This is a genomic window from Nitrosomonas communis, assembly GCF_900114745.1.
GTDB lineage: Bacteria > Pseudomonadota > Gammaproteobacteria > Burkholderiales > Nitrosomonadaceae > Nitrosomonas > Nitrosomonas communis_A.
In genome coordinates, this window is record NZ_FOUB01000002.1 from 115,344 (window position 1) to 173,014 (window position 57,671).

Sequence of the window (57,671 nt, forward strand, 5' to 3'; positions counted from 1 at the left end):
CAGCTTGCCTTCGCTCATTTCAAAGATCGCACCAGTTGGCGCCAAAGGAACTGCCATTGGAGTCTACAGCAGTACCCAGTTTCTGGGTGCATTTGTTGGCGCAAGCGTAGGTGGTTATTTTTATCAGCATTACGGCATATATGCGATTGCTGCCTTCTGCGCATTGTTGCTGATTACCTGGTTGTATCTGGCAGCTACCATGAAAGCACCTGCAGCAGTGCGCTCCAAAATGTATCATGTTGAACAGATGGATGCGGCTCAAGCCAGTGGACTGTCGCATGAACTGGCAGCATTGCCCGGCGTTTATGAAGCGCTGGTATTGGCCAATGAGCAGGTCGCCTATCTAAAAGTCGACCTCAAAGGGTTTGATGAAGAAAAAGTTGTCCAATTATTAAAGGGGAGTGCATAAATGGCATCAATTAATAAAGTTATCTTAATTGGAAACCTGGGACGGGATCCGGAAGTACGATATATGCCAAGCGGTGACGCCATGGCCAATTTGAATATTGCCACCACCGATACCTGGAAAGATAAAGGTGGAGACAAGCAAGAGCGAACCGAATGGCATCGTGTGGTGATGTTTGGCAAACAAGCTGAGATTGCGGGTGAATATCTCAAAAAGGGCTCTCAGGTTTATATCGAAGGTCGCTTGCAGACACGTAAATGGACGGATAAATCTAATATTGAGCGATATACCACTGAGATCGTCGCTGATCGTATGCAAATGTTGGGTGGTCGCGCAGCAGGTGCCAGCTTCGAATCTGCTGACAGAGAAGGTGAATACAATAACAGTGCGAGCTACGCTAATAAACCTGCCAACTATAATAAGACAGGTAGCGGTTTTGACGACCTGGAAGACGATATTCCGTTTTAGAATACACCAAAAGTATTTTAGTAACCCAAAAACCCAGAGTGTTTCTTATCTGGGTTTTTTTATTGTTGACATTTTATAGAGATAAGTCATTACCCCTCTAATTCCATTTCCAAATCAAAAATGACGCGAAGGCGAACCGCAGACAGTATAAATAATACGGCAAGGTGAAGCCGACAAAGTCAGTTTTGATTTAGAAATGGAATTACATTTAGTTCGTCTGGGTTACCCATACTTGTCGCTTAAAGACCAGCATTGGGACCTGGAAACCAATATATTTTCAGCACTATTCAAAACCGCGATTGGCAAGATCAACCCTGACCTGGAAGAGACCAATATTGACCGCTTGCTGGAAGATGTGAAACTGGCGTTAGATAATGAGGATTTAGGCAGAGCTTTCCACGAGAAACTCACCGCCCGCTCAGGCATCAAGATGATCGACTTTGAGAATTTTAACAACAACAGCTTGCATGTCGTTACCGAACTCACTTACCAAAACGGCGACGAGGAGTTCAGACTCGATATTATCCTGCTCGTCAACGGCATGCCGCTGGTGTTTATCGAGGTTAAAAAGCCCCATAACCGCGAGGGCATGCTGGCGGAGCGCGACCGGATCAATAAACGTTTCCAAAATTCCAAATTCAGGCGTTTTGTAAACATCACCCAGTTCATGATCTTCTCCAACAACATGGAGTACGATGATGGTGAAGTTCAGCCCATTCAAGGCGCATTCTATGCCAGCCCGTCTTACCAAGAACCCAAGCTCAACTATTTCCGCGAAGAAGAAATCTTGAATCTCACGGCCTTACTCAAGCCATTATCAGATGAAACCGAACTGAACGTGCTGAAAGATAACAACCTGGAAGTCATTCGCAGCAATCCCGAGTTCATCACCAATAAAGATCCCCACCGGCCGACCAACCGTATCAGCACCTCATTGTTGAGTCACGAGCGACTGGCTTTCGTTTTGCGTTATGCCTTGGCTTACGTGTTTGAAACCGACGGCTTGCAAAAGCACATCATGCGGTATCCACAGTTATTCGCTACCAAAGCCATTGAACGCAAGCTGAACGACCGAGGCAGAAAAGTTATTATCTGGCCACACGCAGGGCAGCGACAAAACTGCGCTCGCCTACTATAACGTGCGCTTTTTAACCGATTACTTCCAGTACCGGCACATCATCGCCAAATTTTATTTCATCGTTGACCGGCTCGACCTGCTGATTCAGGCGAATCGCGAATTCACCAGCCGCGGCTTGACTGTGTACACGATTGACTCGCGTGAAACACTCAGCCGGAACATCAAAGTCACGCAAGTCATCCACAACCACTCCGGCAAGCCGGAGATCACGGTGGTCAACATCCAAACATTCAAAGACGATCCTGATGTCGTATCTACCAAAGACTACGATATCGCCATTCAGCGCGTTTACTTTCTGGATGAAGTGCACCGCAGCTACAATCCTAAAGGCAGCTTCCTGGCCAATCTGGATCAATCAGATCGCAACGCGATCAAAATTGGCCTGACCGGTACGCCACTCCTAGGTGATGACTACAACTCACGCGTACTATTCGGCGACTATATCCACAAGTATTACTATAACGCGTCTATTGCCGACGGTTACACCTTACGGTTGATCCGGGAACAAATCGCGACCCATTACAAAATCACGCTACAACAGGCACTGGCAGAAGTCGAAGTGCAACAAAGCGGCATCGACAAAAAATTGGTCTATGCTCATCCCACCTTTGTTGAGCCGATGCTTGATTACATCGTCGCTGACTTCGAAAAAAGCCGTGGCGCACTCAATGATGCCAGCATTGGTGGCATGGTAATCTGTGACAGCTCGGAACAAGCTAAACAGATGTTTGAAATTTTCAACGCGAAGTATGCCAAAGGCCCCATGCCGGCAGTAGAACAAGTTAATGACAATGACCTTCCCTATTCGAAAGCAGCCCAACCAGAAAGTGCTTATTGATTCCAGCGCAAACAGAGCAATCGAGTGACATCCGCGGCTTTGATTTTGCACGATGTCGGCGCCAAGGAGGCGCGCAAAGACTGGGTAGAGGAGTTCAAAGCAGGCAAAATCGACTTCCTGTTTGTCTACAATATGCTGCTCACCGGCTTTGATGCCAAGCGCTTGAAAAAGCTTTACCTGGGCCGCGTAATCCGCAAACACAATCTGCTGCAAGCCTTGACGCGGGTCAACAGCACCTATAAAGACTTCCACTATGGCTATGTAGTGGATTTTGCCGACATTCGCCAGGAGTTTGATGCGACCAATAAGGCTTATTTTGACGAACTGCAAGCCGAGCTTGGCGATGAGATGGAGCATTACTCCAAGCTGTTCAAATCGCAGGAGGAAATCTTCACTGAGATTGAACATGTCAAGAACGTGCTGTTCCGTTTTAACATCGAAAACGCCGAAGTGTTTTCGCAGCAGCTCAGCGAACTACAAGACCGAGAGAGCGTACTGGCGCTGAAAAAAGTGTTGGCCGACGCCAAGAATCTGTACAATTTGATCCGCTTGCAGGGGGAATATGCTTATTTGGAACGGCTGGATTTCCAAAAACTCAATCTGCTGTATCGGGAAACCAGTAACCATTTGGACTTGCTCAATCTTAAAGAAACCCTCGAGCAAGGCACCGATACCGCTAACTTATTGAATGTGGCGCTGGAAGAGGTGATCTTCAAGTTCACCAAAATCGGTGAAAAAGAACTGGTGCTGGCCGATAAGCTGAAGAACACCCAGCGCCGTACCCGCGAAACGCTGGCCAGCAATTTTGACCAGCAAGACCCCAAGTTCGTTACGTTGAAGGAAGAACTGGAACGCCTGTTCAAGAAAAAGAATTTGTCCGAAGTCACTCAAGAAGAGATGAATGCCAACATCGATGCCCTGAATAAGATTCATGAGCGCATCAAAGAGCTTAATCGCCAGGACGACCAGCTGCGCCAGAAATATCAGGGCGACGCCAAATATACTCGCATTCATAAACGGCTAATCGAACATGGCAGTATTTCTGACTCGGAGCGCAAAATCTTCGAGGTTCTCAGCGGAGTGAAACAGGATGCTGACGAGCAAGTATCGCAAAACACACAGATTCTCGGCAATGAAAGTTATTTCAAGCGGGTCATGATGCCGCTGGTCATCCACCGCTTTATGAAACACCAACAAATCAAACTCAATCCCGACGCCTCGCGCTATATCAATCATTTGGTCGTCGCGGAATATTTGAAAGAATTTAATATCGGAGCAGGTGCGTGGTAGAACTGTAGTTCCAACAAAAAACCAAAACCCTGATCGACAGCCTGAAAAGTACCTGCGCCAACTATGGCCTGGGCAACGATGGCAACGAATTCAAAATCATCACCCAAACCTTTTTGTACAAGTTTTTAAACGACAAATTCGCGTTTGAAGCCAAGTAAATCGACCCATCCATCGCCACAGCGAAGAAATGGGAAGAAGCCCTGGCTGCGCTGAGCGAGGGTGATCTAACAATGCTGCAATTGCAAATGGGAGCGGATATCGCGCGGTTGAAACCGACCCATTTCATCAGCTACCTGTTCAGCCAGCAGAACGCGCCGGATTTCGCCAAGCTGTTCGATGATACCTTGATGGATATCGCCATCAGTAACAACGACGTGTTCGCGGTCAAGACTGACGGCGGCGCCAAGGTGGTGCTGTTCGACCGGCTGAGCCAATACATCGCCGAGGAATTCAAACGCAATGCCTTCTGCCGCGCGATCATCAACAAACTAGTGGAGTTCAGGTTCGAGCGCATCTTCAACCAAAAATTCGACTTCTACGCCACGATTTTCGAATACCTGATCAAGGACTATAACAGCAACAGCGGCGGCAAATACGTGGAATACTATACGCCGCATGCGGTCGCCCGCATCATGGCGGCAATTCTGGTACCCAAGGAACAGCAAGGCAAAATCAAAAACGTCAGTTGCTATGATCCGTCCGCCGGTTCCGGTACGCTATTGATGAACGTGGCCCATGCCATCGGCGAAAATCGTTGCAGCACATACACTCAGGACATTTCGCAAAAGTTGTCCAACTTGCTGCGCCTCAATCTGGTCCTGAACAACCTGGTGCACTCCATCCCCAACGTGATTCAGGGCAATACCCTGCTGTACCTGTACCATAAGGATGGCAACGAGCTGAAGCGTTTCGATTAAATCGTTTCCAATCCACCATTCAAGATGGATTTCAGCGATTACCGCGATGAACTGGACACCAAGACCAGTAAGGAGCGATTCTTTGCTGGCATTCCGAAGGTCAAAGCCAAGGCCACGGACAAGATGGAAATCTACCAGTTGTTCCTGCAGCACATCATTACTTCGCTCAACGCTCAAGCCCGGCGGCAAGGCGGCGGTGGTGGTACCGACCGGATTTATCACCGCCCAGGCCGACATCGACAAAGGCATCCGCGAACACTTGGTCAAACACAAAATGCTGGCAGGGGTGGTGTCGATGCCGAGCAACATCTTCGCGACCACTGGCACCAATATGTCGATTCTGTTTATCGATGCCAGCAATAAGGCGATGTGGTGCTGATCGATGCATCTAGTCTCGGCGAAAAAATCAAGGACGGTAAAAACCAGAAAACGGTACTGACGATGGCAGAGGAGCAGCGCATTATCGATGTGTTCAACGGCCATCGGCAGGAAGCGGATTTTTCGGTGGTGGTCACTTATGAGCAAATCGCCGCCAAGAATTATTCGCTCAGCGCGGGTCAGTATTTCGATGTCAAGATTGAATATGTGGACATTACGCCGGAGCAGTTTGCCGAGAAAATAAAAATGTTTAATGACAATTTGGAGAGTTTATTTAGCCAGTCGCGGGAACTGGAAGCAAAGATTAAAAAGCAGTTGGCGGGGTTGAGGTATGACTAATTAGAGACGTCAAACCCTGGGTGAATTTCTTTCTCTGCAAAGAGAGTATGATTTAACTTCGGATGAACGTGAAGCAGGAAATGTTCCAGTAATAGGAGCTGCTGAATAGAATGGTTTCCATAATAAAGCGCTAGCTAATGCTCCGGGGATTGTTGTCGGTCGAAGTGGTGGCTCTTTTGGTCAAATTCACCTTGTGATGAAAGATGTCTGGCCACACAACACAGCAATGTTTGTGACGGATTTTAAAGACAATGATGCCTATTTTGCTTATTACCTTCTCGAGAACTTTAATTTTAATCAGTTTAATTCTGGTAGTGCGCAGCCCTCTCTTAACAGAAACTTTATTTATCCAACCAGTATTAATGTTCCCGTACCTAAGGAACAAAAAAATTGCTTCCATACTTCTCGCTCTCGACACCAAAATCGAACTCAACAATCGCATCAACGCTGAACTGGAAGCAATGGTAAAGACCTTATACGACTACTGGTTTGTGCAGTTTGACTTTCCCTTCGACTTCGCTCAGGGCAAGCCCTTCGACTTCGCTTCATGCCCTGAGCAGTGCCGAAGGAAGGGTAAGCCCGATGCCAACGGCAAGCCCTACAAATCCTTTGGCGGCAAAATGGTCTACAACCCAACCCTAAAACGCGAAATACCGGCGGGGTGGTCGGCTAAGCCTTTGTCATCGATTACCAATGTCAGCAATGACTCTCTCAATCCAGCCGATACTCCTGACAAGGCGTTTAAGTACTTTAGCATTCCTGTTTTCGATGAGACGAATATCTATGGCATAGAACAAGGCAGAACGATTGGTAGCAATAAATTCAAAGTGAAAGAAACCGATCTTTTGGTTTCAAAGCTTAATCCGTGGTTTAACCGCGTCATATATGCAATGGATGAAGAAGATCAGATTTGCTCTACAGAATTTGTTGTCTGGAGAAGCCCCAGTACCGGAATAAATAATTTCTTGTATCATATTGCGACGTCCCCACAATTCATTGTGCATTGCACACAATCTGCCACTGGTACATCCAATAGCCACAAGCGCGTGAATCCAAATGTCATGATGCGATTTCTTCAGCCATTTAATAGAGAAATTGTTGAATTATTCGGACAAATAGTAGAGCATGTATTGAAGCAAGTAATCGTAAATCAGCGTGCAAATACCGAATTGACATCTCTACGCGACTGGCTCCTTCCGATGCTTGTGAACGGCTAAGTCACGGTTCAATCAGTAATGGAATGAGCATTAGCTATCAGGCAGAGTTTATCGGCTGGCAAAATCTTACCCTCAAAGACCTAGTGGTGGCCTATCGCAAGCCGAGATTTGTATTGCAAGATTTTGTAACTGTTGTGACTGGATTCCGGCCTACGCCGGAATGACGGATGAGCGAAGAATTGGCGCTATACTGTGAATTCGATCTCGTTATTGATATTCTCCGGGCTGGTGACGCGACGAACCCGCTCACTCAAGAGACAGCCAAGACTGATCGATAGCACCCACTTTTAAGAAGAAGTCTGTATAGCAAGATGACGAGAACGCGTGATATAAAGTCAACCAGCCAGATCAATTATACGATGCACGCTATAGATGCCGCCATTCCGGCGTAAGTCGGAATCCAGCGCAGTGACTGAACTTATGCAGCCTTGTGTTTACCTGTTGGCTATCCGTAGAAACGGCACCTTGTATGTGGGTGTGACATCCAACCTCGTCAAACGCATTTGGGAGCACAAGAATAATGTCGTCCAGGGATTTACCCAGAAATACGGTGTTCATATGCTCGTATGGTTTGAACTGCATGAAACCATGGAGTCGGCAATCCGTCGCGAAAAAGCGATCAAGGAGTGGAAACGTGACTGGAAACTGAAGCTGATCGAACAACAAAACCCTGCATGGCGGGATTTGTATTCCGAGATTTTGTAATTGTTGCGACTGGATTCCAGCCTGCGCCGGAATGACGGATGAGCGAAGAATTGGCGCTATACTGTGAATTCGATCTCATTATTGATCTTCTCCGGGTTGGTGACGCGATCCATCCGATCACTCAAGAGACGCCAAGACTGATCAATAGCACTCACTTTTAAGAAGAAGCCTGTATAGCAAATGACAAGGACACGTGATGTAAAATCAACCAACCGGTATCAATTGCACGATGCGCGCTATAGTGCCGTCATTCCGGCGTATGCCGGAATCCAGCGCAGTGACTGAACTATGCAACCTTGTGTCTACATATTATTCCATTTCCAAATCAAAAACGACGCGAAGGCGAACCGCAGACAGTATAAATAATACGGCAAGGTGAAGCCGACAAAGTCAGTTTTGATTTAGAAATGGAATTAGCTAGCCACAGAAATGGTACTTTGTATACTGATGTGACATCTAACCTCATCAAACGTGTTTGGGAGCATAAGTACAATGTCGTCAAGGGGTTTACCAGAAATAGGGTATCCATACGCTCGTATGGGTTGAGCTACATGAAACCATGGAGTTGGCAATATGCTGGTATCGATTACATAATATGCCATAGTATTGTCATGCCGGCGTAGGTCGGAGGTTCGGGCCTTTATAAATCATGCTGTCGATTACCAGGCACCATGCACCAGGCGGAGGCGCAGCTTGTAATATAATTCTAGCTTGAATAATAAGCTTTCTATAAAATTTCCTGTTAAAGGTAAATTCATATGAATGGTATTCAAAAAATTGCAAATCAAGTGGTAGATCATTTTAAGCAGGAGCTCACTGCTGAGGCTCTGAATTGCTTATCGCCTTCTGATTTCGACAGGCTTACCGTTCTGATCAGAGATGCGCTTTCGCGGGATAGGGAAGAGGTAACTGATCAGCTGAAAGCGTTAGCGCAAGATAAAAGAGGATATAGAGGAGTTTGATTTAGGGCTATAGTATTAGGCAAGCTGATGAAGAAATTTGCTAAGTGAGAAAAAACAGCATGCCTTTTTAACAGGTGTAGGTGCGGTAAAGTGCGCGTAACCGTTTTCATTCATTGAACTTAGCTCATTTGAATGAAGCCAATCGACGGCGTTCTCGTTCGGTTTTATCAAATTTTGTTCAGCTAGCAGTTTTCACAATCAGTTGTCTTCTTTTTAAGCATTTATAGATACATCTTTCGATGTGTTTGTCAAAAGAGCGTGTACAAGAAAATCAGTTAGTCCCAATAAATTAGGTATCTAAAGATATCATTTGCTGATCAATAATAATCCCGGTGTCGTCCTATTCCAAGGAAACCGAGCAAACCGATACCAACAAGAGCGAGCACGCCAGGTTCAGGACTAGTCGCTGCTGGAGTTGGTTTCTCGACTGCTGCGCCACTCGGGTTTAGAGTGAGGTGGTCATCAAAGGAAGAGCGACTAGAGAAAGCGCTAACATTCGCATTTGATAGGTTGAAATGATAAATTGTACTTAATCCCTTCGAACTGGAACTATTGAGGAAAGTAAAGAAATCATTATTATTTCCAGCTTCCAAATGGGCAAATTTAGTTGGATTAGCTGTTGAGATCGAAGTATCGCCACTCTCAGTGATAAGATTCAATTCGATACCTTCTCTCGGATTGGCATCACTCTGCAGTGTGTTGCCAATTGTTACACTTGTGGTGAGCGGGATTGCCTGCACACTAGGACTGGCAAATGTTAAAACCAAGGTGAGTGAAAAAGATTTAAGCAGGGTTTCTAGAGGTGCCATAGCTGAAATACTCCTTTGCGGTTATACGATTAAACAATGGGAGACATTGTGGCTAATTCCTCGTTATGCGACCATCGTACCGACGTACATTGTACTTTGGTCTAAATCTGTCAGAAGAGTAGATGATAGGTAGCTTAACTTAAATCATGAGGTAGAACAAAAAATGAGAAATCTTTGGGATTGCGGATTCATGATTGTTGTTGTGTACGTGATGATAGGTTTAACCAACTCGGCATTTGCTCAAGGCAGTGCGATTAACACGAGGATTGAATTTAAAAACAAGGGCGAGATCGTTCGAATCCTGGATTTGGAAGAATTCACAGCGATTGCATCTGAGCGCTTTCTCAAAATTTATGAGCCACATGAAAAAAGAATGCGTACTTATCAAGTTTATTCAGCACGGTCACTTTTTGATCATGTTTTTGGTAAAAACTGGAGAGAGGCAGAAGAGATTGTTTTTCTCTGTGCAGACGGTTACCAGCCAAGCATTCCCGTAGCAAAGTTTCTTGCATACGATGCCTATTTTGCTTTTGCTAGTGCAGATGATTCACCGTTTATGCTGGAAAACGTCTTGCAGAATAATGGAACGGTTGAATTGGGGCCGCTATACCTGGTATGGGATAATCTGAAGTCAACTGAATTACGCGAAGAAGGGGCAGTCGACATGCCTTACCAGATAAAAGAGGTTGAACTGGCCTCTTTTTCTGACCGTTTTCCAGCGCTTTTTCCGCCAGCCAATGCATCTCAGCAAGTACAGCAAGGCTTTCTCCATTTTCGCAAGTACTGCATTGCCTGTCATACCATCAATGGTCAAGGTGGCGGCAAGGCGCCTGAATTAAATTATCCGCTTAGTGTGACCGAGTACATCAAGCCAGAATATCTGAAACGCTGGATTGATGATCCATCCAGTATTCGCTATAACGCGACCATGCTGCCATTGGCAGCTGAGATTCCAGCACGGGAAAAGGTGATAGAGGAGCTTATCGCTTATCTGAAAGCGATAAGTACGGTAAAACACCTCCCCACCACAATCCCATAACTTGTCACTCCGGAACTCTCCAGTCAGCAGGTTAATCCAGCCGGTCAGTTTCCTTTCTGTGCTGAATTATTGCCAATTTATGTAGGCAGAAATACCGAGGAAATTGACCCACTGGTTTTGATCCTGAATTAAGCGCGTGCCATCGGTATAAGTCCACCCGCTCCAGGTCCACTCGTTCGTTCTAAAATAATCCAGAATATAATCCAGGCGAAGGCCCAGATTCTTTTGTAAGGCATATCTTGCAAATAAATTCCATCTGCCTTGCTTGAATTTAATATCGGGTACAGGTGTATTACCAGGGCAACAATCAACTTCAACGATTGATTGTTTAAACTTGTCAGTAATTTCAGAGTAGGTAATGTTGGTGCCGATATCGAGTTTCTCATGGGGTTTACCATTTATACCAACACCAAATGAAGTACTCAAATTTTCCAGCTTAACAGACCAAGGCACGCGCGGGGCAGGTGTTCTGGAAGCTTGATCAATTTGTGTCTCGTTCCGTGAGAACCATGCATTTGCTTGCAAATTCTCAGAAAATGTGTAAACAGCATCCAGCGAGTAGTTTCGTGCTATACCTTTTTGCATACCAAAGCCTGAGTTATTACGGTCGCCATTATAATCGTCCCATGAGTGGTCTACCGCGGCTTGCACGGATAGAGGCTCAAAAGGCTCCCAATTAAGTAATAACCGCACTTTGTCCCGATTGCGATCAGCGAGATTAATCGGCGCGATCAGGTTAAAGAATGGTTGACCTGTTGCTGTGGTTTGGGTTAAAAAATGTGAACCCCAGCGGTCACTGTGTATATATGAAATAGTTCCTGTCAAAGTTTCTGCCAAGCTACGCCTTAATTCTACGCGACCGGATAGTTCGTCGGTACTATTTCGATGGCCTGTTGTTTGAGGTGTTCCCGTCCGATCCCAGTGCTCATAATCAATACCACCAATCAGGCGCAAATTCATTGGCAATGCGTAGCTCGCCTCAAATTTATTGGTAAAGGTCCTGAAAGAACGTGGGGTGTTAAATCCAGTCCAGCGATTTCCATTTAAATCAACATTAAATGCGTTCGGGTTGTAAAGAAAAACAGGCGTTTTATCCTCACGATCTTCATAGCGGAAATTTGCCAGTAAGTTAAGTTTGGATAACGGTCGAGAAGTAAGGGCCGCTTGCACTAATGTGGTGTCCACCTTGCCATGCAGATTACTGGGAGCGCCAGGAGCTGCAAGCTGGGTTGGAAAAAAGCCATCTGTTTGGCTTGCTATTGTATAGGAAGCTTTGAATGTGCCCCGTGTATGGGGGTTAAACGAATACCCACCAGACAAAAACGCCTGGTGGGCTTGATTGTCGGGTGGCAGTGCGATGGGAGTAAATAAGCCAGGTGCAAAAATTCCGCCTACACTGCTGCCGCCAGTAGTGGTCAAGGCTTTATTTTTGTTTTCAAAAAGTGTTCCATAGTATCCTCCGGATAGCTGGAGATCTTTACCGTTGTAATTGAGGGTTGCTCCAAATATACGCGTAGTGTAATTAATAGGCTCAGGAAGGAATTCATAACCACCTACTGCAGTAGGTCCAGGAGGACCTAGCCGATTGCCTCGTCCGAATATGCGGGCGCCATCTTTATCTTCATTCTTGAAATGGAGTTGCAGTTCCAAATTTGCGGGAAGGAATTTATTGATACCAAACGCAAAGGATTCTCGTTCGGTTTTAAGGTGCTCAGGGCCGCCCGCAGTAGGAGTAGTAGGAACTTGAAGTTCGGAGCTGCCGATGCCTCCAACTGCAGTATTGGCTGTGAAGGGTTCATACCGTGGTGTCTGGCTGAATTCAAAAAAGTAGCCCCAATTACCCTGTCTACTATGTTCAAGCCGGATATCCCGGTTCTTGAAACCCAGGTTACGACCTTGTAGCTTAAACCAAGTGCCGGTATCGTCATTTCTCCTCACTATGTCAAGATTGAAAATACCGTAAAAACCATCGTCACGTAAGCCATTAAATTGACCAAAACGAGCATTATCATTGAATAGATAGCCTGCACCAAAATTAATAGTGCTCTGCGGTTTAGTTAGCCGTTTAATATTCTCATCTTGTTCTGCCCAAACCGAGCTAGCTATGATCAGCAAGGTAGCGGCAACTTTGATCTGAAAAGAAAAAGGTAATTTCATGTTGCTGTTTTTCCTGTTGACTAGCGTTGAAAGAGGCCTTCATTGCGAACATTTTCTGGATTATTGCTGCCATGAATGTTGGTGTGGCAGTTCATGCAACCTCTCGCGAGTGTGTTTCTCGCATAAGCTCCTGTGATCGTTCCGAGGGAACTCTGGTGAGTATTGGGTTCATGACATTCCTGGCACAGGAAAGGGGAACGCACTTTGAGCAAGTTAGGTGCTGTAGTACCGTGCGGGTTATGGCAGATTGCACAATTTTCCTGGGCGGGTGGATGGTTATAAATAAAGGGTCCGCGCTTTTCCATGTGGCAAGTAAAGCAAGTTTCATTCACGCTATCGCGTACTGTCATGCTTGGTCCAGCTGAGCCATGCGGGTTGTGACAGTCTGAGCACACCACTTTTCCTTCGCGAATGGGATGACGGGAAGGACGGTTAATCTGGGCGCGTTGCTCCTTATGGCAGGCAAAACATGTTTCTGATTGAGTCATTTTGTCACGGACTCTATCGCGGTCAGTATGAATCTGATGACAAGAAGTGCAAGCTATATCTCGGTTCGCATGAGCACTGCCTATCCAATTCATGCGCTTACCTCCTTGGTGACAGTCCAAACATGCCTGATTTCTCTCCAAAATAGGAGTTGTCGAATTTTTCCCAAAGGTACGTGATGGCATTGGCGGCATCGTTTCCTCGTTATTTATATGCTGATCACTTTCTCCATGACAGCTTGTACAGGTTGGAGTGCGACTATCAGCTACAGTCCCATGTTTGGTTTTGCCAATGGCAAACACAGGATAATCGCTGGTCTCATCATGGCATTTTGTGCATTTTCCATCACCCCGGAGAACGATGTCTGGTGAGTCTTCCTCAGAATCATCTTCTTCCTGCGCCATTGCATTTGGCATAATGCATAGCAAGAGAACTAACATCAGTAACCGTAACATCATGGAGTTTAATTTCTTTAAATCATTTGACATGAACCAAGCCCTCATTAAATTAAATAAGATTGATATTTCTTGTGTGGGGGTTAAGCACAACCGCTAGAAAAAATTAATTTACTTTTAAAGGCAGTCTTTATCTGTGAGGTTTCTCACCTCAACAGGGTTATAAATTTGTAAAGGTAAAAAAGGTATGCTTTTTAAACCCTGAGGTGGCCAGAAAAGCTTCTAACTACTGAAATAAATATGTGGCAATAACGTTGAGTAGGCGTAATGCTTCAATAGTAGGAGACTTTTGACTGCACTTGAATGAGTTGATAATTAATTGGTATCTGTAAATGCCGGCGTTGCTAGCACCATAGATAAGCTGATACTGCTCGCAATTTGAGAATATTTACTAATGCTTCATACCTAAAATTTAAAAATTAAGATAAAACTTCCAAAAACTTGATTTAGCGAAATCACCATCCAATACCGGAATCAACCCTAGAGGTTATTGATTTTTTTGTTGTTGATACTGATAAGCAGGATTAAAAAATTAAGAAGTAATTATTAATAATTATCAGTTACAGTGCTTTGATATAAATCAAAAAACAATTAATAATAATTATTATTTATGTTTTTATAAGCAATATCCGTGCCATTATATTTTGTATAATATATTCAATTATTTATTAAAAATATGAGTAAAAGATTATTAATAAATTGTCGCCAATTTATTAATATATCTTATATAAACTCTATAACTATCTGTTTTTACGTGAAATAATTTGTCTCTAATTAGAGACGTAAATGAGATGTAAATAGAAATAATGAAAAATTCTTGAGGGGGGAATCTGCTACTGATAAATGAGCCTGGCAATCGCAGTTGATCACTTAAGGGAAAGGCTAATGTCATGACTAGAGAAACACCTTTTCGCAATCATAGTAGGGACAGATCTGTGGCCTCAATGCATATGTACAATCGGATCATTGAACGCTATACCTTGTCCAGTTGCGGTTTTTAGTATAGATATGTTTGTGGGCTGGGAGGCCGGAGTGAAGGTGTTGGCACAAACAATGGTTTATCTTATTCCATTTCCAAATCAAAAATGGCGCGAAGGTGAGCCACAACAGTATAAATAATACGGCAAGGTGAAGCCGACAAAGTCAGTTTTGATTTAGAAATGGAATGAGAACGATACAACGGTAAAACCCACTAACCAGTACAATCCCATCAATTTATTATTCTAAAATTTTTCAGTTAACAGACTCATCTGAGGGAACCAGTTTCCATTGCGTGCTGAATACTCAAGGCAAGCCCTTTGGCTTCCTGGAAACTCGATTGGTGGGTGACAATGATGGTGACGAAACTCTTTTTATCACTTGTTCGCCGGCAATGTACGGCTAGGTTATAATCGTTGTTGATTAGCGCAACATCATCTGCGCGCTGAAGGATTTGTCCTGTTACTTCAGAAGCAATCGTTGTGTATGCACGACTCAGGCAATTTTTTTGCTAATGTTTAAGGGCAGAATAGTGTAAAAGAGGGACGGCGAAGCACTGACTGCCTGTTTGATGGGAGTAATAAACAGCGTTGCACAAATGATCAGTAAGAATCGTATCAAAGTAATGGTTGGTATAGGCATGCCACTTCCTCCAGTGATGTGCTAAAAAGCATTTGAGGCGTTGAATCCCGTCGCTCTCTGTGTGATGTAAGCATTCCTGTCTGGCTGTGATGCCTATATTTATTTCATATCCTGATCATTGCCATTTTTAGAAAATTACGCTTTTATAGTCGCATAGATTGAGCGATTTTCTCCTCGATAGTCTGTTAGTAATCCTACCACAATAATAATAAGCCCCATGGCAATATAAAAATTCCGAGCGATAAACTCGTCAGCAAAACCTAAGATGAAGGGGATAGCCACTAATACCGGGCCAACTATGCACTCGATCCAGCCTTGCAGCATAAAGGGAATTATCTTGATGGCGCCAAAGGGAAAACCGGAAATCAAGGTAACAACAAGATGAACTGCAGCCAACCCATATGCAAGCATTGCGGGTATTTTGCTTAAACCCAATAAAGTAGGTGCCAGTAAAAATATAACCACTGTCAGGAAATCTAAATAGCCATGGTTACGTGGAGAAATTATTTTCATTTGACTGCTCCTTTCATTGATGGTGAGTAACAGTCAGCACTTTAATACAGCGTTACTGCCAATGTCTGTTAGCAAGACAACATCCCTTATAGTAAATATTGCAACAGCTGAGTTTAATCAAACAATTACTCATTGATTAATGCGGCATCATTAATACAAATTTGCTCGCGTGTATAGTCAAGTAATCCTCGATTTCTAAACTCATTCATGATCGTACTGACTACGGAGCGGCTGGCGCCTACTAAATCTGCCAGCTCTTGCTGAGTGAGGAAAATTTCCAGTGAATATCCATGTTTACATCGTGTTCCAAATAATTGAGCAAGATCCAGGAGCGTTGCAATCACACGTTGGTCAACTGGCTGAGTAAGAATAGTGCGGAGTTTGCGTTCAATCTGTTGCTGCCGGTTAGACATTGTCTCGAAAACAGCCCATGACCACTCCGGCCAGCGATATATCAATTTTTTGAAATCTTCATATTCGATCCGATAGAATGAGACTTTTCCCAGAGCCTGTGCGCTTTCTTGCATGACTGGATTAGCACAATCATGCTGCAGTTGTCCGATGACACACCCTGATCTTATTAAAGCAAGCGTCAACTCATTGCCCTGGATCGTGAGATAAGAAAGTTTTACGATACCTTCTTTTATCCAAAAAAGACTTGCGCAACTTTCCCCTTGGCGATAGAGAAAACGTTTATCAGGAATTTCGATTTCCTGAATGGAAGGACATATTTGCTTCCATTGCTGCCAATTTCGCTCTAACAGCGGATTGAGAAATTCAGCTTTTATATGATCGTGTTTTGAGGAGGACATTGACAGTGCTGATTAAAAATAGGCTAGCCTATAGACTCGATACATCAATCATTCTATTGCTAAATCGATCCCGATTTTGTCGACTTCACCTTGCTGTTTTATTGATGATGTCTGCGGTTCGCCTTCTTATCATCTTTGATTTGGAAATAGTATAAGATACTCAAATGGGATTATATAATGCTGAGAGCTGGTTTTGGTTGGCCCAAAATAATCTGTACGACTTCGACGTGGTCAGTTCTGCCTTTGCTGATTGACTCGTAAGTAGCCACTGATGTATCCCGAAATGATTTCGATCATACCATGAGCTTTATCAAGTGTCTGATTTAATAAATGATTTGTCAGCACCGGTCAGATCAATCCGATCCGACTGTTGCCAGCCTGCAAGAGCCGCCAATATTAAGAATAGCCACATGTCAGCCCATCGGCTATTTATTTCATGTAATTTGATTTAATCTTTCAGCCGTTATGTTTTATCCCCTCAGTTCGGGGAGTGCTTCTTCTTTAGGGATAAACCTTAGCGCTAATCCATTATTACACCAGCGCTCTCCGCGTGGCGGTGGACCATCATTGAAGACATGGCCCTGATGGCCCTCACAGCGTGCGCAGTGATACTCGGTGCGAGGCCAGATCAGCATGAAATCACGTTTGGTGCCGATATGGCCAGAAATAGGTTGGGTAAAACTGGGCCATCCGGTACCGCTATCATATTTATGTTTGCTATCGAATAAGGGTAAATAGCAAGCGGCACAAATGTAGATGCCATCACGATATTCTTGGTTAAGAGGATTGCTCTCAGGAGGCTCCGTGTCTTCTCCAAACAATACTTGGTAAGCCTCTGGTGACAATAAAGAACGCCATGCTTCATGCGGTTTATTGAGCGGGGCAACGGTTATCGGATCGATTTTAATTTTTGTGCTCCTCTGTTGTTCGGCACCTAATTCGCGTGGATAGGATGAGATAAAAGGCAGTGTGATCAATGCAGCCAACCCTTTCAGCCAAGTGCGTTTTTTTATGTGGATCCCCATGTTTTCAAATAAGTTCAGCAAAAATTTGATCGCCAGCGTATGGTATGGTTCAGCATAACCGGCTTTTCAGAATAGCTATCTTAGCAGGTGAGATTGCGCGAGAATGAGGGTTAATGCGTTTATATGATGAAGATGAGCGGACAAGTAGTATACAACCCCACCCGTCCATCGGGCGGGGAGCCACCCACAATGAAGCACGATTATTGACCGCCTGGTTCTGCAAAAGTAACTTCTCAGTTCATTTAATTATCGCGTTGATCCATTTCAACTCTATATTCATGACCATCGGCCAGAACGTAAGGTATGGTCATTTTACCTGCAGTAAGATCGACGCAATTCTCGATCCGATTCACTACGCTATTTACGCTATGGGTTTATTTCATGATTCTACTTATTAACGTTTGAAATAGTATCATTAAATAAATTTAGTAGGGAGGGGGCGGCGGAGGGCTGCCTGGAGGGGGAGGTGGATAGCTGCTAGAAGGAGCACGTTGGGGTGCCGGCTTGCTACCGCTGCTTGAGTATCCCTCGTTGACAAAACGCCCGGGAGAGGGGATGCGATGACCATTGGCATACATGCACTGCATATAAGCTGTATCGTAGCGCTGTTGATTGATATTTCCTGAAGATTGTGCAGAACTGCTGCCAGCCAATCCTCCCACCAATAAGCCACTTCCTGCACCAATGGCAGCACCTCGTCCGCCACCAAAAGCAGTGCCTGCGAGGGCGCCTAATGCAGTTGTAAGAGCGGCGGTTTCCATACCGCTGAATATGGATGCACGGCGTGGCGTTTGTTCGCTGACTTGCTCGCTCGCAAATTGTCTACAGAGCAAGTCATCCGATCTAAATTGCTCAAACGTTTTATCTGCTGCGGGTAAAACCATTACGCCTGGTCCCGTCGGTATGTGAACACATGCTGTGAGCAGCGTGAGTGACAGCAGCGTGGATATTTTAGTAATTCTTGGCATAACGAGATTTCCTTTGAAATTTAATTAAGAAGGCTGTGAAGGAATTTTTACCCAACCATCAGGGCACTTCCTAACATAAGGATAGTACCCTTCTGGTTTTCGACAATAGTGCCAATAATTGGTTTTTGGCTCAGGAGCAGGTTGTGAAACATTCTGTTGTTGAATATAAGCCGGTTTGCTGGGCGGCGCGCTGGTCATGGTTACTGGAAATGCCGGATCAGCCATCACCGCGGGGAAGCCACCTAACGGATAGTAACTTTCAAAACGGCCATAGGGACCAAAGCCAGCATAGCCAAAAGGAACATAGCCACTATAAAAACCCATTCCCCCAAAAGAATCAAAACTGCTGTGGAAACCGAAACTATTATAAGGTGCGAAACCACCATATCCATAATAACCAAAGCCGCTGAAAGGGATGAAAGGATAAAAAGGACCAGATCCCAATCCTGGACCGATACCTAATCCAAATCCAATATCAAAATCATGGTGATGTGCGTGATGCTGACCATGCCAAATACCGTGGCTAAGTCCACCGTGGTTGTCATGTGCATTATTGTGAACCGATTGAACGTTCTGGATATTAATGTTCTGGGTCAAGGAATCACTCTGAGTAACATTGGTGTGGATCGATGGGTCTACCTGAACTGATTCACCCTCCTGGATAGACGGGTCATGCTGAGTGGGATCTGCATTAGCAGCTTGATGAACTGGGGCAAATTCCTCATCCTGAACAAGCTCACCTTCCTCAGGAGGGAGAGCGAGTTCGACAGATTGCTTGTCTTGATGAGCGGACCCAATATCATGGTTAGAGTGATCGCTTGCCATAAAATCATTGAGTTGCTCAAAGTCTCGCCCTGGGCTAGGATTATCGGCCTGTTCAAAGTTTTCCGGCTGACTAAAGTTTCTGTTCTGATAAATGATGCTACTCTGATCGAAATCTGCATCTTGATAAAAGTCTTCTCTTTGGTCAAAATTGCTTGCAAAATCTCCGTTCCAGTCAAAGGTTTCTCCGAAACCGGTCTCACCGAAATCATCACCAAAATCAACGTCGGTATCAAGATCGCCTCCAAAATCACCACCATCAAAGTCGGCATGATTTCCATCAGCGGTCCATGCCGAAGCTGACGATACTAAGTAAACCAAGGCGCCAGCCATACAAATCAGTTTGAATCTGTTCATAGCAATCTTTATTGGAGTTTGGTGGAGTTAACCTGGATATTTCGCCAAGCTGACTTGGCGAAATATCCAGGTTAAACAAAATTAATTATCAAATTAATACCATTCAGTGATGCTCATTGTGCTGGTTTCAGCAGCTAACAATTAAGATGGATTCACTATGTGCGATACTGATTGTCATCTTATCCATCAGATCCTGAATGAAAGCTGAATCTACGGGATTTCCCCCAATATAAGATAACTGTAAGTCATCTTGGTGGTATCAGTGCGTTTTATCTGCCATGTTCTTGGAGATGACTACTGCATGTTTCTTAACGAGCTCCAGATAAGTTTTATTCCATTTCTAAATCAAAACTGACTTTGTCGGCTTCACCTTGCCGTATTATTGATACTGTCTGTGGCTCGCCTTCGCATTATTTTTGATTTGGAAATGGAATTAGCCGTTAGCTAGCAATGCATTGATCAGCTTGGCTTCAATAGATTGATATTGTGGATCTTGATTTCGAGCGCTAGAAGGTTTGTCCCATGCGGGATTCTGTTGCAGGGTACTGATTATATCGGGCCAGTTACTGGGTAATTTTTCTGAAGCAGATACAGTGGCAGTATCGATCTGGTCTACCTGGTAAGCAGCATGACCACGATGCATTAGTTTTGATAACAATTGCTGCTGACGGATATAGAGTATCTGCAGTGTGCTTTCATCCGCACACAACCATTGCATGCCTTGAATTTTGGCTTTGATCTCCTTGCCATAGCGTTTAAATGTTGACCAGCCAGTGCCAGCGATCGCACCCAAGGCAGTGGCTGCTCCTAAACTGAGTCCACCCACCATCAGATCAATTCCTGCGCCTGTCGCTGCACCTTTGAGTGCAGCACTGCCAATATCAAGACCATAAGCCTTGAGTACCCCGGGGGCGAATATATCAAGCTGCCATTGGCCATTGCTTACAGGAATTTTTTGGAGAGCAATGTCTTTCTCTGAGAAGTTAAAAATGGTTAGCAAATCTCTTAAACAGCTTTGTTCGGACTTTCTTACGAAATCCTTTAATTTTTGGGCGGCGGTTGAATTTGCATGACTATCGTTCTGGTTCCGTTTGCTTTCGCGATAGCAGGCAACAGATACAATCAACTCAACGATGCGTTTGGCTGCAGACAAGCAGAGCTGATCCCATACCGTGGCGCGATAATTGATGAGTTTTTGCAATTGATCATAGTGTGATTCCACTAGAGTTTGTAGTTTCTGATACAACCGCTTCTCCGCCTCAAAAGAAAAGGCGACTGTATCGAATTCTAATGAAGTGTGAAGATTGAAAGCAGCTAGTTTTTTTCGCCAGATGGCAAGTTCTGCTGTATGGTTGGCAATGAAATTGAAAACAGGGATGATGGGTTTCATAGCCTTGCTGAGTATCTCGATTTCAATCAGATATTTTTCCAATACAGGCTCGCGCACATCGATAATGTACAATAAGACATCACTGCGCAATATTTGCCTGATGACCTTGGCTTCTTGTTCTAATGGATCATCGATAGACGTGGTTGCAATGAACTTTTCTAATATTTCAATGGGTGAAAACGATTTATGGTGCGTGCCAATCGATTTAAGTTGCCTTAACAGCGCATGAGAATCCTCAATACCTGGGGTGTCGTGTAAATTCAATATGGCTTCATTATCAGCAAAAATAGTTGCCCGTTCAACATGGCGAGTCGTTCCTGCACCATCTTCAATTTTACCGAATTGATTGCTCCGCAGCATAGTGCGAATCAGCGAAGTCTTCCCGGTATTAGTGTGGCCTACCACTGCAATATTTATCAATGAGTGAATATCCTGGTGTGATGCTTTGTCTGCTACATTCATGATTATTGAGTGATAACGCATTCGGCGGGAATAGCGCATGCCTCAGCCGTTCTGAACCATGCGAGTTTGCGTGTGTCGGCAACGGGAATGGCTGCGCGGCTGCGCAATAAAATTAACCAGACTTCTCCAGAGGTATAAGTCATCAGATCTCTGATGGTGCGTTGCACGCCTCTGTCTGGCAGGCGATGAGCAGCCACACCAATCAGCAACGGACTATCGGATTTTTGGATGATATTAGCTGCTTCCGAAAACGATGTCTGATCAATGACATTTTTGCTGCAGTTCATGCCATCTGGCCAAACGATATGATCATCAAGTTCAATCCCAATTGCGAGTGCATTTTGCGGTATTCCCTGGCCAATTTGTCTAGGAGTAATCTTTTTTTCTACGACTATATTAGGGTCTGCATCAATGACGCTAGACTCAAATTTATGCGCCATTAAACGTTGTCGTAAAGTAATATAGTAAGGTAAATAAAGATCTATTTTAAAACGATGCTCAGCTAGTTTCTGCATCAACACAGAAACGAGTAGGAATATAAGGCGAGGCACAATACCGTAGAGCAATAAGGCACTCAACAAAAATTTGGCCCAGGCACTTCTGGTTTCTGCATCTTGTTCTTGTATAATCGCGCTTACTCGGCTTGCTGCAATCTGGGAACTGTCGGGAGGAATCAATCCCCAAAATTTCATGGGCTTGCTTAGCCATTGAGTCAGTTCAGGAAGGCTGCTTTCTGGTAGTAATGTCGTTCCCCAAATAAAGTCATATTGCTTTGCCATCATGAGCAGCACGAGTAAGACTATCCCGGTCGCCAGATAAGTCAGCCAAAATTGATGAGTGAGAATACTGATGCGCCATTTGCCAACTGTACCAGTCAAATTGGCTTCCCACCAGCCGCGTGCGGCAAGTAAAGCAATCGTGTCACTTTCTTTTTCCTTGTGACGATAGGGTAACCAGCAAGCCAGCTGAGCGACAACCCCTGCACTCAATCCCTGTAAATTGAATGAAATCCCTATCACCCACAGCATGATGGAAATTAAATTGAAGCCAAGCAAAACCGCTAATAACCAGTATATGTTCAGCGTGGAAGATTCGCCTATTGCATTACCTGCTGCCAATGCGCCCAAAATTGCCGAGATTATTAAACTTATTCGGCCCGCACGGATAAAAAGTTTTTGAGGATATTGTAATGTTGTGGCTAGCGCATTATCCTGAATCAGGCGCCGGGCACGAGTGGTTAGCCGTTTTAGAAAAACAGGGTAATTGAAATCAGAAACAGCGTGGGTTTCCATATCAGCGATGCTTGCGTATGACAGCGCTTCTGCTTTGCCCGTTTCAATGTGACGCAATTGCTCTAAACGAACCAAATCAGAGAACGTAGTGTTGTGTATTGCCATAACTGTTGATTAAAAGAATGGAAAAACAAAGTGTTATTTCTCCTGACCTGTCAATCTGATTGAAAGGTGATTGGCATCGATTAAATTGATCCTGAAAAAAGTGCGTAGGGTTGTTCCAGTACACAAAAGCATTTAGAAATAGAATCAGGAGAAAGAACTCAATGGAAAAAGCTACAATTAGCAATTAAAGATTTGTTATACCCGAAAGGTTATTGCTATGAAACCAATTGCAATTTTTAGATTTTCCCCTATTGAGGGACCTGGCTATTTTGCCACATTTCTCGATAACAATCATATTCCCTGGCAGCTAATCAGCATCGACCAGGGAGAGGGCCTTCCTGGTAATATTCATCTATTTAGTGGTTTGGTTCTGATGGGAGGCCCCATGAGCGTCAACGATAACCTGCCTTGGATTGGCTCATTACTTGCCCTGATCAAGCAAGCGGTAGCTCATGATGTGCCCGTATTGGGGCATTGTTTGGGTGGACAACTTATGTCCAAAGCGTTTGGAGGTATCATTGAGGCGAATCCTATCAAAGAATTGGGCTGGGGAAAAGTCCGCGTGGCGGATAATCCGGTTGCACACGAATGGTTAGGGGATTTAAAGGAATTTGAACCATTTCACTGGCATGGGGAGACCTTTTCTTTACCTGCTGGAAGTGCCTTGCTGCTTTCCAACGCTTATTGCCAAAATCAGGCATTTGCATTAGGAATTCATCTGGGAATGCAGTGTCACGTTGAGATGACCGAAGACATGGTACTTAACTGGAGTAGAGTTAATGCGGCAGAAATTATACAGAATCAGGCCAGTCCTGCAGTGCAACCAGCTGATGCAATGCAAACGAATCTGAAGTCTCGCGTGTCGAAATTGAATATGATTGCCGATCAGTTATACCGCAAATGGATCACGGCATTAAAAACGGGAGAGTAATTGTTTTGAGTAAAGGGTGCCTCTAAAATTTTTGTTTCAGGAGATAGTACAGATTAACTGCCAATATATCTCCTTTGTTTGTGATAGTATGGTGGATGTAAATGATTGTTTGCTGTGCATCGGAAATTCGAGGAAGTGTAAAACTGTTTAAGCATGACTCAGCCCCAAGATAATCCCAGCTAATGGTGGGAGGGTGATCATGAGGGAATCAGCAAAACCTAAACTGGGTTCTCCAGTCGTAGTAATCCAGCCAGCATTTCCTATATTACTCCCGCCATAATAAGCGGAGTCACTATTAAATACTTCTTGGTAGGAGCCGCTAAAAGGCGTGCCGATGCGGTATTTCATGCGCGTTACCGGCGTAAAATTTAATACAATCAGCCTAAACGAACCATCTTGCGCATGACGCAGATAGCTAATTACAGATTGCTCTGCATCATGACAATCGATCCAGCTAAATCCTTCCGCGAAGAAATCAAGCTGATGCAATGCGGGGGTAGTCATATAAAGATGATTCAGGTCGCGTAATGCCATTTGTACGCCACGATGAGACTCATATTCTAGCAAATTCCAATCAAGCTCTTTACTAACTTGCCATTCAGGTCCATGAGCAAACTCGTTACCCATGAAATTAAGTTTTTTGCCGGGACAAGTCAGTTGGTAGGTAAACAACAAACGCAAGTTGGCAAATTTCTGCCAGGCATCTCCTGGCATTTTGGCTAACAAAGAGCCTTTGCCATGCACCACTTCATCGTGTGATAGTGGCAATACAAAGTTTTCGGTGTAGGCGTATAACTGATTAAAAGTTAAATTATTGTGCTGATAGTGACGGTGGATGGGATCAAGCTTCATATAAGCGAGCGTGTCATTCATCCAACCCATGTTCCATTTCATGGAAAACCCTAACCCACCCACATAAGTGGGGCGTGATACTGCTGGCCAGGAGGTAGATTCTTCCGCCAAAGTAATTGCGCCGGGAAACGCTTCATGCACCATAATATTGAGTTCGCGCAGGAAATCTACCGCATCGAGGTTTTCTCGTCCACCGTGTTTATTGGGTAACCATTCTCCTGCTTTGCGTGAGTAATCCAGGTAAAGCATTGAAGCTACTGCATCAACACGTAATCCATCGAGATGGAATACATTTAACCAATAATGCGCGCTTGATAGTAAAAATGATCTCACTTCATTGCGCCCATAATTGAAGATAAATGTCCCCCAGTCTTGATGGAATCCGAGACGAGGATCTTCATGCTCGTAAAGGGCAGTGCCATCGAAGCGGGCTAAGGAAAAGATATCCTGGGGAAAATGGGCTGGTACCCAGTCCAGGATGACTCCAATGTTTGCTTGATGACAAGCGTTCACAAAAAATTTGAAATCTTCGGGCAAACCATAACGACTTGATACCGCGAAATAACCTGTTGTCTGATAACCCCAGGACTCATCAAGCGGATGTTCTGATATCGGCAATAATTCAACATGTGAATAGCCCATTTCGAGTAGATAGGGAATCAAGTGCTGGGCAAGCTCACGATAAGTATAAAAACGTCCATCGGGATGCCGTTTCCATGAGCCTGCATGGATTTCATAGATATTGAGTGGCGCATGTAACCAGTCCCAGTCAGTACGTTTTTGCATCCAATCTGCATCCTGCCAAACAAAGTTTTCTCCCATTGGAGTGCGCCCTGCATTGCTGGGGCGCAGCTCATGATAATTTGCAAAGGGATCTGTCTTGATCAAGATATCGCCAGTATTACGATTGCGAATCTCATATTTGTAAACGGTGCCACTTGGTAAACCAGGAATAAATAATTCCCATACGCCACTATGATGATGAACAGCCATTGGATGTATTCGCCCATCCCAACGATTAAAATCCCCAATGATGCTGACACGTTCAGCATTGGGTGCCCAGACCGCAAAGCGGACACCGGCAATTCCATTTATGGCAGTCAACTGTGCGCCTAAGGTTCGATAAGCTTGACGTAGATTGCCTTCATTATATAAATACAGCTCATAATCGGAAATTTGCACAGGAAAAGCATAGGGATCATACAATTCACGCACAGTTCCCAGTGAAGTGCTTTCCTCGATTCGCAAGAGATAGGGGTGCACTGGCGGGATTTTGCTATGCCATTCAAAGATACCCTCATCATGGATCCGCGTCATTGATTCAAAGCCATTGGCTGTCTGAATCCAGACATTGGCAGCATAAGGCTGGAATACTCTTGTTACCAGCTCATCATCCTGGTCCCTATGCACGCCCAGATAGTCATATGGGTTATGTAATCGTGCAGCTAACAACATTTCTTGCAATGAATTAGTGTTCGTATGTACAAGTTCAGATTTCATAGGCATAGATGGTAACTAACAAGAAAACAAGAGTTGGTTATGTCTGGAAATGATAATTAAGATCCAGTAAGATAAGATGCTATAAATACAATAAATTACATAATACAGCTCATATTCTAAAGTATAAAGTAGCGAGCTTGACCATGGTAATGCTATGGCATCTACTAGATGGGCTTATATTGCTTATATTCTATGCTGGACTGCTTGTGTTGCGATTGATGTATTGATTACCCATATCCATATTCATATTCATATTATCAATTAAATAGATCTTCTCAGATCGGGAGATGTTGAATGCTTACACATAACGCGCTTGCATTAATATTGGCAGGAGGACGTGGCAGCCGTTTGCATCATCTAACAGACTGGCGTGCTAAACCAGCTGTGCCGTTTGGTGGTAAATTCCGTATTATAGATTTTCCCCTGTCGAATTGTGTCAATTCGGGTGTACGGCGTATTGGAGTGGTTACTCAATATAAAGCGCAGAGCCTAATTCGCCATATCCAGCGCGGCTGGAGTTTTCTTGATGGGCGATTCAAAGAATATGTTGAGCTTTTTCCAGCTCAACAGCGAACTGAAGAAACCTGGTATCAAGGTACTGCAGATGCTGTTTTTCAGAATCTTGATATCTTGCGTTATCATGATCCTAGCTATGTTCTGATATTGGGTGGCGATCATGTTTATAAAATGGATTACAGTAGAATGCTTGTCGAGCATGTAAAAAGAGGCGCAGACATCACTGTTGCCTGCTTGGAAGTGCCACTGGAAGAAGCCACTGCTTTTGGGGTGATGGCTGTAAACGATAAATGGCATGTTACTAATTTTACTGAGAAGCCTGATAATCCCGCCTCCATGCCAGGTCAGCCAGATCGTGCATTGGTTAGCATGGGTATTTATCTCTTTAATGCTTCATTTCTGTTTGAACAATTGATTCGCGATCACGATGACACGCATTCTTCGCACGATTTTGGTAAAGATTTGATTCCTCACCTAGTCAGCCATCATCGTGTTTATGCACACAGCTTCCAGAGCAGTTGTGTCAATATGGCAGCAGGCATACCTTATTGGCGCGATGTGGGTACAGTGGATGCTTACTGGGAAGCTAATATCGATCTTACAACCGTGACACCTGATCTTAATCTATATGATGAAGACTGGCCGATCTGGACTTACCAAGAACAATTACCGCCTGCCAAATTTGTTTTTGATGATGACGATCGACGAGGGCATGCGCTTGATTCTATGATTTCGGGGGGGTGTATTATTAGTGGTGCAACCATTCGTCGCTCATTATTGTTTTCCAATGTCCAAGTTCGAAGCTATGGGATCGTCGAGGACTCGGTCGTGCTTCCTAATGTAGATATAGGTCGGCACGTCCATTTGAAGCGCGTGGTCGTTGAAAAAAACTGCGTGATACCGGAAGGATTGAAAGTTGGATTCGATCCAGAAGAAGACAGCAAGCGGTTCTATGTAACGAAAAAAGGGATTACACTTATAACGCCCGAAATGCTGGGTCAAAGCATACATTATGTTCGTTAAGCATCTGAAAAGGGGGGAAGCTGGTAGAGGGTAATACCGTCCTCAATTCATTAGTAAGCCATTCCATTTCCAAATCAAAAATAGCGTGAAAGCGAGCTGCAGACACTATCAATAATACAGCGAGATGAAGCTAACAAAGTCAGGCTTGATTTAGGAATGGATCAGCATAATCGGCATGGTGTTCTTGGGCATGCCCATATGATGGGTCTTAACTAAGAATTCAGATTTTTTTGAGTAATTAGATAGGCAATCTGCTTTTAATTCATGAAACCACTGAATCTCGTTTTACTATGGCATATGCATCAACCCGATTACCGGGACCGTGACACAGGTGAATTCTTGCTGCCGTGGGTATATCTGCATGCCATCAAAGATTATACCGATATGGCACATCACTTAGAACAACATCCATGTGTCAAAGCGATCGTCAATTTTGTGCCCATCTTGTTGGATCAACTTGAAGATTATGCACAGCAGTTTACACAGAAAAAAATACGTGATCCATTATTACGCCTGCTTGCTACGCCCGATCTGAATATGATCACGGTAAATGAACGTGTATCTATACTGAATAGCTGCTTTCAGAGCAATCATGCCACCATGTTAAAACCTTACCCTGCCTATCAACATTTGCGCGACGTGTACGATATGCTGGAAGGGCAAGGGGATGAGGATTTAATCTATGTTTCCGGTCAGTATCTGGCTGATTTGTTAACGTGGTATCACCTTGCGTGGACTGGGGAAAGTGTACGGCGAAACCATGAGATTGTGGTAAAGCTCATGACGCAAGGTAAAAATTTTAGTTATACAGATAGGTTGCAGCTATTCAATCTCATTGGAAAGCTTATCCAGGAATTGATTCCACATTACCGTGAACTTGCTGCCAGAGGTCAAATTGAGCTGTCCACTACGCCTCATTTTCATCCGTTGGCCCCCTTGTTGATCGATTTCTCGTCAGCGCGTGATAGTCTTCCCGAGGTTACTTTGCCTTCGAATGCAATTTACCCAGGAGGATGTGAACGCGTTACCTTTCATGTGAAGTCAGCTATCAATCGTCACAGACAACACTTTGATACGCAGCCTGCGGGCTTCTGGCCTGCTGAAGGAGGTATATCAAAAGATTTGCTGAATATCTTCATGGAATTGGGCTGCCAATGGAGTGCCAGTGGTGAGGGTGTATTGGTTAACAGCTTGCATAAATCGTATCCAGATCAATCTTTACCGAATCGGAATCACTATCTTTACCGTCCCTACCAGGTATCTGATGAAAAAAACAGGATGTTTTGTTTTTTTCGTGATGACAAATTATCCGATATGATCGGATTCGAATATTCAAAATGGTTTGGGCGTGACGCAGCAGAAAATTTTGTTTATACGCTTGAGAAAATTCATCATGAGGTGCAGTCAATTGTTACGTATCCCATTGTAAGTGTCATTCTGGATGGTGAAAATGCCTGGGAATCCTATCCTTATAATGGTTACTATTTTCTCAATGATCTTTACGATCTACTTGAAAACCACCCATTCATTCAAACCACGACTTATCGTGACTATATTGTGGATTTAATTGATACGCAGGCTGAAACCAAAATTTTACCTGTGCTAGCTGCAGGGAGCTGGGTTTATGGCACTTTTTCCACTTGGATAGGTAATCATGACAAAAATTTAGCCTGGGATCTATTATGTGCAGCTAAACAGAGTTATGATCTTGTAATGAAGAGCGAACGTCTGACGGATGAGGAAAAATCACTGGTAGAACAGCAGCTTGCATCATGTGAAAGTTCGGACTGGTTCTGGTGGTTTGGTGATTATAACTCTGCGCAGGCAGTTGCTAGTTTTGATCAATTGTTTCGGAAAAATCTTGCCAACCTCTATCGTTTGCTGAAATTACCAGCGCCCGCAATCGTGCTTGAGCCAATCAGTCAGGGTGGACGATATACTGGCGTGATTGAAACGATGCGGCGTTCATCGTAAAGCGGGTCCAAGTAAAAGAATAGACGCCTGGTATGAAATTGTTTTCATAAAATAAAAAATGTATTAGTTTAGGAGCTTCAAATTGTCCATAACATAAAATGAGTGAAACTTAGTGACATCTCAATCTATCTCTTTACTATTTGGTGTTCATGCGCATCAGCCGGTTGGAAACTTTGCAGAAGTTTTAGTCGATGCGCATTTGCGTTGTTATAGACCTTTTTTACAGGTTTTATATCGTTATCCAGATTTTAAGTTTGCTCTTCATTTTTCTGGATGGCTACTTGATTTCTTATTTGAGCATTATCCCACAGATATGGCTTTATTGCGTGAGATGGTCATGCGAGGACAAGTAGAGCTTTTCGGTGCGGGAGAAACAGAGCCAGTACTAGCTGTTATTCCCAATCGGGACCGTATCGGACAAATTGAAACTTTTTCCAGGAAATTAGAGGAAAGATTCGGGCAGCGACCTCAAGGCGCTTGGCTCACTGAGCGAGTATGGGAATCAACCGTGGTGCCCGCGTTGGTAGACTGCGGTATTCGCTACGTCATCGTAGATGATTATCATTTTATGTGTGCGGGTAAAACCAAAGCAGAACTCAATGGTTTTTTTACCACCGAGGAAGATGATCGTGCCTTGGATCTTTTTCCTATTTCTGAAATGCTTCGTTATAAATTGCCTTTTTCTCCAGCACATGAAGCAGTGGCCTATATCGAGTCTCTAGTTGAAAACTCAACGATAAACAAGGGTGTTGCCGCTATTTATTTTGATGACATCGAGAAATTTGGCATTTGGCCTGAGACCTATCAGTGGGTATATGAGAAGGGCTGGCTTGAGCAATTTATTCAAGGCGTACTTGCTTCTCCCAAAATTTCTCCTCGACATTACCATGATTATCATGCTTTGGAAAAATCTCATGGAATAATTTATCTGCCGACTACCTCCTACATTGAGATGAATGAATGGACGTTACCTGCTGGACCAGCTAATGCTTATGCTGATCTAATGCACCAAGCAAAAGCAAGTGGCTGGTATGAACATAATAAATCCTTTTTACGAGGAGGTATTTGGAAAAATTTTTTTTCTCGCTATCCTGAATCGAATTGGATGCACAAGCGTATGCTATCCCTTTCTGCCCGTTTTGCTGCGCTGCCGGTAATGCAATGCTCTGATGTGATGCGACAAAAACTGTATGCAACACAAGCCAATGATGCGTATTGGCATGGCTTGTTTGGTGGCCTGTATCTCCCACATCTACGACGAGCTATATACAATAATATTGTCGAATTAGAAGGTTTGCTAGATGACTGTGCACCACGTCCTGCTTTTATTATCGAGGATACCGATCTGGACGGTGTGGAGGAGGCTTATTTGCATAACGGAATACTCCAGGCTGTAGTTAAACTTGATGGCAGTGCGAGCCTATGTGAATTTGATGCCTATCAGCTTAAGCATAATTTTGGTGACACGTTGCGCCGCCAAATAGAGCATTACTACTGCAAAATACAATCAAATGCACTTGAAATACCACAACATAGCGGGGCAGGCATTGCGTCTGCGCATGATCGGATCAGTTTTAAGGATCAAATTACCCTTTCTGACTTAGAGGTTGACGTTCATCCGCAAAGCCTGTTTTTTGACAGCCTAAATAGAGTATCGCTGATTTATCATCTCGAATCACAAGATGAGTATTGTGTGCGTTTCTTGTCCAAAACTGATCAATGGGAAGTCGTTAAAGTATTAAAACTTTCTGGCAACCGCATTTTAGTTTCATATAACCTGTCGGGGAATTTAGAGGGCCATCTGGAAACTGAAATTAATTTAGCTATGCCCAGTTGTGATGGTCCAGGCGGCCGTTATGTTAAAGATGAATCGACGGTGTTGGGCGGTTTTGGACAATATATGGATTTAGCGGATACCACTAACATCGCCATGGAAGATGTTGTTCTGCAGGGTGTGCTGTTAATTAATACTTCTGCTCCAATCAGATTATATGCACAACCTCACTTTTCTGTATCTCAATCGGAAGGAGGCTATGAAAAGATTATGCAGGCTGTCAAATTAAAATTGATCTGGCCAGTTACTGAGCGCGAATTAAGGATTACTCTGGAAGTTAAGGCAAAAGAGTATTCGGAGTAACAGAGAGCGATTCAGGGTTTGCCCTGTTTGTGTTTGTAGCAACTCTCAAATAATAAATCGTAATCTGCTGTCACTCATTGTCAGGTGGTGAGCATTGCTTTATAGCGCAACCAATTGATCCTGGAAAAGCGCAGTAACATGCAAAGTTGAAACATATCGCTTGGATCAATAGAGAGTAACAAGATATTAATATTTTATATTCTTCCTGTAAGATGCTGAAATAATAAGCAAATAATCGATGTGAGCTTATTATGTTCGTTGGTTGAGAAAATTTTTTTTAAAAAAAATGTTGAAAAGCTTGACGGAGAAAATATGGTCTGTATAATGCACATCTCTGTTGCTTGAGACGAAAAAAAAGCAACCAGCTCTTTAAAAATTAACAGCCAATAGATGTAGGCGCTTAGTAAATATAATTAATTTGATTGATATCAAATTAATAACTAAGAGTATACAAGGTAAATAGTGTATAGATTTAATATATGCTAAATGCTGAGCAAATAGAATTAAATTAAACTGAAGAGTTTGATCCTGGCTCAGATTGAACGCTGGCGGCATGCTTTACACATGCAAGTCGAACGGCAGCACGGGGGCAACCCTGGTGGCGAGTGGCGAACGGGTGAGTAATACATCGGAACGTGTCTTAAAGTGGGGGATAACGCATCGAAAGATGTGCTAATACCGCATAATCTCTAAGGAGGAAAGCAGGGGATCGAAAGACCTTGTGCTTTTAGAGCGGCCGATGCCTGATTAGCTAGTTGGTAAGGTAAAGGCTTACCAAGGCAACGATCAGTAGTTGGTCTGAGAGGACGACCAGCCACACTGGGACTGAGACACGGCCCAGACTCCTACGGGAGGCAGCAGTGGGGAATTTTGGACAATGGGCGCAAGCCTGATCCAGCCATGCCGCGTGAGTGAAGAAGGCCTTCGGGTTGTAAAGCTCTTTCGGTCGGGAAGAAATAGTTATGGCTAATATCCATAATGAATGACGGTACCGACATAAGAAGCACCGGCTAACTACGTGCCAGCAGCCGCGGTAATACGTAGGGTGCAAGCGTTAATCGGAATTATTGGGCGTAAAGGGTGCGCAGGCGGATGTATAAGTCAGATGTGAAATCCCCGGGCTTAACCTGGGAATTGCGTTTGAAACTATATGACTAGAGTGTGATAGAGGGGAGTGGAATTCCATGTGTAGCAGTGAAATGCGTAGAGATGTGGAAGAACACCGATGGCGAAGGCAGCTCCCTGGATTAACACTGACGCTCATGCACGAAAGCGTGGGGAGCAAACAGGATTAGATACCCTGGTAGTCCACGCCCTAAACGATGTCAACTAGTTGTCGGATCTGTTAAAAGATTTGGTAACGTAGCTAACGCGTGAAGTTGACCGCCTGGGAAGTACGGTCGCAAGATTAAAACTCAAAGGAATTGACGGGGACCCGCACAAGCGGTGGATTATGTGGATTAATTCGATGCAACGCGAAAAACCTTACCTACCCTTGACATGCTCGAAATTCCACAGAGATGTGGAAGTGCCCGAAAGGGAATCGAGGCACAGGTGCTGCATGGCTGTCGTCAGCTCGTGTCGTGAGATGTTGGGTTAAGTCCCGCAACGAGCGCAACCCTTGTCACTAATTGCCATCATTTAGTTGGGCACTTTAGTGAGACTGCCGGTGACAAACCGGAGGAAGGTGGGGATGACGTCAAGTCCTCATGGCCCTTATGGGTAGGGCTTCACACGTAATACAATGGCGCGTACAGAGGGTTGCCAACCCGCGAGGGGGAGCTAATCTCAGAAAGCGCGTCGTAGTCCGGATCGGAGTCTGCAACTCGACTCCGTGAAGTCGGAATCGCTAGTAATCGCGGATCAGCATGTCGCGGTGAATACGTTCCCGGGTCTTGTACACACCGCCCGTCACACCATGGGAGTAGTTTTCACCAGAAGCAGATAGTCTAACCGCAAGGAGGGCGTTTGCCACGGTGAGAGTTATGACTGGGGTGAAGTCGTAACAAGGTAGCCGTAGGGGAACCTGCGGCTGGATCACCTCCTTTCTAATGAAATATTGCTAAGCGCCTACAGTCTATTGGTTGTTTTAAAAGTTAAATAGCAAATGAGATATGAGGCAAAAGGTTGTGCTAATATAGGATCCTTTATGGGTCTGTAGCTCAGTTGGTTAGAGCACACGCTTGATAAGCGTGGGGTCGGTGGTTCAAGTCCACCCAGACCCACCAGATAGGGGGTGTAGCTCAGCTGGGAGAGCACCTGCTTTGCAAGCAGGGGGTCATCGGTTCGATCCCGTTCACCTCCACCATATTATGTCCAATCTTGATGGTTCGAGAAAAATATCTCTCGGTAATCATGAAAAATAAGATTATATTTTATTGCTAGTTTGGCTTTGTTCTTTAAAAAAATAGAAAAAGTAGATTGTAAATTAAACAAATTCAGAAACATAAAAGCTGATATATGAATATTAATTAAATCAATTGATTAATATTTGTTGGAGCATAAAATATTATCTGGAAAGATAGATAGTATTTTAAAAATCTGGAGTTGTGTATCAAGAAAAGAAGTTCTCAAAATTATAGGGTCAAGCAAATAAGTGCATGTGGTGGATGCCTTGGCGATTACAGGCGATGAAGGACGTGGAAATCTGCGATAAGCTTCGGGGAGCTGATAAACAAGCTTTGATCCGGAGATGTCCGAATGGGGAAACCCGATCCGCAAGGATCATCCTCATCTGAATATATAGGATGAGTGAAGCGAACCTAACGAACTGAAACATCTAAGTAGTTAGAGGAAAAGAAATCAACCGAGATTCCCAAAGTAGTGGCGAGCGAAATGGGATCAGCCATCAATCTTTAGCATCGGAATTAGTCAAATCTTCTGGAAAGTTGAACCATAGAGAGTGATAGTCTCGTAGGCGAAAATTCTGATGTGGAACTAGGATTGAAAAAAGTAGGGCGGAACACGTGAAATTCTGTCTGAAGATGGGGGGACCATCCTCCAAGGCTAAATACTCGTAATCGACCGATAGTGAACTAGTACCGTGAGGGAAAGGTGAAAAGAACCCCGGGAGGGGAGTGAAATAGATCCTGAAACCGCATGCATACAAACAGTGGGAGCCCTGTATAGGGTGACTGCGTACCTTTTGTATAATGGGTCAGCGACTTACATTCAGTAGCAAGCTTAACCGATTAGGGGAGGCGTAGCGAAAGCGAGTCTTAATAGGGCGACTAAGTTGCTGGGTGTAGACCCGAAACCAGATGATCTACTCATGGCCAGGATGAAAGGGAGGTAACACTTCGTGGAGGTCCGAACCCACTAATGTTGAAAAATTAGGGGATGAGCTGTGGGTAGGGGTGAAAGGCTAAACAAATCTGGAAATAGCTGGTTCTCTCCGAAAACTATTTAGGTAGTGCCTCATGTATAACCTTTGGGGGTAGAGCACTGTTATGGCTAGGGGGTCATTGAGACTTACCAAACCATTGCAAACTCCGAATACCAAAGAGTTTTAGCATGGGAGACAGACATCGGGTGCTAACGTTCGGTGTCAAGAGGGAAACAACCCAGACCCTCAGCTAAGGTCCCAAAGATATAGTTAAGTGGTAAACGAGGTGGGAAGGCATAGACAGTCAGGAGGTTGGCTTAGAAGCAGCCATCCTTTAAAGAAAGCGTAATAGCTCACTGATCGAGTCGTCCTGCGCGGAAGATGTAACGGGGCTTAAACTATACACCGAAGCTAGGGATTCGCACGTAAGTGCGAATGGTAGGAGAGCGTTCCGTAGGCCTGTGAAGGTGATTTGTAAAAATTGCTGGAGGTATCGGAAGTGCGAATGCTGACATGAGTAGCGATAAAGGAAGTGAAAAGCTTCCTCGCCGAAAACCCAAGGTTTCCTGTGCAACGTTAATCGACGCAGGGTGAGTCGGCCCCTAAGGTGAGGCAGAAATGCGTAACTGATGGGAAACTGGTTAATATTCCAGTACCTTTACATAATGCGATGCGGGGACGGAGAAGGTTAGCTCAGCCAGGTGTTGGATGTCCTGGTTGAAGCGTGTAGACATGCTGCTTAGGCAAATCCGGGCGGCTAAGTTGAGACGTGATAACGAAACACTCTTCGGAGTGCCAAGTGAGTAATACCATGCTTCCAGGAAAAGCCGCTAAGCTTCAGTTATGTAAGGACCGTACCGTAAACCGACACAGGTGGGAAGGATGAGAATTCTAAGGCGCTTGAGAGAACCCAGGAGAAGGAACTCGGCAAATTGACACCGTAACTTCGGGAGAAGGTGTGCCTTTAGTAAGTGAATCGCCTTGCGCGAGGAGCTGAGAAAGGTTGCAATAAAAAGATGGCTGCGACTGTTTAATAAAAACACAGCACTCTGCAAACACGAAAGTGGACGTATAGGGTGTGACGCCTGCCCGGTGCCGGAAGGTTAAATGATGGGGTGCAAGCTCTTGATTGAAGCCCCGGTAAACGGCGGCCGTAACTATAACGGTCCTAAGGTAGCGAAATTCCTTGTCGGGTAAGTTCCGACCTGCACGAATGGCGTAACGATGGCCATACTGTCTCCTCCTGGGACTCAGCGAAATTGAAATGTTTGTGAAGATGCAATCTACCCGCGGCTAGACGGAAAGACCCCGTGCACCTTTACTGTAGCTTTACATTGGATTTTGACAATGCTTGTGTAGGATAGGTGGGAGGCTGTGAAGTATACTCGCCAGAGTATATGGAGCCGTCCTTGAAATACCACCCTGGTGTTGTTGAGATTCTAACCTAGATCCATAAGCTGGATTGGGGACCGTGTATGGTAGGCAGTTTGACTGGGGCGGTCTCCTCCCAAAGTGTAACGGAGGAGTACGAAGGTACGCTAGGTACGGTCGGAAATCGTGCTGATAGTGCAATGGCATAAGCGTGCTTAACTGCGAGACTGACAAGTCGAGCAGATGCGAAAGCAGGTCATAGTGATCCGGTGGTTCTGTATGGAAGGGCCATCGCTCAACGGATAAAAGGTACGCCGGGGATAACAGGCTGATTCCTCCCAAGAGTTCATATCGACGGGGGAGTTTGGCACCTCGATGTCGGCTCATCACATCCTGGGGCTGTAGCCGGTCCCAAGGGTATGGCTGTTCGCCATTTAAAGTGGTACGTGAGCTGGGTTTAAAACGTCGTGAGACAGTTTGGTCCCTATCTGCCGTGGGCGCTGGAAATTTGAGTGGGGCTGCTCCTAGTACGAGAGGACCGGAGTGGACATACCTCTGGTGTACCGGTTATGACGCCAGTCGTATTGCCGGGTAGCTAAGTATGGAAAAGATAACCGCTGAAAGCATCTAAGCGGGAAACTTGCCACAAGATTAGATTTCCCGGGGAGTAAATCCCCCTAAAGGCTCGTTGAAGACTACAACGTTGATAGGTCGGATGTGGAAGCATAGTAATATGTTAAGCTAACCGATACTAATTGGCCGTGCGGCTTGATCCTATAATTTTGAGAATAAATTAACATCTCTTGACAGAAAAATTAATTTAAAAGTTTATTTGTTTTAATCTACTTTAAAACAACAAAGGTTACGCTTGGCGGCTATAGCGCTTTGGAACCACCTCTTCCCATTCCGAACAGAACCGTGAAACGAAGTTGCGCCGATGATAGTGTGTTTTCACATGTGAAAGTAGGTCACCGCCAAGCTTATTATTTTCTTGATTAATAAAGCTATTAAACATTATATAAATATAATTTATAGCTTAATTAATTTATCGAAAACATTGTTCATTCAATTGTTTCATCTCAATCCATCTTCACCTAGATCTATAAAACAGATATCAATTAAAGAAAATCCTGTGAATTATTTCATCTTGGTAGGGAAATGATTCTACGTTTATCTGTTTTTTTATTCTATTGGGGTCAGTTATCCAATTATTTTACTAAGTGACGCGCAGATACTAGCCTCGCTTAAAATCCTATATTATCTCCAGTTTAATCCTTGGTGCGTAGGAATGCGTGCCATGACCATGAGAATCGCAACAACTTGTTTCCTGATATTGTTCCTTAAGAGGATAGAGCGAGCGTGCAAGGATGTATGAAAAGAAGCACAGGAAACTTGTCAACTAATCAACAATCGCAATTTTTTGTCAGTATGCTTGCGATTAACATCCCTCACACTCACAGCAGGTTAGTATGAATCATTTCAAGAACAGCGTAGCTGATGCATTTTTTACAGATTCCATTCTACGCCTGCATACAGTTATTTCACACAGATGCCTGCACAATCGGCCCCACCGTTAGCAGGATCGCAATTATCCGAAGGATCATCTACACACTTCATTCCTTCAGGGCAAGGTAATGTGGCAATGCCGCCACACATTTGTTTGGGTTTCTGATCATGGTAAGCAGAACTGTCTTTGGGCGGATAATCCATACGTTTTCCCTCCCCTGGTTTGGTGGGCTTTGTTGGCCCAAGCTTAATACTTTCTTCAACCTTCCGTGGTTGAATTGTTTCAACCTCAATGGATTCAACCTCTCCTGCGTTATGCCGAGCGGTATATACGCTCACAACATCCAATGGAACAGGGCTTTTAATAACCAGGAATCCCTCCAGAAAGGCAAAATCCACACAAATACCATCTATTGGACAAAAGTAGCCTGCAATATCAAAGCAATTTATGCCAACTGCTCCGTCTGGCTGGAGAACTATTCCTTTAAAAGGTGTGACATCGAAGGAGCCTGGCTCAGAACCAAACTGTGTTGCAAGTGCCACCTTGGCTACAAGAGTGATTTTTTTATTAGTAGGGTTGTGGATATTGACGGCTGTACGGTAAGTGCCCTTCGCCAAACTCCCATCCTGGTGGGGTAACAATAGCGAACAGGTAACTTTAGCTGCATATTGATACTCAGTTTTGACTGTCTCTAAGTATTGCGTTGTTTCTGCCTGAGCGATTGGTTGAGTGCCGATGAAACCAGACCAGCACACTGATCCGAGCAGAAAAGAGAAAAGTTTGATCATATTGTGTTGTTTCATGATAGTCACCTCATTTGGTTTAATGCTCTGAATGGAGAACATCTTTTTAGCCCGCAATGGTTCCACCTGGGCTGATGGCAGGCCACCAGATCTAGTTCAACATGGAAGAAAAAGTGGCCTAACATTACTTACTACTAAAAACATTGGTAGCACTTGGTTTTTCCAGCTGAATTTGTATGGCCTGTTTTCATAGAATACCTCTTGGCTCTATAGTTAATATGATGTCTTTTTATTAGCGCTACCTTGTCTTTTTATGCCAGCTTAAAACTAAGCAATCAACACAAACCTCGCCTCTGATGGCACTCCCTGATCATTGACGATAAACAACATGTAGTATCCTGGCGGCGCGATATTGCCATGGGCTGGCGCTTCAGTTTCTACATTGGTGGCAGTCTGTGAATGGACAGGCAATTTAATGTAACGCTGGCCGGCATCGGTATGATGCGTTACCGCAATTGGTGCGATCAGCACCACTGCATTGATAGCAGTAGCCTGCGGCGTCTCGATCACAAAAATGCTTGCATAGCTGATCAAAGGCGGCGAATTTGTAATAATTGGCCGTGTACCCAAACTAAGATAATTCGGTGAATAAAGCTCCATAGAATACTGATCCTGTTCCATTGTGCCTGGTGCAACTCCGCCTGCTGCGAGCACTTTTCCGTCCGGCAGCAGAATACATACCGAGTGATACTGGCGTGGGAAATTTAATGGTGCGCCCACTGTCCAGTTATCTGTGGCCGGATCATAGGTTTCCGTTTCCAGCACCGGCGTGGGTGACCACTTCTGGCCGTTGCTGTGGCCGCCTATGATAAGCACCTTACCGTTGGGTAATATCACAGCATTCACATTGGTGCGGCCAAAATTCATGTCGGCGATACGCGCCCATGCCGAACCAGTAATGTTCCCGTTGAATTCGATTACTTCAGCAGTTGCATTGTTGCGAGCAGTGGCAGGGCCTGCGACCCCACCGCCAAATACATACAGAAGGGTACGTTCAGGGCTTACGGTCGTATCGATCATGAGAAGGCTCATGCCCTCTTGGCGGTCGTAAATCTGCTGCTGTCCAAAATCGGTCCAGCTGCCACTGTTTGGTCCGCTCATAGCCAAATAAGCGGTTTGGGTTCCTGTTGCGCCGGCCCAGCCAGCACGCGTATAGAAAATTTCTCCTGAAGGCAGGAGATGCATGCCAGGATACAGTTCATCAAACGAGCGATTTGCACCGACGATTGGTGTCCACGCACCGCCATCAAATACCTCAACTTCTGCCGCAACGGGATGACCGCCAGAAAATGCGAGGATACGTCCGTCGCTCAGGCCCAACACCGTCGGATACCAGCGTGCATGCGCCATGCTGGCGGCTGGGCTAAACGTGCCGTTAGTGGGATTCGTCACATTAAGCGTAAAGATAAAGCAGCGATTATTGGTGTGTCCTGCACCATTGGTGTCGCCACCGACGATCAGCAAGCGGCCATCTGCCAGAAAAGAATGGCCGCAACAGAAAAAATCTTCCGGTAACGTAATGACATCTGGCATGATCTGTTTGGTTGTCGGATCCCAAATACGCGCCTCGAGAGGATAATTCCTTTCTGCTGCACCAGAAAAGAGCAACACATGACCTGTGCTCAATAGGGCTCCGTGAACCACGAAGATTGGTGATGAATCCAGTAGCTCCCAACTGTCTTGGCCATGTGCGCCGCATGGATGAGGATCCACTTCTGGGCATTGGTGTACATGCACTGTCGGCAACTGGTAACAGATCCTGTCAAGTTCTTCATCGCTCAGCTCGACTTCCTGGGTAGCGCGAAGCACTGCCGCCATGCCTTCCATCATGTGCATCTCCACGTGGCAGTGAATCAGGAAATCACCCTGTAACTGATATTTTTTACGCTTTTTCCCATATTGCTCAGCGTAAGTATCTTTCGATGCGTATTCAGGCTGATCCATATCTTGTAAAAAGTGTGCTGGTTTCTCATGTTCACTTGCTGTTGGAGAAGTATGGTGACCTTCTTGGTCCTCGTGAGGTTTGCACTCGCATTCAAGGGGCACAGGCTGGAGGATTACCGGAGGCACGATGGTATCGGCTACAAACGATTCGGCTGGTCCGAGCGAGCGTGTATCGACCCATTCATTGCCCCATCGCCACCGCTGTCCATGCAAATGGAAATTGTGCCACACCATGCTCAAATCTAGATTAAATACATACCAACGCACGCGCGTGCCGTATTCAGCCACAATAGTAGGTGTATTTCCCACAAAGGTGCGCCCATTGATGGCAAATGACTCCAGCCCGGCACCGCTGCGCTCGGTGACAGTATGAGGTTGATTACCCGCATGATACCAAGTGACTACTGCACCTACGCCTACTGTTATATCATCAAGTTCGAAGCGTGCCGGTGTATCCAGGATATTGATGGTTGCTGTCAGAGGACCTGTCATTGTGACGCGCACACGCCCTTGCATCGGGTGGAAACGGCAATAGTATTCGAAAGTACCTTCCTGACCGAAAGTAAAAGTGAATAGATCACCCGCATTAAGCGAACCACTATCGAAAAGTGCGTTTCCAACCTTTGCCGTGAGACGGTGGAAAAAGATAGGTACTTCAAGGTCTGCTTTCTCACAATGGGGATCCCGAACCACAATACCACCGAAGAGTCCACGCTTTACGGCTTCCTCGATGTGCATATGATGATCATGGAAAGGCCATGCACCAATGGTGTCTTCTTTCACATCAAAGATGTAGCACCATTGGCCGCCAGGACAAATCGCATCGCTGCGATTAAATCCAGCCTCGTCCTGTACGCCGAAAGGCCAAGAACCATCCGAGTCTATGCCATAATGCAGGCCGTGCACATGAAGGCTATGCGGTTCGCTATCACCGTTCAGCACATGGACATAAAGTCTCTCACCCGGCTGCGTATAGATGACTGTTCCGGGAATTCTTCGCTCGACACGGGGTTCATTGGTATCCGCAGTAATAAGCGGCGTATTTTTTATTATGGTATAGGCGTCATCGAGGTATTCGCGGTAGACCAGGGCATCCAGTGAACGACGGTCTACTTCAGATTGTGGAATGGTAGCGTCGAGGTGCTCTATGTTTCTCATGCAATCAAATCGGTGCTTATGATGCTCGGCGTCGTCAGGAGCAACGGGACTGTAGCTCGGTATTGCCTCGATTTTGAGGTAGATATGTTTTATATTCATGACCTTATTGCCTTTTTAGAGGGGAAATGCATAAACATAAAAAAGTACGCTCAGTCAGTCGCCATAATCACAATGTCTTTAAATCACCCTCATGCTATTGCAATGTATATTTGATTATGCTGTCAGATCAAACTAAACAGTCATTCCTCGGCGTACATTTTTCCAGAGTCCAAAAGCTATCTATTTAGCCTTGCATATTCCTGGACAATCCGCTCCACCTTGAGCAGGGTCGCAGTCATCACTTGGATCATCCATACAGATCTGGTTTCCTGGACATTTGATGCCTGCAATGCCACCACATGCCTGGGGCTCCGCTGGCTTGCATTCACCCGCATGATCAATGGAAACACCCGCTACTGCCGCCTCACATGCATTACCATAGGTTTTGCCGTCACAACCACAAACAGGCACGAATTCCCTTGTGCAATTCTCTGGTTTAGTCTTGCAGACTCCTTGCGCATCTGCAACTTTGCATTGGCCGGTGCCAAGATCACAGTACTGCTGATCAGGGCATGTTAATCCTTGGATAGTGCCACAGATTATTTCAGGAGGTTGTGGCGGCTTGGAATCCTTGCAACCTACCAGCATAGAGGAAATCGTAAAAGCAGCTAACAAAGCGATGAGTGCATTCATAATGCTTAACCTCCTTCTTAAGAAATTAGATCAAAAAGTATGCTTCCTTGATAAAAATTAAAATAAGCAGAAACCTTAATTTGATCTAAAGAAAATGCTAAAAAACAAGAAAAGGAAGTTTTGCAAAATGATGGGTTAGCGGATTTTGCGGTATTTCCCGCATTAATTTTTGTCTGGTATGCACGGAAGCAGCTAGCGCGGCGTTATATGATGGGTTTCCATAGCCGCGTAATGCTGTAATTCGTGCAAAGATCGGCCAGGTGTTTTATGACCGACCCATTGTGGCAGCAGTGAACCGGCAATCATCCCTACTGCCGAAATACTAAGACCAACCAGTTGTGGAGGTATCAGACTTTCTTCCCCGATCAGGATTTCAATCATGAGCCATGACAACAAGCCCCCGAAAATTGCCGCTAATGCACCCTGAGTAGTGGCGCGCTTCCAAAATATTCCGCTGAGTAATGGTACAAATGCGCCAGCAAGCGTGACCTTGTAGGCACTTTCTACCATTTCGAAAATAGAGGAATCAGAATTTAATGCGAACGCGAGTACAATACCCCCGAAACTAACCAACGTTGCTCGCATGATCCAAAGAAACTGGTGATCACCTATTTTCGGCCAAAAGCCCCGGATTACATTTTCAGCAAAAGTGACAGATGGAGCAAGCAGAGTGGCTGAGGAACAACTCATGATTGCGGAGATGACTGCACCGAAGAACAGCACTTGGGCAACCAATGGCGTGTGCTGCAATACGAGTGTCGGCAGTAACAATTGAGGATCCTCTGCTAACAATTTCGAGAATAGCATTGGGTCGATCAAAGTAGCAGAATAAGCAATGAACATTGGTACAAAGGCAAAACAGAAATAAATAGTAGCACCAATGACCGAGCCCCAAAGCGCGACAGTAGCGCTTTTTGCTGAGGTAATGCGTTGAAATACGTCTTGCTGCGGGATGGAACCGAGCATCATGGTGACCCAGGCGCCGAGAAAGGCAATCCATTTTAATGGATCCATTTCAGGGAAAAAATCAAGTTTACCTGCCAAGCTGGCATGATCAATAACCGCCATCACACCACCGCTGACTTTGTCGCTGACAATCCAGGCAATAAAAAACAGGCCACTCATCGACACGAACATCTGCACAAAATCCAGGATCGCTACAGAAAACATACCACCGAAAGTCGTATAGGTGAGTACAATAGCGGTGCCAAGAATCATGCCTGTTTCCTGACTTACCGTACCGTCGGTAACGACGTAAAAAATCAAACCGAGTGCCTTGATCTGAGCTGCCACCCAGCCTAAATAGGCCGCAACAATACAGAGTGAGGTGAGCACTTCGACTGGTCGGCTATAACGCATGCGGTAGAAGTCTCCCAGCGTGATGATATTGAGCCGGTAGAGGTAGCGTGAAAAAAGAATGCCAGCGATGACTAGGCACATCGAGGAACCAAAGGGGTCGGCGGCTACGCCGGTCAAGCCATCTTCCACGAAAGTGGCCGGCACGCCAAATACAGCCTCAGCCCCAAACCAAGTAGCGAATACCGTTGCGGTGACTACATGCACGGGTAGTGAGCGTCCTGCAACAGCAAAGTCTTTTGCATTGTGTACTCGTGTGGCAGCATAGAGGCCAATGCCCACAGAAATCATCAAGTAGAAAATAACGAACCATAGCAGCATGACCGCCTCAGCAAAAAATAATAAATTTAATATTTGATCAGAGCGGGATTATACTGATGGAAATAAGGAAAATAAACGCTGATCTCTGTTACAAAGGACTGCAAGAAAAGCAAGTGCAATTCCTTTGCGCAATGGATAGCTACAGCTGTGCATAGCACATACTATCCACTTAAGCACTTTATTTGTTTAAATAAAAAAGCTGGCTTTGATGATAGGAGCTTACACGTCGATTATTCCCCAAATGAATCAATTAGCGTTTATTTCTCTCGTAGCTCCTGTCATCTTATTAAAAACAAGTTATAGAGAAAAAAATGGCGAGAATCAATCTGGAAATTGAAAACACGAATGACCTGGAAGTCAGTGATATCTTCAGTGAACTGAGAGAAAAAGTAGGAGAAATTCCTGCAGCTTATCGGGCATTTGCGCTACATCCCCATATTTTGCAGGCGAATTGGAATCGCACAAAGAATATCCTGGGAAAAGGTAGCCTACCCATAGAGGTAAAAGAAGCGATAGCAACACGAGTATCAAAAGTAAATGGTTGCGATTTTTGCTTAAAAATACATAAAGAAAATCTTGTAAAGCTTGGATTTAAATCAGCCACTGTCGAGTCTATAGCCAATGGCGAATCAAGTGATCAGCGTCTTGATCTTGTACTTAAATTCGTGAGCACAGCAACAAAAGATCCTCACCATCTCAATGACTCTGATTTTAATGCATTAAAAAAATTGGATTTCTCAGAACGTGATATTTTAGAAATACTTACAGTGATGGAAATGTATACTGGCTATAACAAAATAATTGTTGCCCTTGATTTGCAGCCAGATGATTGAATCTTACAACGGTAATTCACTACTTGAGCGGAAAACTGAAAGTCATTAACATCTAGCAGATTGTTGAGGTAACTATGATACTTAAGAGTCAGCGTCCGCGCAGTATGATTTTCTCGCCGAAGATAATCTCGAACTGAAGACCGACTATCCAGGAAGATTCGCGCTTCTGGTCAAATTCATCCTGCGGCCAGTGCATGCCCACCCATGACTCAATAAAAAACCATTCGCGCAGATAGCGCTGGCGATAGATGCCGCGAAAGCCATAGTCTCTCAGAGGCACCGGATGAGCGGTTTCACCCTGGATCCAAGTCTCGCCGGCATAGGCTCGATTCTCAGAATACAAATAAAACAGGGAGGCCGATGTCCGCCAACGCACGCCTTCAGAACGTTGGGAAAAGGTACCGCGGCCGGACCAGCGCCCCAGCCAGCGCTCCCCCATGCCGATCTCGTAGTCAAGGCGTTGCGATCCACCAAAGCCATCACTGTTGCGCCAGAAGCCCACTGATTGCCAGCGTAGCTGACTGCGGCTGCTTATTTGCCTATTCTCCAGATAACGTACGCGCCCATAAGGATCAAAGCTTAGCCCTTCCCCAATGCCAGCTCCTAGGGAAAGCCTACGCCGATTCTGAATGATCGGATCATAACCAAACCCGATCAGCCATTCATTGTCGGCATTGGGACTGCGCAGCAGTACCGGCCGGATAATTTCGTCTCCGCTTATAAATTCGTCGAAGCTCAGTCTACCTATCACTGCCGAGAAACGGTTCGCCATGTGGGGCAGATAAAGTCGCGTCCGCATACTTGCTATCGTGCCCCAGCCGTCATCCTGATCCCATCTTGGGCCGAGTACAAGACGGCCTTCTGTTATTGCTAATCTTGGCTTAGCGGTGGGTTGGTCATCAAACCAGCGTGGGTCGCCGAAAAAGCGATCGACCCAACGTGCCGTAGTATCCACAGTGGAGGTCATGGTACGCTGCATAATGTCAAGCAAGTGTTCGTCTTTATTTTTCTCCTCGCGCTTGTGTTCGTTGTTGCCACTAACTGAACGCGATTCGCTCTTATCTTTGTAATTGCTCACTTTATCTTGTGCCAGCGCCGCTATGCTGTTTGCCAGGTACAGGCTACCGCTAAGTATCAAGGCAAGCGAATAATTCTGAACAAGATTCGCCATAACTATAAAAAACGCTTTTTGCGACCCATAAATGCAAGTGGAAACATTGATCACAAAGGTTTAATCAAGCAGGGTCTTACCGCAAATAACTCAACCAAGATTGGTAGTATAAGACTCATTTTTTTAATGTTTCTTTAGATAAAGAAAGTTCCAGAATATAAAATTTAAAATCTGGGGTGCTAGGCTGTAGTACTACAAATTTTTACTCATTGTCGCCAGCTTTGATTATGGAGCTTAAAAGTGCTATCTGATATTAAGCAAAAACCAGCTTGTGTAGTGGCATGCGAAAGGCGCTAGTGATATTTCAATGACAAAATGCTGCCTTGATAATTCCTGAGAGATGTTTTATCAGCAAAGAAAAGCGTATTAAAAGTCGTGCAAAGCAAGTTCAATTAAAACTCTGTTGTTCCTGGTGGAGGCCTCAATGTCGAAACACATTCAGCAATCAGATGTAGCCAAAATTGCGACGCTCTGTACACTGATCGATGTGTGTGTAGAGCGGAAGCCACAGCTATCTATTCACTCCAGAAGCACGGAGTTCAAATCTGGAGCTATCGAGAACTTTCCGTTAATGTCTTAGCGCTTGCGCGCAGATTAGTAAAACTCGGTGTGAGAAAAGGTGATGGGGTTGCCTTGCTTGCATTCAATCGCTCCGAAACCATTGTGGCTGCGCTTTGCGATCCTAAAAGCGGGTGCGGCAGTCGTACCGATCGATGCACAGCTTGGCACACAAACGCTCGAATTTATCTCATTGACAGCCAGGTGCGCATAGCCTTTGTGACTGAAGACCATCTGGCGCGGTTCGAAGCCCTGGCCAGCACCCAGAGTCTGCAGCTTATTGTATACGATGGAGATGAAGCTAATCCACACCACTGGCGTCAACTGGTAGTAGGTGAGGAAGTGGTTCTGCCTGAAGTCTATCCCGCTAATGCAGCGGCCCTGTTTTATACCTCGGGTACCACTGGGCAGCCCAAAGGCGTGCCGCTTACCCATGCTAACATCATTTTTTCGTTCCATAGTCTATTCCAAACCCGCGTCACGCTGACGGACGACAGACTGCTGCTGTTGTTGCTCTTACACCATGTGTTTCCTTTCGTCTGCGGCATGCTGTTGCCACTTGCATTAGGGCTAACGATTGTATTACCCCATGCTCTGACAGGACCACAAATCGTGTGAGCCATGCAGCAAGGTGAGGCTACCATTATCGTCAGTGTTCCTCGTCTCTATGACGCCTCTACAGTGTGATCGCTGCGCGTATGTGCGCCCAGGGTAAAGCTGCTTATTCCTTTTTTTACTACATGCTTCGTTATCCCTGTACTTGCGTGGTGTATTTGGCTGGCGCGTGGGGCAATGGCTGTTCCGGTCGCTGCATCAGCGCTTTGCACCCTCGTTGCGGCTAACCGTTTGCGGCGGTGCCGCACTTAATCCCGAGCTTGCTTGGAAGCTTGAGGGATTAGGCTGCCAACTGATAGTTGGTTATGGTATGACTGGGAGAGCCCCTAACATTAGCTACGACCATCCCGATAGTCTTCGCATCGCTAGTGCCGGCAAACCGTTTCCCAGTGTGCAAGTCCGTCTGATGCTTTTCGCTGAATGGAGTGGAAGAGATCAAGCATATGGTGAAGTGCAGGTACGCGCCCCAATGTCTTCACTGGTTATCATCATCTGCCTGAAGAAACAGCCAAGGCGTTTACTGCTGATGGCTGGTTCCGTACTGGCGATCTCGGCCGTTTCGATACAGAGGGCTATCTTTTCCTATTTGGTCGGGCTTCGACATTGATGGTGACGGAAGGCGATGAAAACGTTCAACCGGAAGATGTCGAGGAGGTTTATCAACAATATCCAGTCATTCGCGAGTTGGGGATCCTGGCAGAGAAGGGGCGACTCGTTGCCGTTATTGTTCCAGAGATGCGTGAAGTTCGGCGTCGGAACAGCGATATCGAAAGCGCCGTACGCGAAGCGCTCATGTCAGCCGCGCATACCCTTCCCTCTTATCAGCGTATCTCGGACTATGGCATCATGCGCGATTCCTTGCCACGCACACGCCTGGGCAAGCTACAATGGCATCGTTTGAAGGAGCAGTATTTAGACGTGAAAAGGTCCGTAGCAACCAGTGAGACAGCGAGTGGACCTATGGCATTGGAAGAACTCATCGAACGGATCGGGCGCTGTTCGATGATCCTGTTGCTCGCAGCGTGTGGGAATGGCTAACGACACGCTACGCACCCAAGCGACTGACACTCAATACCAGCCCACAACTCGATCTCGGTATGGATTCGATCAAATGGTTGAATGTGACGCTCGAAATCGGTAAGCGCACCGGTGTAGACTTGAGTGAAGAAGCTATCAGCCGTATCGATACGGTACGCGATCTGCTGTGAGAGGTGATCGAGGCTTCTGCAGCCAGATCGGCTGCGACGCCGATTGAGCAACCAGAAGAATTTCTATCGTTACAGCAAAACATTGGTTGAGACTACACGAGCCGTTTTTATCAGCGGTAGTACGGAGGCTCCATGCGCTTAAACGTCAGCTGATGCGAGTTTTTTTGTGTACGTGCGCAGGATTGGAACATGTGCCTGCCGACAACCAGTTCGTACTGGTCAGCAACCATGTCAATTTCCTTGATCCTTTTGTGCTTGCTGCCGTGCTCGATTATCGGTGCTTGCAACGTACTTACTGGACTGGATTTACCGGTGCAGCATTCCGCAATATAATGTTTCGTGCGCTGAGCAGAATCGCGCAGGTGGTGCCAATTGACCAGGAGAGTAAGGCTATTTCCAATCTAGCTTTCGGTTCAGCCGTTCTGCGCAGGGAAGGTAACCGGGTCTGGTTTCCCGAAGGCCGTCGATCGGTTACCGGGTAGTTACAACCCTTCCGGCCAGGAACTGGGATGATTCTCTCGCGTTATCCAGTCACGGTAGTACCTGCTGCTATTAGGGGGGTTTATGAATCACTTTCAGTAGGGACACTGTGGCCACATTTCTGGCCTATTGCCGTAATTTTTGGGCCACCCCTCCAACTGCAAGAACTGGCATCAGGTGGAAAAGAATGAAGCGCAGAAGCACGCATCGTGCACGAACTCGAAGATGCAGTGGCTAAATTGCTGGCAGAAGCTGAGCGACAAAAAATACAGAAGTGAATGAATGGTATCTTTGCACATGCATTTGTCTGATTCCATTTCTAAACCAAAACTGACTTTGTCGGCTTCATCTTGCCGTATTATTGATGCTGTCTGCGGCTCGCCTTCGCCGCATTTTTGATTTGGAAATGGAATGAGATGCTCAAGATTGATCAATACTTATTTGTTATTATCGTTATCATTTCCGTACCCATCGACCATTCTCTTTTTGGAACCAAGTGCCGGTAGGGAGTTTCTTAAATATTTCGATAGCATAAACTTTACCAACCTGGTCAACACCTACCCGTTGGGCAGTAGCCTTTTCCTGATAAATTGCTTTACGTTGAGTATTAATGGCATTAGCCTGAGCCTGAGCGTTGGGGTTTCTGGCAATGACATATCCACTATAACTTTCACCTATTGCTCCTGAGGCACGCAGCTGTTCCAGGTTATCGGCCCGGACAGGTGCACCGTAAAGTGATAATGTCAAAAAGATAGCACTAAAGATTTCCAGTAAAGGTTTTGTTTTTAGAAAGTATGGAATATGGAGCATGATATTTTCCTTATTGATTTCATTTGATACTAGAAGACATTTGGATTGGCCTCAATGTCTTTTTTCGCCTCTTCTTCAAGCTGTACGCGTATATCGGCATCCAGCTTGACATTAACGTTAATAGTGATAGGTTCTTGTGGTGCTTCGACTTTGACTGTGGGGGCGCAGGCGGTGATTAACAGACAGCAAAGCATCAATGATCCCAGGCTAAATGGGATATTTCTTATTTGATAAGTTTCGTACATGATTGCAATTCCTTTACTGATTGATCCCTAGAGCCGGATGTTGCCACGATCGTATAATAATCATAACAACCCATATACTAATACAATTTATTTGAGAAATAATTAATGTAGCCTGAATAGATCGTGCAGTACTTCGTTAGATAACCTGTAGCCCTGATTAATGGCTTCTAGAATCTCACCAATATTACTTTCAAGATTAATATTCAAACGAAACATCCGGCCCTTTTTAACATTTGGATTATTCCCCAGCAGAGAGAGTGTAGCTATCAGGTCATGAGTAGCGGATTTGTTCAGCTTTAATGATAGTTCGGTATAGTGAAAATCCTGCAGCACTTGAAGTAATAGTTCCATTTCTTTGCCTGTGTTTGCCAGCATCTGCGCGGCTTTTTCAGATTGGAATTGCAATATGCCTGGCATTTCTGCCTCAAGGTGGCTGTTTCGAATGATGATATGATCGTCTTCGAGCATGATGGGAATGCTGCCGTCGAGACGGCCGTTCCCCGCCAATCCTTCTACTTTAATCAGATCAAAAAGAGCCTTGAGTTCGATATTATTTACGAGTATTAAGATGTCATTGCGAACAGAAGTTGGATCGATGAGTGTGGGCCCTAAAGACACGATGCCGCCGAGCAAGAAAAGGTTTGCTTTTTCGAGAATAATTCGAGGGGGTGAATCTTTAATTTGATAGGAAACCATCAGATTTTCCATGGCAATACCCGAATCAATATGTCGAATAGTCAAGTTTTGCTGGGGTGGGCTGCGCGGCGACAATAAGTCAATTAAATCCAGTGTTGCATTCAGCCCGCTGATTTTGACGGCCTGATGGATAAACGATACATTATTTAAATCAAGTATGCTGCTGCTGCGTATGCCATTCTTGGACCATTTAAACTTAACCCTAGCGCTGACCATGCCACTTACATCCTCCAACTGGGCAAGAGCGGGAAAAAGTGTTTTAGGTTGCAGGCCATCAGCTGCAAAAGTTAAAGGGGCAATCATTATCTTCAGCATGCCTTCCTTGCCATCAAGCGCCTGCTCCCCTATGATTCTCAAATAGCGTGTGCCGGGTAGCCCACCGACAGCATCGATCGTATATGCCTGAGGTTGTCCATGAACAGACTTGCTTTTAATCTTGCCAGAAAGGGAGAATGGGGCGAAGTAAGGTGTAGATACTTGATGAGATAGCTGACCAATCGTGAAGTCAGCAATCTTGTCATTCTCGGTAGTACCAAAGTTTAGGGTGGCTGCTATATCATTCAGTCGGATTTGTGATTGTAGTAGAGTCAGACTTGCATGACGCATCATACCTAGACCTTGATATTTTTCACCTGAGCCAAGTTTTCCGCTTAAGGATATTTTTCCTGGATAAATTTGTGCCTCTACCGCTGCCGCTTGTTTCTGTTTAACCAGTAATGTAATGGGACTAGGTAGTAGTACAAGGTGATGATTAAGTGCCGTTCCCCGCGAACTTTTTACCCGCTCGATATCCATCTTCTGGATAGACAGGCCTAAAGAGCTCTTGAGAGTGATAGCATCAATCGGGTCAATTTTTTTAATGGTGACCTGCCCCGGTTTTTGCAGTCCCATTCGCCAAGTGTCATGCTCAAAACGAATCTGCAGCGGCAAGACAGCAGAGGTAGCGCGGGCAACTATCGGCCCGATAACGAGCCGGTCTGTTTCGGCATGCAGCTCAAGTTTTCCTGAACCCTTGGTTAACGCAGCATCTAGCCTGAGCAGACCATTCAGATTTGATAACTTTTGCGCATGGCTGAGGCTTTGCAGTTCCAGCCGGGCTTGACCGGCCAGCGTAAGATGCTGCAGCCAGCCGAGACCATCCAAATCATGCAGCGCATTATGGTAGAGCTCTTGAAAAGGAGGAGTCTGTCCTGTAACTTTCATTTGTAATGTGACCATTCCACTATCTGGCTTTGCAAGACCAAGCAATTGCCATGGATAATGGTTGGCTGCATCGCTTGCGTTTAGAACCAGTTCAATGTCAGGTGTATTATCATAATGACGTACCGTGGCATCAAGATGTGCCACGAGAGAGTCATCGGAAGCCATGAGTTTTCCCGTTAGGTGTGCGTTATTTTCATTCATTTGCAAGTTGAATCTGGCTTGCTCAAAAACTTTTTCCTCCTGTTCGCTATTAGGCAGATGAATATCGGATAGCACGAATTCAGCTTTGATGTGTTGTGGCTGCATTGCTGATAATACGAAAGCAGCCTGGCCAGAGAGGTTAAAAATTTCTATCTGGGGAAAATTCAGTTTCCCTTCTGAGACAGTGATCTCGCCTTGGAGATGTCCCTGAGTACCCATGGCGATAGCAAGCGAGCTTTTTACTTGAACGAGTGAATCTTTAATTTCAGCGTCGAGATGAACAGTCGGAATGCCTGAATCAGCTTGAATAAAGTTACCTTCCAGCGTGATGGCAAAGTTACCCTGTACCGAACGCAAATGAATAATTGAATCCCATAATGAAATAGCAGGTAGCCAAATCGCACCGGTATCTTCTCCAGTCGATGGAATGACCGATTGAAGTGAACCCAAAAGAGGTTGATCACTGCTCAAATCAAGCGCCGCTTGCAGCCCACTTATTTCAACTGAGCCTACTCTACCCGCCAGCAGGTCGCGCAAACGCCAGGTGATATGAATTTTGCTGATTTGCAGCTCATTATCCTTCCCTATAGACAAATTACGCAAAAGCAGGCTATTGAACGAAACATGCGTAACCGCAAGCGAATGAAGCAGGATCCCCTGTTTGCGTAGCTGATCGCTGATGAATGACGCTAGCAGAGGAAGAGAAACTATGTAGAAGCTAAACACAGTTATACTGAAGCCGGCAATGAAAAGTAACCAAGTAGCTAGATGCTTGTTCATCTTACAAATGGAGATTATTTGCAATCGTTAATAGAACTATTGTAGCAACTGGCCGGAGCCTCTCAGTGATAGTTTCTGCAAAAATACAGAGAAGAGTAGAACGAGTAATAGAAAATCATCCTTTTGTTACAATAAAAGCCAACCATGGCGTTATGGTCGCGATTACTCCTGAAAAACTCATCCAGTATGAATCAAGCATGAAGCGTGTTATCCCGTTTTTTGTCCTCCTTGTATTGATCATTTTAAGTATGACTCCTTGTTATGCAGTGAACGTGAGCTTTAAAGGAGGCCCAAGAATCAAGAGCGATGAGGGTAATTTTGAGATAGGACTCAACGGTCGCGCGCATCTGGATGTTCATTCATTTTATCCAGACCAAGCTGATCCCAATTATCCTCCATTCGGTAGTCAACTTCTCAGCAGTAATGATCGCGATGGGTTTAACTGGCGCCGTACCTACGCTACGCTCACAGGCAAAATCTACAGCTTGAATTTCAAATTTGAAAATGACTTTGCTGTCAATGCTAATAGTGCTTTCCCGCATAGCCTGCGTGAAGCCTGGCTTTCAACCAAACTAGGCCCAGGCCAGATTACACTGGGGCAATTCAAACCGTATCGTGGTATGGAAGAATTAACCAGCTCCAACGAAATTACTCTGATGGAACGTCCATCCACTTCCTCTACCGGCATATATAGCGGACGACAGTTTTTAACTGGCATCGGTTATAAAGCAATGATCAGGGACAATATGGGCTTCGGTATCGATGTCATGAGTCTTTCCCATTTTGGTTTACCTATTGAAGGGATAACTTATGGTGGCCGCATGGTGTGGTTGCCGCTGGATAAAGAAGGCAACATTCTTCATCTTGGCTTCTCTCTCAGCAGAGATACGGCTAGTAAAGATTCGTTACCTGCCAAGATAGTCGATATCTACGGGGGGCGTGAGGGGATAAGCCAATCTTTAGGGATGGCAGGGACAAGTCCAGGCGCACCGAAGAGTAATAGCCAATCGACTTTCTCTGCTGAAGCAGCGTATGCTTTCAAGGCGTTAACGCTACAAGGTGAATATGCGATATCGCATCTTGATAATACCCACCAAGTAAATGGAAACACAAAAGATTCCACTATCCATGCCTTCTATATCCAGGCAAGCTGGTTTGTAACTGGAGAGAATGCAGTTTATAAGAAGGATCGTGGTACTTTTGGCAAGCCAAAACCGATCAGGAAATTGGGCGCACTGGAGCTTGCCGCCCGCTATGATCTCGCTGAGAACGTCAATCAAAGCCTTGGCGCGGATCCCTGCAAGACAGGGACTTCGAAATGCCAGGTTCAAGTCATCACGCTGGGTATTAATTGGTATCCTTACCAAAATATCCGTTTTATGCTGAATTATTACCTGACTGAAGCTAATATCGGTCATACAGGTTCTGAAACACTAACGCGCAAAGATAATCCTTCAGTACTTTCTTTCCGCACTCAGTTAAGTTTCTAATTCTATTTCTAAATCAAAATTGACTTTGTCGGCTTCACCTTGCCGTATTATTCATACTGTCTACGGCTCGCTTTCGCGTCATGTTTGATTTGGAAATGGAATAATCTGAAATTTAGCAAATTTGCTGCTAACTTAAAGAAAAGTTGAAGAAATATTTTCAATGAATAAAATGAGTTTTTAACAATAACCAAAGCTAGAGGAAGCATTATTTCTGATCAGCGTGATTATTATGAGGTATTGGGTGTCGCCAAGGATGCCGATCAAAAGGCCATCAAGGATGCTTTTCGTACTCTTGCGCTGAAGTATCATCCAGACCGTAACAAAGATCCTGGGGCTGAGGAGCGTTTTAAGGAAATTGCTGAAGCTTATGCGATTCTCTCTGATCCGCAGAAGCGGGCAGAATATGATGCGCGCGGGTTTGCGGGAGTGGCAGGAACCAGCCGTGAGGATTTATTCAGCGGTATCAATTTTGAGGATATTTTTGGTGGACTCAATTTTGATTTCGGCATGGGTAATCTGTTTGATAGTTTCTTTCGTCGAGGGAGGCAAGGTAGGGAACGAGAAAGAGCAGTTCGTGGCGCAAATATCGAGGTAGAACTTTACGTCACACTGGAACGGGTGGCAGCAGGTGGGGAAGAAGTTGTGCATGTGCTGCGTCCTGCGGCTTGTCCAGCCTGTCATGGTACAGGAGGTGAAGGAGGTGTTGCGCCACGTAAATGTGAAACATGTGGTGGCACTGGGCGCATCACACATAGTCGTCGTGAGGAAAAAGAACACCTGTTGATTCAGCAGATTATTCTCTGCTCTGCTTGCCATGGGCGTGGGAGCATCATCGACCATCCTTGCCGGGAATGTAATGGCAGCGGTGAGGTCGAACAAGAGGAAGTATTGACGGTAAAAATCCCGGTGGGGATTGAGGAGGGCATGGCATTGCGCATTCCTGGCAAAGGAATGTCAAGTCCTTCGCCTGATGGTGTCGCAGGCGATCTATATGTGGTGGTACGCACACGGCAAGACGCGCGCTTTGAGCGAGCGGGCGCTGATTTGTGGCACACCGTATTGCTACCGCTTACTGATGCTGTGCTGGGAACCCGACTCAATATGCAGACATTGCACGGCTCGATCGACGTGACCGTGCCCCCAGGCACACAGCCTGATGCGGTATTGCGTCTGAAAGGAAAAGGATTGCCCGCATTTAGAGGCGCACGAACTGGCGATCTCTATTTGCGGGTTCGATTGAATGTGCCGGAGCATCCCTGCCGGGAAGAGCGGGAATTATATGAGCAATTGCGTGTGATTAGTCGCAAAGTGCATGAAGAAAAACCTGAATAAGTCATTCCATTTCCAGATTAAACATGACTCGAATGCCATGACGCGAAGGCGAGCCGCAGACAGTATAAATAATACGACAAGATGAAGCCGACAAAGTCAGTTTTGATTTAGAAATGGAATAATAAATATGCTACTGTAACTTCTGACTAGGTTTTCCTTAACATGATGAATATATTATCCATGATTTAGGAGGCGGATGAGAATGGCTGCCAAGCTGAGACCCATACATCATTTACCTGTCAAAATACTGCCCCAGCCGGATGAGACGACCTGTGGCCCGACTTGCTTGCATGCTGTGTATGACTACTGGGGCAGGAACGAGTCGCTGGAAGATCTCATTGCCCGCATCCGCAAAGTGGAAAGCGGCAGGGGCACATTTGATGTTTTTCTGGCTTGCGATGCTTTACGCAATGGTTTTCAGGCCACTATCTATACCTACAATCTGAAGGTATTCGATCCAACCTGGTTTGTGACAGGGGTGGATATTGCTGAGCGACTGCGCCAGCAGCGGGAGGCCAAGATGGATCACAGACTGCGTTACGTTACGGAAGGCTATCTTGAATTCCTGAGTCTGGGTGGGCGACTACGCTTGGCCGATCTTTCTTATGCATTGATTCATGGCTTATTGCGTCGTGGTCTTCCGATTCTGACTGGATTGAGTGCGACGTTTTTGTATCGTGCCGCGCGCGAGCATGGACCGGATGATATACCGGATGATATATGCGGTTTCCCTGCGGGCCATTTCGTGGTTATCGCAGGTTATAATCGCACTAGGCGTATGCTGTTAATAGCTGATCCTTATGGGCCGACCCAGGAATACTGGAGTAATATTGACCGGGTGATCGGAGCGATTTTGTTGGGAATTGTGACGTATGATTCCAACTTGTTAGTCATCCATCCTCCACGAACACTCGAACAACAGACGATTGAGCTATCATGAGCAACCTCATTGTTGTCAGCAATCCTCATGATTGGCCACTGAATATTCCTGATATAACGGTGGTGCCTGCCAGAGTGTATTTGACTGAGCCGACCTATGGCAGCCAGCTCAGCAGAGTGCGTGTCTTCAATCTATGTAAATCCTATCGCTACCAAAGCCTAGGCTATTATGTTTCACTACTGGCTGAAGCTCGCGGGCATAAGCCTTTTCCTCGGGTGAACGTTATCGAGGATCTGCTATCCCCAGGTTTGGTGCGATTGATTACTGAGAATCTGGATAAACAGATACAAAAATCACTGGCTTTAATCAAATCAGAGCAATTCGAGCTTAGCATTTATTTTGGCCGTAATGTGGCCAAACATTACGATCAGCTCAGTCGCCAGTTGTTTAATTTGTTGCCGGCGCCATTGCTGCGTGCTTATTTCGATCGTCAGGGGGATCAGTGGCGCATTCGCAACATCAAGGCTATCGCTGCGAGCGATATTCCATTGCAACACCAGGGCTTTGTCATGCAGGCTGCCACAGATTATTTTTCCGGACGCAAGCCATGGATACAGAAGCAAATTGTACCTCGTTATGATTTAGCTATTCTGCGTGACCCAAACGATCCTGAGCCGCCCTCCAATGCCAAGGCAATGAAACAATTCGAGAAGGCAGCAGAAAATCTTGGCATGCATGTCGAATTTATT

At 45.2% G+C, this 57,671-nt stretch carries 48 protein-coding genes, 2 tRNA genes and 3 rRNA genes (2 of these 53 cut by a window edge); 34 read left to right on the forward strand and 19 right to left on the reverse strand.

Translation table 11 applies throughout. From position 1 onward, the window contains the following. The 12 genes from BM122_RS01505 to BM122_RS01545 form a co-directional block, all read left to right on the forward strand. Positions 1–409 carry the final stretch of an MFS transporter gene (locus tag BM122_RS01505; RefSeq protein ID WP_074903025.1) on the forward strand. 950 nt of this gene lie to the left of the window's left edge, so the window shows 409 of its 1,359 coding nt (coding positions 951–1,359); its start codon lies off the left edge, out of view; its stop codon occupies positions 407–409. Beyond that, complete coding sequence (gene ssb, locus BM122_RS01510) at positions 410–874, forward strand: single-stranded DNA-binding protein (RefSeq protein WP_074903026.1); 465 nt, start codon at positions 410–412, stop codon at positions 872–874. Positions 875–1,070: 196 nt separating this feature from the next. Next, positions 1,071–2,012 carry a type I restriction endonuclease gene (locus BM122_RS23915; protein ID WP_218151955.1) on the forward strand — a complete coding sequence of 314 codons (942 nt, stop codon included), beginning with the start codon at positions 1,071–1,073 and terminating at the stop codon, positions 2,010–2,012. A 1-nt stretch (position 2,013) separates the two neighbouring features. After that, positions 2,014–2,850, forward strand: coding sequence for a DEAD/DEAH box helicase family protein (locus tag BM122_RS23920; RefSeq protein ID WP_256211823.1), 837 nt, complete (start codon positions 2,014–2,016; stop codon positions 2,848–2,850). A 24-nt stretch (positions 2,851–2,874) separates the two neighbouring features. Then, positions 2,875–4,140: a type I restriction enzyme subunit R domain-containing protein gene (locus tag BM122_RS23925; RefSeq protein WP_218151956.1), complete on the forward strand. Its 1,266-nt coding sequence runs from the start codon at positions 2,875–2,877 to the stop codon at positions 4,138–4,140. A 230-nt stretch (positions 4,141–4,370) separates the two neighbouring features. Continuing rightward, positions 4,371–5,057: an N-6 DNA methylase gene (locus BM122_RS23930; protein ID WP_218151957.1), complete on the forward strand. Its 687-nt coding sequence runs from the start codon at positions 4,371–4,373 to the stop codon at positions 5,055–5,057. Between the two features lie 46 nt (positions 5,058–5,103). After that, positions 5,104–5,436 carry an N-6 DNA methylase gene (locus BM122_RS24725; protein WP_371264876.1) on the forward strand — a complete coding sequence of 111 codons (333 nt, stop codon included), beginning with the start codon at positions 5,104–5,106 and terminating at the stop codon, positions 5,434–5,436. Then, entirely contained in the window at positions 5,430–5,774 is a 345-nt protein-coding gene (locus tag BM122_RS23940) for an N-6 DNA methylase (RefSeq protein WP_218151959.1), read from the forward strand. Before BM122_RS24725 ends, BM122_RS23940 begins: the two co-directional genes overlap by 7 nt. Before the next feature lie 148 nt (positions 5,775–5,922). Next, positions 5,923–6,225, forward strand: coding sequence for a restriction endonuclease subunit S (locus BM122_RS25785; protein WP_083398272.1), 303 nt, complete (start codon positions 5,923–5,925; stop codon positions 6,223–6,225). 1,174 nt (positions 6,226–7,399) lie between these two features. Continuing rightward, entirely contained in the window at positions 7,400–7,696 is a 297-nt protein-coding gene (locus tag BM122_RS01535) for a GIY-YIG nuclease family protein (RefSeq protein ID WP_074903109.1), read from the forward strand. A gap of 38 nt (positions 7,697–7,734) precedes the next feature. Then, positions 7,735–7,857, forward strand: a complete 123-nt coding sequence (locus BM122_RS24735) for a hypothetical protein (RefSeq protein ID WP_256211826.1) — start codon at positions 7,735–7,737, stop codon at positions 7,855–7,857. A gap of 597 nt (positions 7,858–8,454) precedes the next feature. After that, positions 8,455–8,658, forward strand: a complete 204-nt coding sequence (locus tag BM122_RS01545) for a hypothetical protein (protein ID WP_074903032.1) — start codon at positions 8,455–8,457, stop codon at positions 8,656–8,658. 317 nt (positions 8,659–8,975) lie between these two features. On the opposite strand, the gene BM122_RS01550 is transcribed toward BM122_RS01545, so the two are convergent. Then, positions 8,976–9,467 (reverse strand): PEP-CTERM sorting domain-containing protein, encoded by a 492-nt coding sequence (locus tag BM122_RS01550; protein ID WP_074903034.1) that lies wholly within the window; start codon positions 9,465–9,467, stop codon positions 8,976–8,978. Positions 9,468–9,657: 190 nt separating this feature from the next. Between BM122_RS01550 and BM122_RS01555 the strand changes: the two genes are divergently transcribed. Beyond that, a complete protein-coding gene (locus tag BM122_RS01555; protein ID WP_256211827.1) occupies positions 9,658–10,506 on the forward strand; it encodes a c-type cytochrome in 849 nt (282 codons plus the stop codon). A 66-nt stretch (positions 10,507–10,572) separates the two neighbouring features. Here the strand turns inward: BM122_RS01555 and BM122_RS01560 are convergent, their stop codons facing one another. From BM122_RS01560 to msrB, 5 genes are all read right to left on the reverse strand, one after another. Then, positions 10,573–12,663 carry an MtrB/PioB family decaheme-associated outer membrane protein gene (locus BM122_RS01560; RefSeq protein WP_074903038.1) on the reverse strand — a complete coding sequence of 697 codons (2,091 nt, stop codon included), beginning with the start codon at positions 12,661–12,663 and terminating at the stop codon, positions 10,573–10,575. 20 nt (positions 12,664–12,683) lie between these two features. Further along, positions 12,684–13,637 (reverse strand): DmsE family decaheme c-type cytochrome, encoded by a 954-nt coding sequence (locus BM122_RS01565; protein ID WP_218151960.1) that lies wholly within the window; start codon positions 13,635–13,637, stop codon positions 12,684–12,686. 1,722 nt (positions 13,638–15,359) lie between these two features. After that, the gene (locus BM122_RS01570; protein ID WP_074903039.1) at positions 15,360–15,737 is read right to left on the reverse strand and encodes an SPW repeat domain-containing protein; all 378 of its coding nucleotides are present in this window, start codon (positions 15,735–15,737) and stop codon (positions 15,360–15,362) included. Positions 15,738–15,862: 125 nt separating this feature from the next. After that, a complete protein-coding gene (locus BM122_RS01575) occupies positions 15,863–16,549 on the reverse strand; it encodes a Crp/Fnr family transcriptional regulator (RefSeq protein WP_074903040.1) in 687 nt (228 codons plus the stop codon). 470 nt (positions 16,550–17,019) lie between these two features. Beyond that, on the reverse strand, positions 17,020–17,595 hold the full coding sequence (gene msrB / locus BM122_RS01580) for a peptide-methionine (R)-S-oxide reductase MsrB (RefSeq protein WP_256211828.1): 576 nt from the start codon (positions 17,593–17,595) through the stop codon (positions 17,020–17,022). A 92-nt stretch (positions 17,596–17,687) separates the two neighbouring features. On the opposite strand from msrB, the gene BM122_RS01585 reads away from it, so the two are divergent. Next, a complete protein-coding gene (locus BM122_RS01585; protein WP_074903041.1) occupies positions 17,688–17,972 on the forward strand; it encodes a hypothetical protein in 285 nt (94 codons plus the stop codon). Between the two features lie 27 nt (positions 17,973–17,999). On the opposite strand, the gene BM122_RS01590 is transcribed toward BM122_RS01585, so the two are convergent. The 4 genes from BM122_RS01590 to BM122_RS01605 form a co-directional block, all read right to left on the reverse strand. Beyond that, a complete protein-coding gene (locus BM122_RS01590) occupies positions 18,000–18,542 on the reverse strand; it encodes a YMGG-like glycine zipper-containing protein (RefSeq protein ID WP_074903042.1) in 543 nt (180 codons plus the stop codon). A 24-nt stretch (positions 18,543–18,566) separates the two neighbouring features. Continuing rightward, a complete protein-coding gene (locus BM122_RS01595; protein ID WP_143083267.1) occupies positions 18,567–19,721 on the reverse strand; it encodes a hypothetical protein in 1,155 nt (384 codons plus the stop codon). Between the two features lie 433 nt (positions 19,722–20,154). Then, a complete protein-coding gene (locus tag BM122_RS01600; protein WP_256211829.1) occupies positions 20,155–21,612 on the reverse strand; it encodes a DUF3482 domain-containing protein in 1,458 nt (485 codons plus the stop codon). Continuing rightward, positions 21,576–22,970 carry a DUF2868 domain-containing protein gene (locus tag BM122_RS01605; RefSeq protein WP_074903045.1) on the reverse strand — a complete coding sequence of 465 codons (1,395 nt, stop codon included), beginning with the start codon at positions 22,968–22,970 and terminating at the stop codon, positions 21,576–21,578. Before BM122_RS01605 ends, BM122_RS01600 begins: the two co-directional genes overlap by 37 nt. A 217-nt stretch (positions 22,971–23,187) precedes the next feature. On the opposite strand from BM122_RS01605, the gene BM122_RS01610 reads away from it, so the two are divergent. Next, positions 23,188–23,901 (forward strand): type 1 glutamine amidotransferase, encoded by a 714-nt coding sequence (locus BM122_RS01610; protein ID WP_074903046.1) that lies wholly within the window; start codon positions 23,188–23,190, stop codon positions 23,899–23,901. Between the two features lie 147 nt (positions 23,902–24,048). Here the strand turns inward: BM122_RS01610 and glgB are convergent, their stop codons facing one another. Continuing rightward, positions 24,049–26,253: a 1,4-alpha-glucan branching protein GlgB gene (gene glgB / locus BM122_RS01615; protein WP_177198014.1), complete on the reverse strand. Its 2,205-nt coding sequence runs from the start codon at positions 26,251–26,253 to the stop codon at positions 24,049–24,051. A 294-nt stretch (positions 26,254–26,547) separates the two neighbouring features. Here glgB and glgC point away from each other — a divergent pair, with 294 nt between their 5' ends. From glgC to rrf, 8 genes are all read left to right on the forward strand, one after another. Next, positions 26,548–27,792 (forward strand): glucose-1-phosphate adenylyltransferase, encoded by a 1,245-nt coding sequence (gene glgC, locus BM122_RS01620; RefSeq protein WP_074903048.1) that lies wholly within the window; start codon positions 26,548–26,550, stop codon positions 27,790–27,792. Between the two features lie 264 nt (positions 27,793–28,056). Then, positions 28,057–29,766: a glycoside hydrolase family 57 protein gene (locus BM122_RS01625; RefSeq protein ID WP_074903049.1), complete on the forward strand. Its 1,710-nt coding sequence runs from the start codon at positions 28,057–28,059 to the stop codon at positions 29,764–29,766. Positions 29,767–29,878: 112 nt separating this feature from the next. Beyond that, positions 29,879–31,903 carry an alpha-amylase/4-alpha-glucanotransferase domain-containing protein gene (locus BM122_RS01630; protein ID WP_074903052.1) on the forward strand — a complete coding sequence of 675 codons (2,025 nt, stop codon included), beginning with the start codon at positions 29,879–29,881 and terminating at the stop codon, positions 31,901–31,903. 510 nt (positions 31,904–32,413) lie between these two features. After that, positions 32,414–33,951: ribosomal RNA gene (locus BM122_RS01635) — 16S ribosomal RNA — on the forward strand. Between the two features lie 103 nt (positions 33,952–34,054). Further along, a tRNA-Ile gene (locus BM122_RS01640) sits at positions 34,055–34,131 on the forward strand. Between the two features lie 4 nt (positions 34,132–34,135). After that, positions 34,136–34,211: transfer RNA gene (locus BM122_RS01645), tRNA-Ala, on the forward strand. Positions 34,212–34,485: 274 nt separating this feature from the next. Then, positions 34,486–37,375: ribosomal RNA gene (locus BM122_RS01650) — 23S ribosomal RNA — on the forward strand. A gap of 91 nt (positions 37,376–37,466) precedes the next feature. Next, positions 37,467–37,579 (forward strand): 5S ribosomal RNA (gene rrf, locus BM122_RS01655). Together the 16S, 23S and 5S rRNA genes with 2 tRNA genes alongside form the textbook arrangement of a ribosomal RNA operon. Before the next feature lie 556 nt (positions 37,580–38,135). Here the strand turns inward: rrf and BM122_RS01660 are convergent. The 4 genes from BM122_RS01660 to BM122_RS01675 form a co-directional block, all read right to left on the reverse strand. Then, positions 38,136–38,909, reverse strand: coding sequence for a Kazal-type serine protease inhibitor domain protein (locus BM122_RS01660; RefSeq protein ID WP_083398274.1), 774 nt, complete (start codon positions 38,907–38,909; stop codon positions 38,136–38,138). 267 nt (positions 38,910–39,176) lie between these two features. Then, positions 39,177–42,110 (reverse strand): galactose oxidase-like domain-containing protein, encoded by a 2,934-nt coding sequence (locus tag BM122_RS01665; protein WP_074903055.1) that lies wholly within the window; start codon positions 42,108–42,110, stop codon positions 39,177–39,179. Positions 42,111–42,290: 180 nt separating this feature from the next. Continuing rightward, positions 42,291–42,743: a Kazal-type serine protease inhibitor family protein gene (locus tag BM122_RS01670; protein WP_083398275.1), complete on the reverse strand. Its 453-nt coding sequence runs from the start codon at positions 42,741–42,743 to the stop codon at positions 42,291–42,293. Between the two features lie 192 nt (positions 42,744–42,935). Then, positions 42,936–44,420, reverse strand: a complete 1,485-nt coding sequence (locus BM122_RS01675; protein WP_074903056.1) for a high affinity choline transporter 1 — start codon at positions 44,418–44,420, stop codon at positions 42,936–42,938. Positions 44,421–44,731: 311 nt separating this feature from the next. Here BM122_RS01675 and BM122_RS01680 point away from each other — a divergent pair, with 311 nt between their 5' ends. Continuing rightward, positions 44,732–45,253 carry a carboxymuconolactone decarboxylase family protein gene (locus tag BM122_RS01680; protein ID WP_074903058.1) on the forward strand — a complete coding sequence of 174 codons (522 nt, stop codon included), beginning with the start codon at positions 44,732–44,734 and terminating at the stop codon, positions 45,251–45,253. Between the two features lie 88 nt (positions 45,254–45,341). Here BM122_RS01680 and BM122_RS01685 read toward each other — a convergent pair whose 3' ends face one another. Further along, a complete protein-coding gene (locus BM122_RS01685) occupies positions 45,342–46,424 on the reverse strand; it encodes a hypothetical protein (protein WP_074903060.1) in 1,083 nt (360 codons plus the stop codon). Between the two features lie 489 nt (positions 46,425–46,913). On the opposite strand from BM122_RS01685, the gene BM122_RS01690 reads away from it, so the two are divergent. The 6 genes from BM122_RS01690 (at position 46,914) to BM122_RS23055 (ending at position 49,476) form a co-directional block, all read left to right on the forward strand. After that, the gene (locus BM122_RS01690) at positions 46,914–47,600 is read left to right on the forward strand and encodes an AMP-binding protein (protein ID WP_074903062.1); all 687 of its coding nucleotides are present in this window, start codon (positions 46,914–46,916) and stop codon (positions 47,598–47,600) included. A 166-nt stretch (positions 47,601–47,766) separates the two neighbouring features. After that, a complete protein-coding gene (locus BM122_RS22125) occupies positions 47,767–48,204 on the forward strand; it encodes an AMP-binding protein (RefSeq protein WP_177198015.1) in 438 nt (145 codons plus the stop codon). Continuing rightward, positions 48,204–48,635, forward strand: a complete 432-nt coding sequence (locus BM122_RS01700; RefSeq protein ID WP_442753403.1) for a hypothetical protein — start codon at positions 48,204–48,206, stop codon at positions 48,633–48,635. Before BM122_RS22125 ends, BM122_RS01700 begins: the two co-directional genes overlap by 1 nt. Next, complete coding sequence (locus tag BM122_RS01705; protein WP_074903068.1) at positions 48,620–48,805, forward strand: acyl carrier protein; 186 nt, start codon at positions 48,620–48,622, stop codon at positions 48,803–48,805. The genes BM122_RS01700 and BM122_RS01705 overlap by 16 nt, the downstream gene beginning before the upstream one ends. An 86-nt stretch (positions 48,806–48,891) precedes the next feature. After that, on the forward strand, positions 48,892–49,287 hold the full coding sequence (locus BM122_RS01710; protein ID WP_143083269.1) for a lysophospholipid acyltransferase family protein: 396 nt from the start codon (positions 48,892–48,894) through the stop codon (positions 49,285–49,287). 27 nt (positions 49,288–49,314) lie between these two features. Beyond that, positions 49,315–49,476: a lysophospholipid acyltransferase family protein gene (locus BM122_RS23055; protein ID WP_177198016.1), complete on the forward strand. Its 162-nt coding sequence runs from the start codon at positions 49,315–49,317 to the stop codon at positions 49,474–49,476. 265 nt (positions 49,477–49,741) lie between these two features. On the opposite strand, the gene BM122_RS01715 is transcribed toward BM122_RS23055, so the two are convergent. The 3 genes from BM122_RS01715 to BM122_RS01725 all read right to left on the reverse strand — a co-directional run bounded on the left by BM122_RS01715 (position 49,742) and on the right by BM122_RS01725 (position 53,220). Next, positions 49,742–50,095: a YdbL family probable chaperone protein gene (locus BM122_RS01715; RefSeq protein WP_074903073.1), complete on the reverse strand. Its 354-nt coding sequence runs from the start codon at positions 50,093–50,095 to the stop codon at positions 49,742–49,744. Positions 50,096–50,124: 29 nt separating this feature from the next. Further along, a complete protein-coding gene (locus tag BM122_RS01720) occupies positions 50,125–50,340 on the reverse strand; it encodes a YnbE family lipoprotein (RefSeq protein ID WP_074903075.1) in 216 nt (71 codons plus the stop codon). A 102-nt stretch (positions 50,341–50,442) separates the two neighbouring features. Continuing rightward, positions 50,443–53,220: an intermembrane phospholipid transport YdbH family protein gene (locus BM122_RS01725; protein WP_074903077.1), complete on the reverse strand. Its 2,778-nt coding sequence runs from the start codon at positions 53,218–53,220 to the stop codon at positions 50,443–50,445. A gap of 65 nt (positions 53,221–53,285) precedes the next feature. On the opposite strand from BM122_RS01725, the gene BM122_RS01730 reads away from it, so the two are divergent. From BM122_RS01730 to BM122_RS01745, 4 genes are all read left to right on the forward strand, one after another. Beyond that, the gene (locus tag BM122_RS01730; protein WP_256211830.1) at positions 53,286–54,710 is read left to right on the forward strand and encodes an OprO/OprP family phosphate-selective porin; all 1,425 of its coding nucleotides are present in this window, start codon (positions 53,286–53,288) and stop codon (positions 54,708–54,710) included. 207 nt (positions 54,711–54,917) lie between these two features. Continuing rightward, positions 54,918–56,042: a molecular chaperone DnaJ gene (gene dnaJ / locus BM122_RS01735; protein ID WP_074903079.1), complete on the forward strand. Its 1,125-nt coding sequence runs from the start codon at positions 54,918–54,920 to the stop codon at positions 56,040–56,042. A 202-nt stretch (positions 56,043–56,244) separates the two neighbouring features. Continuing rightward, complete coding sequence (locus BM122_RS01740; protein ID WP_143083270.1) at positions 56,245–56,982, forward strand: C39 family peptidase; 738 nt, start codon at positions 56,245–56,247, stop codon at positions 56,980–56,982. Continuing rightward, positions 56,979–57,671 carry the start of a RimK family protein gene (locus BM122_RS01745; protein ID WP_074903082.1) on the forward strand. Its footprint extends 783 nt past the window's final position, so only the first 693 of its 1,476 coding nucleotides appear in the window; it begins with the start codon at positions 56,979–56,981; the stop codon falls past the right edge of the window. The genes BM122_RS01740 and BM122_RS01745 overlap by 4 nt, the downstream gene beginning before the upstream one ends.

Coding starts and splice junctions, on each gene's coding strand:
- BM122_RS01550 (WP_074903034.1), bottom strand. CDS start 9,467: ATGGCACCTCTAGAAACCCTGCTTAAATCTTTTTCACTCACCTTGGTT.
- BM122_RS01680 (WP_074903058.1), top strand. CDS start 44,732: ATGGCGAGAATCAATCTGGAAATTGAAAACACGAATGACCTGGAAGTC.
- BM122_RS01675 (WP_074903056.1), bottom strand. CDS start 44,420: ATGCTGCTATGGTTCGTTATTTTCTACTTGATGATTTCTGTGGGCATT.
- BM122_RS01685 (WP_074903060.1), bottom strand. CDS start 46,424: ATGGCGAATCTTGTTCAGAATTATTCGCTTGCCTTGATACTTAGCGGT.
- BM122_RS01555 (WP_256211827.1), top strand. CDS start 9,658: ATGATTGTTGTTGTGTACGTGATGATAGGTTTAACCAACTCGGCATTT.
- BM122_RS01545 (WP_074903032.1), top strand. CDS start 8,455: ATGAATGGTATTCAAAAAATTGCAAATCAAGTGGTAGATCATTTTAAG.
- BM122_RS01565 (WP_218151960.1), bottom strand. CDS start 13,637: ATGTCAAATGATTTAAAGAAATTAAACTCCATGATGTTACGGTTACTG.
- BM122_RS01595 (WP_143083267.1), bottom strand. CDS start 19,721: ATGAACAGATTCAAACTGATTTGTATGGCTGGCGCCTTGGTTTACTTA.
- BM122_RS01720 (WP_074903075.1), bottom strand. CDS start 50,340: ATGTACGAAACTTATCAAATAAGAAATATCCCATTTAGCCTGGGATCA.
- BM122_RS01660 (WP_083398274.1), bottom strand. CDS start 38,909: ATGAAACAACACAATATGATCAAACTTTTCTCTTTTCTGCTCGGATCA.
- BM122_RS24735 (WP_256211826.1), top strand. CDS start 7,735: ATGAGCGAAGAATTGGCGCTATACTGTGAATTCGATCTCATTATTGAT.
- BM122_RS01665 (WP_074903055.1), bottom strand. CDS start 42,110: ATGAATATAAAACATATCTACCTCAAAATCGAGGCAATACCGAGCTAC.
- glgC (WP_074903048.1), top strand. CDS start 26,548: ATGCTTACACATAACGCGCTTGCATTAATATTGGCAGGAGGACGTGGC.
- BM122_RS01725 (WP_074903077.1), bottom strand. CDS start 53,220: ATGAACAAGCATCTAGCTACTTGGTTACTTTTCATTGCCGGCTTCAGT.
- BM122_RS01715 (WP_074903073.1), bottom strand. CDS start 50,095: ATGCTCCATATTCCATACTTTCTAAAAACAAAACCTTTACTGGAAATC.
- BM122_RS01610 (WP_074903046.1), top strand. CDS start 23,188: ATGAAACCAATTGCAATTTTTAGATTTTCCCCTATTGAGGGACCTGGC.
- BM122_RS01600 (WP_256211829.1), bottom strand. CDS start 21,612: ATGCGCTATTCCCGCCGAATGCGTTATCACTCAATAATCATGAATGTA.
- BM122_RS01740 (WP_143083270.1), top strand. CDS start 56,245: ATGGCTGCCAAGCTGAGACCCATACATCATTTACCTGTCAAAATACTG.
- BM122_RS01570 (WP_074903039.1), bottom strand. CDS start 15,737: ATGAAAATAATTTCTCCACGTAACCATGGCTATTTAGATTTCCTGACA.
- BM122_RS01605 (WP_074903045.1), bottom strand. CDS start 22,970: ATGGCAATACACAACACTACGTTCTCTGATTTGGTTCGTTTAGAGCAA.
- BM122_RS01575 (WP_074903040.1), bottom strand. CDS start 16,549: ATGTCCTCCTCAAAACACGATCATATAAAAGCTGAATTTCTCAATCCG.
- BM122_RS23915 (WP_218151955.1), top strand. CDS start 1,071: ATGGAATTACATTTAGTTCGTCTGGGTTACCCATACTTGTCGCTTAAA.
- BM122_RS01700 (WP_442753403.1), top strand. CDS start 48,204: ATGGTGACGGAAGGCGATGAAAACGTTCAACCGGAAGATGTCGAGGAG.
- BM122_RS01625 (WP_074903049.1), top strand. CDS start 28,057: ATGAAACCACTGAATCTCGTTTTACTATGGCATATGCATCAACCCGAT.
- BM122_RS23055 (WP_177198016.1), top strand. CDS start 49,315: ATGATTCTCTCGCGTTATCCAGTCACGGTAGTACCTGCTGCTATTAGG.
- glgB (WP_177198014.1), bottom strand. CDS start 26,253: ATGAAATCTGAACTTGTACATACGAACACTAATTCATTGCAAGAAATG.
- BM122_RS01585 (WP_074903041.1), top strand. CDS start 17,688: ATGCGTTTATATGATGAAGATGAGCGGACAAGTAGTATACAACCCCAC.
- BM122_RS24725 (WP_371264876.1), top strand. CDS start 5,104: ATGAACTGGACACCAAGACCAGTAAGGAGCGATTCTTTGCTGGCATTC.
- BM122_RS01560 (WP_074903038.1), bottom strand. CDS start 12,663: ATGAAATTACCTTTTTCTTTTCAGATCAAAGTTGCCGCTACCTTGCTG.
- BM122_RS01590 (WP_074903042.1), bottom strand. CDS start 18,542: ATGCCAAGAATTACTAAAATATCCACGCTGCTGTCACTCACGCTGCTC.
- BM122_RS23930 (WP_218151957.1), top strand. CDS start 4,371: ATGCTGCAATTGCAAATGGGAGCGGATATCGCGCGGTTGAAACCGACC.
- ssb (WP_074903026.1), top strand. CDS start 410: ATGGCATCAATTAATAAAGTTATCTTAATTGGAAACCTGGGACGGGAT.
- BM122_RS01670 (WP_083398275.1), bottom strand. CDS start 42,743: ATGAATGCACTCATCGCTTTGTTAGCTGCTTTTACGATTTCCTCTATG.